This window comes from Methylobacterium terrae (genome assembly GCF_003173755.1).
Classification (GTDB): Bacteria; Pseudomonadota; Alphaproteobacteria; order Rhizobiales; family Beijerinckiaceae; genus Methylobacterium; species Methylobacterium terrae.
The window spans coordinates 4,536,806-4,591,454 of the sequence record NZ_CP029553.1; the positions used below are offsets into that span (position 1 = coordinate 4,536,806).

At 72.4% G+C, this 54,649-nt stretch carries 57 protein-coding genes, 1 tRNA gene and 1 pseudogene (2 of these 59 cut by a window edge); 16 read left to right on the forward strand and 43 right to left on the reverse strand.

Going from position 1 to position 54,649, the window contains the following annotated elements:
• On the forward strand, positions 1–641 hold the 3' portion of the coding sequence (mtgA, locus tag DK419_RS21035) for a monofunctional biosynthetic peptidoglycan transglycosylase (RefSeq protein ID WP_109960817.1). 160 nt of this gene lie to the left of the window's left edge; the window shows 641 of its 801 coding nt (coding positions 161–801); the start codon falls outside the window, past its left edge; its stop codon occupies positions 639–641.
• Positions 642–783: 142 nt separating this feature from the next.
• Positions 784–1,125, forward strand: a complete 342-nt coding sequence (locus DK419_RS21040; RefSeq protein ID WP_109960818.1) for a hypothetical protein — start codon at positions 784–786, stop codon at positions 1,123–1,125.
• A 54-nt stretch (positions 1,126–1,179) separates the two neighbouring features.
• Here DK419_RS21040 and DK419_RS21045 read toward each other — a convergent pair whose 3' ends face one another.
• The 3 genes from DK419_RS21045 to DK419_RS21055 are packed head-to-tail and all read right to left on the reverse strand — an operon-like array spanning position 1,180 to position 4,468.
• Complete coding sequence (locus DK419_RS21045; RefSeq protein ID WP_109960819.1) at positions 1,180–1,845, reverse strand: DUF4276 family protein; 666 nt, start codon at positions 1,843–1,845, stop codon at positions 1,180–1,182.
• On the reverse strand, positions 1,842–3,218 hold the full coding sequence (locus tag DK419_RS21050; protein ID WP_109960820.1) for an AAA family ATPase: 1,377 nt from the start codon (positions 3,216–3,218) through the stop codon (positions 1,842–1,844). The genes DK419_RS21045 and DK419_RS21050 overlap by 4 nt, the downstream gene beginning before the upstream one ends.
• 8 nt (positions 3,219–3,226) lie before the next feature.
• Positions 3,227–4,468, reverse strand: coding sequence for an argininosuccinate synthase (locus DK419_RS21055; protein ID WP_109960821.1), 1,242 nt, complete (start codon positions 4,466–4,468; stop codon positions 3,227–3,229).
• Positions 4,469–4,654: 186 nt separating this feature from the next.
• Between DK419_RS21055 and DK419_RS21060 the strand changes: the two genes are divergently transcribed.
• Positions 4,655–5,281 (forward strand): 2-hydroxychromene-2-carboxylate isomerase, encoded by a 627-nt coding sequence (locus DK419_RS21060; RefSeq protein ID WP_109960822.1) that lies wholly within the window; start codon positions 4,655–4,657, stop codon positions 5,279–5,281.
• A 10-nt stretch (positions 5,282–5,291) separates the two neighbouring features.
• On the opposite strand, the gene DK419_RS21065 is transcribed toward DK419_RS21060, so the two are convergent.
• Together DK419_RS21065 and DK419_RS21070 are read right to left on the reverse strand one after the other, a co-directional pair.
• Positions 5,292–5,732 carry a DUF421 domain-containing protein gene (locus DK419_RS21065; RefSeq protein WP_109960823.1) on the reverse strand — a complete coding sequence of 147 codons (441 nt, stop codon included), beginning with the start codon at positions 5,730–5,732 and terminating at the stop codon, positions 5,292–5,294.
• 2 nt (positions 5,733–5,734) lie between these two features.
• Positions 5,735–6,256, reverse strand: coding sequence for a hypothetical protein (locus tag DK419_RS21070; RefSeq protein ID WP_109960824.1), 522 nt, complete (start codon positions 6,254–6,256; stop codon positions 5,735–5,737).
• Between the two features lie 154 nt (positions 6,257–6,410).
• Between DK419_RS21070 and DK419_RS21075 the strand changes: the two genes are divergently transcribed.
• From DK419_RS21075 to DK419_RS21085, 3 genes are all read left to right on the forward strand, one after another.
• A complete protein-coding gene (locus tag DK419_RS21075) occupies positions 6,411–7,589 on the forward strand; it encodes an acyltransferase family protein (RefSeq protein WP_109960825.1) in 1,179 nt (392 codons plus the stop codon).
• Positions 7,590–9,041 carry a dipeptidase gene (locus DK419_RS21080; protein ID WP_109960826.1) on the forward strand — a complete coding sequence of 484 codons (1,452 nt, stop codon included), beginning with the start codon at positions 7,590–7,592 and terminating at the stop codon, positions 9,039–9,041.
• A 191-nt stretch (positions 9,042–9,232) separates the two neighbouring features.
• Positions 9,233–9,793: a DUF2087 domain-containing protein gene (locus DK419_RS21085; RefSeq protein ID WP_109960827.1), complete on the forward strand. Its 561-nt coding sequence runs from the start codon at positions 9,233–9,235 to the stop codon at positions 9,791–9,793.
• A gap of 55 nt (positions 9,794–9,848) precedes the next feature.
• Here the strand turns inward: DK419_RS21085 and DK419_RS21090 are convergent, their stop codons facing one another.
• From DK419_RS21090 to DK419_RS21100, 3 genes are all read right to left on the reverse strand, one after another.
• Entirely contained in the window at positions 9,849–11,216 is a 1,368-nt protein-coding gene (locus tag DK419_RS21090) for an MFS transporter (protein ID WP_109960828.1), read from the reverse strand.
• Between the two features lie 96 nt (positions 11,217–11,312).
• The gene (locus DK419_RS21095) at positions 11,313–12,284 is read right to left on the reverse strand and encodes a PDR/VanB family oxidoreductase (protein ID WP_109960829.1); all 972 of its coding nucleotides are present in this window, start codon (positions 12,282–12,284) and stop codon (positions 11,313–11,315) included.
• 5 nt (positions 12,285–12,289) lie between these two features.
• The gene (locus tag DK419_RS21100; RefSeq protein ID WP_109960830.1) at positions 12,290–13,378 is read right to left on the reverse strand and encodes an aromatic ring-hydroxylating dioxygenase subunit alpha; all 1,089 of its coding nucleotides are present in this window, start codon (positions 13,376–13,378) and stop codon (positions 12,290–12,292) included.
• A gap of 309 nt (positions 13,379–13,687) precedes the next feature.
• Between DK419_RS21100 and DK419_RS21105 the strand changes: the two genes are divergently transcribed.
• Positions 13,688–14,590, forward strand: a complete 903-nt coding sequence (locus tag DK419_RS21105; protein WP_109960831.1) for a helix-turn-helix domain-containing protein — start codon at positions 13,688–13,690, stop codon at positions 14,588–14,590.
• Between the two features lie 70 nt (positions 14,591–14,660).
• Here DK419_RS21105 and DK419_RS21110 read toward each other — a convergent pair.
• Positions 14,661–14,736: transfer RNA gene (locus DK419_RS21110), tRNA-Asn, on the reverse strand.
• An 83-nt stretch (positions 14,737–14,819) separates the two neighbouring features.
• A complete protein-coding gene (locus DK419_RS21115) occupies positions 14,820–15,254 on the reverse strand; it encodes a hypothetical protein (protein WP_109960832.1) in 435 nt (144 codons plus the stop codon).
• A gap of 197 nt (positions 15,255–15,451) precedes the next feature.
• Here DK419_RS21115 and DK419_RS21120 point away from each other — a divergent pair, with 197 nt between their 5' ends.
• Positions 15,452–15,796 (forward strand): hypothetical protein, encoded by a 345-nt coding sequence (locus tag DK419_RS21120; protein WP_109960833.1) that lies wholly within the window; start codon positions 15,452–15,454, stop codon positions 15,794–15,796.
• A gap of 220 nt (positions 15,797–16,016) precedes the next feature.
• Positions 16,017–18,554, forward strand: coding sequence for a PBP1A family penicillin-binding protein (locus tag DK419_RS21125; protein WP_245442597.1), 2,538 nt, complete (start codon positions 16,017–16,019; stop codon positions 18,552–18,554).
• An 84-nt stretch (positions 18,555–18,638) separates the two neighbouring features.
• Here the strand turns inward: DK419_RS21125 and DK419_RS21130 are convergent, their stop codons facing one another.
• The 3 genes from DK419_RS21130 to DK419_RS21135 form a co-directional block, all read right to left on the reverse strand.
• Positions 18,639–19,112 (reverse strand): hypothetical protein, encoded by a 474-nt coding sequence (locus DK419_RS21130; RefSeq protein WP_162561338.1) that lies wholly within the window; start codon positions 19,110–19,112, stop codon positions 18,639–18,641.
• Positions 19,113–19,210: 98 nt separating this feature from the next.
• On the reverse strand, positions 19,211–19,345 hold the full coding sequence (locus DK419_RS29855) for a hypothetical protein (RefSeq protein ID WP_280953907.1): 135 nt from the start codon (positions 19,343–19,345) through the stop codon (positions 19,211–19,213).
• Positions 19,346–19,438: 93 nt separating this feature from the next.
• Positions 19,439–19,654, reverse strand: a complete 216-nt coding sequence (locus DK419_RS21135; RefSeq protein WP_109960835.1) for a hypothetical protein — start codon at positions 19,652–19,654, stop codon at positions 19,439–19,441.
• 239 nt (positions 19,655–19,893) lie between these two features.
• Between DK419_RS21135 and DK419_RS21140 the strand changes: the two genes are divergently transcribed.
• Positions 19,894–20,124: a DUF6894 family protein gene (locus DK419_RS21140; protein ID WP_245442599.1), complete on the forward strand. Its 231-nt coding sequence runs from the start codon at positions 19,894–19,896 to the stop codon at positions 20,122–20,124.
• Between the two features lie 411 nt (positions 20,125–20,535).
• On the opposite strand, the gene glyS is transcribed toward DK419_RS21140, so the two are convergent.
• Complete coding sequence (glyS, locus tag DK419_RS21145) at positions 20,536–22,650, reverse strand: glycine--tRNA ligase subunit beta (RefSeq protein WP_109960837.1); 2,115 nt, start codon at positions 22,648–22,650, stop codon at positions 20,536–20,538.
• Positions 22,651–22,735: 85 nt separating this feature from the next.
• On the reverse strand, positions 22,736–23,707 hold the full coding sequence (locus tag DK419_RS21150) for a glycine--tRNA ligase subunit alpha (protein ID WP_109960838.1): 972 nt from the start codon (positions 23,705–23,707) through the stop codon (positions 22,736–22,738).
• A 191-nt stretch (positions 23,708–23,898) separates the two neighbouring features.
• On the opposite strand from DK419_RS21150, the gene DK419_RS21155 reads away from it, so the two are divergent.
• The gene (locus DK419_RS21155) at positions 23,899–24,114 is read left to right on the forward strand and encodes a hypothetical protein (protein WP_109960839.1); all 216 of its coding nucleotides are present in this window, start codon (positions 23,899–23,901) and stop codon (positions 24,112–24,114) included.
• A gap of 126 nt (positions 24,115–24,240) precedes the next feature.
• On the opposite strand, the gene DK419_RS21160 is transcribed toward DK419_RS21155, so the two are convergent.
• From DK419_RS21160 to DK419_RS21170, 3 genes are all read right to left on the reverse strand, one after another.
• Positions 24,241–25,125, reverse strand: a complete 885-nt coding sequence (locus DK419_RS21160; protein WP_109960840.1) for an SDR family oxidoreductase — start codon at positions 25,123–25,125, stop codon at positions 24,241–24,243.
• An 88-nt stretch (positions 25,126–25,213) separates the two neighbouring features.
• The gene (locus tag DK419_RS21165; protein WP_245442601.1) at positions 25,214–25,411 is read right to left on the reverse strand and encodes a DNA gyrase inhibitor YacG; all 198 of its coding nucleotides are present in this window, start codon (positions 25,409–25,411) and stop codon (positions 25,214–25,216) included.
• A 14-nt stretch (positions 25,412–25,425) separates the two neighbouring features.
• Positions 25,426–26,073 carry a Maf-like protein gene (locus DK419_RS21170; RefSeq protein WP_109960841.1) on the reverse strand — a complete coding sequence of 216 codons (648 nt, stop codon included), beginning with the start codon at positions 26,071–26,073 and terminating at the stop codon, positions 25,426–25,428.
• A gap of 319 nt (positions 26,074–26,392) precedes the next feature.
• Between DK419_RS21170 and DK419_RS21175 the strand changes: the two genes are divergently transcribed.
• Positions 26,393–27,289, forward strand: a complete 897-nt coding sequence (locus tag DK419_RS21175) for a GGDEF domain-containing protein (RefSeq protein ID WP_109960842.1) — start codon at positions 26,393–26,395, stop codon at positions 27,287–27,289.
• Between the two features lie 230 nt (positions 27,290–27,519).
• Here the strand turns inward: DK419_RS21175 and DK419_RS21180 are convergent, their stop codons facing one another.
• From DK419_RS21180 to DK419_RS21245, 14 genes and pseudogenes are all read right to left on the reverse strand, one after another.
• The gene (locus DK419_RS21180; RefSeq protein ID WP_109960843.1) at positions 27,520–28,902 is read right to left on the reverse strand and encodes an MFS transporter; all 1,383 of its coding nucleotides are present in this window, start codon (positions 28,900–28,902) and stop codon (positions 27,520–27,522) included.
• A 213-nt stretch (positions 28,903–29,115) separates the two neighbouring features.
• Positions 29,116–29,973 (reverse strand): shikimate dehydrogenase, encoded by an 858-nt coding sequence (locus tag DK419_RS21185; RefSeq protein ID WP_109960844.1) that lies wholly within the window; start codon positions 29,971–29,973, stop codon positions 29,116–29,118.
• Between the two features lie 113 nt (positions 29,974–30,086).
• The gene (locus DK419_RS21190) at positions 30,087–30,995 is read right to left on the reverse strand and encodes a LysR family transcriptional regulator (protein WP_109960845.1); all 909 of its coding nucleotides are present in this window, start codon (positions 30,993–30,995) and stop codon (positions 30,087–30,089) included.
• Positions 30,996–31,055: 60 nt separating this feature from the next.
• The gene (gene nadC, locus DK419_RS21195; RefSeq protein ID WP_109962421.1) at positions 31,056–31,922 is read right to left on the reverse strand and encodes a carboxylating nicotinate-nucleotide diphosphorylase; all 867 of its coding nucleotides are present in this window, start codon (positions 31,920–31,922) and stop codon (positions 31,056–31,058) included.
• Positions 31,923–31,927: 5 nt separating this feature from the next.
• Positions 31,928–33,514 carry an L-aspartate oxidase gene (locus tag DK419_RS21200; RefSeq protein ID WP_109960846.1) on the reverse strand — a complete coding sequence of 529 codons (1,587 nt, stop codon included), beginning with the start codon at positions 33,512–33,514 and terminating at the stop codon, positions 31,928–31,930.
• On the reverse strand, positions 33,511–34,512 hold the full coding sequence (gene nadA / locus DK419_RS21205) for a quinolinate synthase NadA (protein WP_109960847.1): 1,002 nt from the start codon (positions 34,510–34,512) through the stop codon (positions 33,511–33,513). Before nadA ends, DK419_RS21200 begins: the two co-directional genes overlap by 4 nt.
• A 144-nt stretch (positions 34,513–34,656) precedes the next feature.
• On the reverse strand, positions 34,657–35,643 hold the full coding sequence (locus tag DK419_RS21210) for an NUDIX hydrolase (protein ID WP_109960848.1): 987 nt from the start codon (positions 35,641–35,643) through the stop codon (positions 34,657–34,659).
• A gap of 99 nt (positions 35,644–35,742) precedes the next feature.
• Entirely contained in the window at positions 35,743–36,966 is a 1,224-nt protein-coding gene (locus tag DK419_RS21215) for a glycosyltransferase family 87 protein (RefSeq protein WP_109960849.1), read from the reverse strand.
• A 16-nt stretch (positions 36,967–36,982) separates the two neighbouring features.
• Positions 36,983–37,666, reverse strand: a complete 684-nt coding sequence (locus DK419_RS21220) for a class I SAM-dependent methyltransferase (RefSeq protein ID WP_109960850.1) — start codon at positions 37,664–37,666, stop codon at positions 36,983–36,985.
• A complete protein-coding gene (locus DK419_RS21225; RefSeq protein ID WP_245442603.1) occupies positions 37,663–38,679 on the reverse strand; it encodes a glycosyltransferase family 2 protein in 1,017 nt (338 codons plus the stop codon). The genes DK419_RS21220 and DK419_RS21225 overlap by 4 nt, the downstream gene beginning before the upstream one ends.
• A gap of 304 nt (positions 38,680–38,983) precedes the next feature.
• Positions 38,984–39,178 (reverse strand): annotated as a pseudogene (locus tag DK419_RS29585) (RES family NAD+ phosphorylase); the annotation flags it as partial.
• A 94-nt stretch (positions 39,179–39,272) separates the two neighbouring features.
• Positions 39,273–40,643 (reverse strand): ATP-binding protein, encoded by a 1,371-nt coding sequence (locus DK419_RS21235; protein ID WP_109960852.1) that lies wholly within the window; start codon positions 40,641–40,643, stop codon positions 39,273–39,275.
• Positions 40,644–40,648: 5 nt separating this feature from the next.
• Complete coding sequence (locus tag DK419_RS21240; RefSeq protein WP_109960853.1) at positions 40,649–41,380, reverse strand: response regulator; 732 nt, start codon at positions 41,378–41,380, stop codon at positions 40,649–40,651.
• Complete coding sequence (locus DK419_RS21245) at positions 41,377–42,036, reverse strand: MarR family winged helix-turn-helix transcriptional regulator (protein ID WP_245442604.1); 660 nt, start codon at positions 42,034–42,036, stop codon at positions 41,377–41,379. Before DK419_RS21245 ends, DK419_RS21240 begins: the two co-directional genes overlap by 4 nt.
• 210 nt (positions 42,037–42,246) lie before the next feature.
• Between DK419_RS21245 and DK419_RS21250 the strand changes: the two genes are divergently transcribed.
• The 3 genes from DK419_RS21250 to DK419_RS21260 all read left to right on the forward strand — a co-directional run bounded on the left by DK419_RS21250 (position 42,247) and on the right by DK419_RS21260 (position 44,085).
• A complete protein-coding gene (locus DK419_RS21250) occupies positions 42,247–43,134 on the forward strand; it encodes a branched-chain amino acid aminotransferase (protein ID WP_109960854.1) in 888 nt (295 codons plus the stop codon).
• 224 nt (positions 43,135–43,358) lie between these two features.
• Positions 43,359–43,625, forward strand: a complete 267-nt coding sequence (locus tag DK419_RS21255) for a DUF3072 domain-containing protein (RefSeq protein ID WP_109960855.1) — start codon at positions 43,359–43,361, stop codon at positions 43,623–43,625.
• Between the two features lie 304 nt (positions 43,626–43,929).
• Complete coding sequence (locus DK419_RS21260) at positions 43,930–44,085, forward strand: Flp family type IVb pilin (RefSeq protein WP_342587198.1); 156 nt, start codon at positions 43,930–43,932, stop codon at positions 44,083–44,085.
• A gap of 12 nt (positions 44,086–44,097) precedes the next feature.
• Here DK419_RS21260 and DK419_RS21265 read toward each other — a convergent pair whose 3' ends face one another.
• The gene (locus tag DK419_RS21265; RefSeq protein ID WP_109960857.1) at positions 44,098–45,015 is read right to left on the reverse strand and encodes a LysR substrate-binding domain-containing protein; all 918 of its coding nucleotides are present in this window, start codon (positions 45,013–45,015) and stop codon (positions 44,098–44,100) included.
• A gap of 144 nt (positions 45,016–45,159) precedes the next feature.
• On the opposite strand from DK419_RS21265, the gene DK419_RS21270 reads away from it, so the two are divergent.
• Positions 45,160–45,501 (forward strand): DUF1127 domain-containing protein, encoded by a 342-nt coding sequence (locus tag DK419_RS21270; RefSeq protein WP_109960858.1) that lies wholly within the window; start codon positions 45,160–45,162, stop codon positions 45,499–45,501.
• 42 nt (positions 45,502–45,543) lie between these two features.
• On the opposite strand, the gene DK419_RS21275 is transcribed toward DK419_RS21270, so the two are convergent.
• From DK419_RS21275 to DK419_RS21320, 10 genes are all read right to left on the reverse strand, one after another.
• Positions 45,544–45,843, reverse strand: a complete 300-nt coding sequence (locus DK419_RS21275) for a cytochrome C oxidase subunit IV family protein (RefSeq protein ID WP_109960859.1) — start codon at positions 45,841–45,843, stop codon at positions 45,544–45,546.
• Entirely contained in the window at positions 45,840–46,610 is a 771-nt protein-coding gene (locus DK419_RS21280) for a cytochrome c oxidase subunit 3 (protein ID WP_109960860.1), read from the reverse strand. Before DK419_RS21280 ends, DK419_RS21275 begins: the two co-directional genes overlap by 4 nt.
• Before the next feature lie 10 nt (positions 46,611–46,620).
• A complete protein-coding gene (gene ctaD, locus DK419_RS21285) occupies positions 46,621–48,312 on the reverse strand; it encodes a cytochrome c oxidase subunit I (protein WP_109960861.1) in 1,692 nt (563 codons plus the stop codon).
• 238 nt (positions 48,313–48,550) lie between these two features.
• Positions 48,551–49,618, reverse strand: a complete 1,068-nt coding sequence (coxB, locus tag DK419_RS21290) for a cytochrome c oxidase subunit II (RefSeq protein WP_109960862.1) — start codon at positions 49,616–49,618, stop codon at positions 48,551–48,553.
• Positions 49,615–50,097, reverse strand: coding sequence for a hypothetical protein (locus DK419_RS21295; protein WP_109960863.1), 483 nt, complete (start codon positions 50,095–50,097; stop codon positions 49,615–49,617). The genes coxB and DK419_RS21295 overlap by 4 nt, the downstream gene beginning before the upstream one ends.
• Positions 50,090–51,049 (reverse strand): hypothetical protein, encoded by a 960-nt coding sequence (locus DK419_RS21300; RefSeq protein ID WP_109960864.1) that lies wholly within the window; start codon positions 51,047–51,049, stop codon positions 50,090–50,092. The genes DK419_RS21295 and DK419_RS21300 overlap by 8 nt, the downstream gene beginning before the upstream one ends.
• Positions 51,046–51,519, reverse strand: coding sequence for a c-type cytochrome (locus tag DK419_RS21305; RefSeq protein ID WP_109962424.1), 474 nt, complete (start codon positions 51,517–51,519; stop codon positions 51,046–51,048). Before DK419_RS21305 ends, DK419_RS21300 begins: the two co-directional genes overlap by 4 nt.
• Positions 51,520–51,575: 56 nt before the next feature.
• Entirely contained in the window at positions 51,576–52,091 is a 516-nt protein-coding gene (locus DK419_RS21310) for a DUF3341 domain-containing protein (protein WP_109960865.1), read from the reverse strand.
• 313 nt (positions 52,092–52,404) lie between these two features.
• On the reverse strand, positions 52,405–53,754 hold the full coding sequence (gene nrfD, locus DK419_RS21315; RefSeq protein WP_109960866.1) for an NrfD/PsrC family molybdoenzyme membrane anchor subunit: 1,350 nt from the start codon (positions 53,752–53,754) through the stop codon (positions 52,405–52,407).
• Positions 53,751–54,649: the final stretch of a 4Fe-4S dicluster domain-containing protein gene (locus DK419_RS21320; RefSeq protein WP_109960867.1), read on the reverse strand. The gene runs 1,918 nt beyond the window's last position; the window shows 899 of its 2,817 coding nt (coding positions 1,919–2,817); its start codon lies beyond the right edge, outside the window; it ends in the stop codon at positions 53,751–53,753. The genes nrfD and DK419_RS21320 overlap by 4 nt, the downstream gene beginning before the upstream one ends.

The window sequence follows — 54,649 nt, forward strand, 5'->3', positions numbered from 1 at the left end:
TGCTCCTGGTGCCCGTGATCGTGGTCGCCCTCGTCCTGGTCCTGGCGCTCGTCTATCGCGCGCTGACCCCGCCCTCAACCCTGATGCTCGGCCGCTGGGCGACGCTCCAGCCGGTGACCCGCGAGGTGGTGCCGCTGGAGGCGATCTCGCCGGCCCTGGTCCAGGGCGTGGTGGCCTCGGAGGACCAGCGTCTCTGCCTGCATGGCGGCGTCGACTGGGACGCGCTGTGGAGCGTCGTCGACGACGAGGACGGCCCGAGCCGCGGCGCCTCGACGGTGACGATGCAGACGGTGAAGAACGTCTTCCTGTGGCCGGGCCGCTCGTACCTGCGCAAGGCGCTTGAGATCCCGCTGGCCTTGATGGTCGACGGGGTGTGGGGCAAGCGCCGGACGATGGAGATCTACCTCAACGTCGCCGAGTGGGGCGAGGGGATCTTCGGGGCCGAGGCCGCCGCCCGGCACTGGTTCGGCAAGTCGGCCCGCGACTTGACGAAGGGCGAGGCGGCGCTGCTGGTGGCCGCCCTGCCGAACCCGATCCTGCGCAACCCGCGCCGGCCGTCCCGCGCGATGCGGGCGCTCGCCGGGCGGATCCAGAGGCGGACGGCGGGCATCGGGGGGTTGAGCCAGTGCGTGCGGCCGTGAGCCGGCGAACGTTCGCGCGAACGTTTCGCCCTCGCGCGACTTTCCCTCGCGGCCGCCGGGAACGGGGCTGGCGCGGCGGCCTTTCCCCCCGTAACACCGGCCCCGCCCGCCTTTGCGGCGCGGCCCTTACAAGGGAAGCACGATGTTCACTCTCGAGATCGACGGCACGCCCGTCGCCATCATCCGGTCGAACGAGGAGCGGGCCCGGGAGCTTCTCGAGGTCGAGGGCTTCCAGGACGACCTGCGCACCATGAAGAGCGACGGCCGCCCGCTGTGGACGGGCAAGCCTGAGTCGCTGAAGCTGCGCCCCGCCACCGAGGACGAGGTCGAGACCTTCGAGGACTCGATGGACGAGGAGGATTTCGAGGACGAGGACGAGCCCAAGGCCGCCAACGACAGCCAGGGCGAGACCGACGACGAGGACGAGGAGGACGACGTCGACATCCTGTTCCTGGTCGACATCGACGACGAGGACGAGGAGTAGGCGAAACGCCCCGCGCGGCCGGCACGAGCCGGCCGCGCTTCCCTGGGGGCGACCTCAAGGTGCGCGCCGCAGGATCCCAAGCGCGCCGAGGCCGGACCGCAGGTCGGCCTCGAACCGCTGGTAGGAGGGTAGACGCGCCAGACGCCGCAGATCGATCTCATCGGCGATCTGATCGAACAGCCCTTCGGGACCCGGCACGCGTCGTCCCTTGCGTCCGCCAAACAGCGCGCGGACGGACTCGGTCAGTGTGCGCTTAGGGTCCTCGACCGTCTCCGCCCTCGCCGGGTGCCACGACAAGGCAACCCGTTCCGGCCAGGTCGAGAAGCCAAAGACCCGAGCGACCGCATCGGGGTCCGCCAGCATCCAGGCTTCCGTCTCGCGCACAGGAATCAGCGGGACGATCCTGGCCTCCGTCATCGCGCAGGCGGCTCGCGTGCTGGCCCGAACCTGTCCGACGAGCCGATCCTCAATCTGGTCGATCAGTGACCGCGAGGCATCGGCATGAATGACGAAGAGGTCGATACTTTCCCGGTCCCGGCAGACGAGTTCCGCACGCTCGGCGTTAGCTTTCTCGACATAAGCGACGATGTCTTCCTGCAGCTCGACCGCTATCGCGGCCTCCGCCTGCACGATGCCGAGCAGGGTGCGGTAGACGATCCTCGGCAGGAAACGCCGATCGGTCGACCCTTCGGAGAACAGGCCCGCGACAAGCCAAGTCATAGGCTGCGCTCGTCCCCGGTCTGGACGATGCGGTCGATGTCCGATCGGGTCAGCCGATGTTCACGGTCGCCGAGGGGGAGTTCGTTCGTGACGAGGCCAGTACGCATGCGCGTTCGACGCGTCACTGCCCTAAGCTCGGGGTCGACCCGGGATACAACGTCGACCAGAACGAGCGCCTCGTCCTCTGTCGCCTGCAGCACGACCTGGGAATGGGTGTTGAGAACCACCTGGAACAGTCGCTCGTCATCCTCCTCGGCTGCCTGCACCGACGTGCAGGCCTCGCGCAAGACCGCGATCAGGCGGGCGAGCCGGGCGGCATTGATGCCGTTCTCCGGCTCCTCGAACAGCAGCACGCTGCGGCGGCGCGGATCGTAGAGATAGGTCAGCAGGGCGAGCATCCGCAGCGTACCGTCGGAGAGCACGCGGGAGCTGAACTCCTCGCCGTCCTGCGTCGTCAGGAGGAAACGGTAGCGGCCGTAGGCTTCGTCCCGTTCGACCCGGAGATCCTTCACGCCCGGGATCAGGGTCGACAGGGCGGAGCGGATCAGCCCGACATCGCCGCGGGGGCGCTCGTGCGTCCGCGTCTCCGCCTCAATGCGGGCCAGCACCTTCGCGAGGTTCGAGCCGTCGGGCAGGAGGTCGTCGGGGGCGAGCGCATCGCTCGGCTCGCGCTCGGCCGAGACTTCGAGCTGCAGGAACGTCATCTCCTCCAGCTCCTGCCGCAGCGCGAACAGGTGCGGGAACTCGGTGGCGGTGGTGATCTTGGAGAGGACCGTCGCGGTGGCGCGGCCCTTGCGCACCGGGAACGGGCGCGGCAGCCCCTGCCTGCCGTCCTGGTTGACCTGGAATGTGTCGTCCAAGGTTTCGAGGAACGGGGTCCGCGCCCGGCCGGTGCCGTAACGGGCGCGCCTCTTGGCGACATCCTGGGCGAGAGGAGAGCGCCGGGCCCAAGCATCGTCGGTCCGGCGGATCGCCGCCGCCTGCTCGCGGCGGACATAGAGCCGCTCCAGGCCGCCAGGCTCGTCGGATCGTCGTTCGATCTCAAGCTCGTAGCGCAGGCGGGTATAGGCGAGGGGCTTGCGCTGCCCGAAGGCGTCCTCGACCTCCGGGTCGAGCAGCACCTCGACCGCGAAGCGCATCGCGTCGGCGGTCGTGCCGTCGGCGCGGCGGCGAAACATCTCGCTCGGGTCGCCCCGCATGGTCCGGACCGCCTCGGGCAGGTCCAGGGCGGCGAGGCGGGCGAGGAGCCGGAGCGCGTCGAAGAAGTTCGACTTCCCCGACGCGTTCGGGCCGGCGATGACCGTGAAGGGTTGCAGGTCGAGGGTCAGGCCCTCGAAGCTCTTGAAGCCGTCGATCTCGACCCGCGTCAGCATCCGGCGGCTCAGGCGCCGAGCTTGCGCTTGCGCTGGCCGAGCGTGCGCAGGCGGAGCGCATTGAGCTTGATGAAGCCCGCCGCGTCGCGGTGGTCGTAGGCGACCGCACCCTCTTCGAAGGTGACGAGGTCCTGGTCGTAGAGCGAGTTCGGGCTCTCGCGGCCGATGACGTGGACGCCGCCCTTGTAGAGCTTCAGCCGCACGGTGCCGGTGACCATCTCCTGGCTCTTGTCGATCAGCGCCTGGAGCATCTCGCGTTCCGGCGAGAACCAGAAGCCGTTGTAGATCAGCTCGGCGTAGCGCGGCATCAGCTCGTCCTTGAGATGGGCCGCGCCGCGGTCGAGCGTGATCGACTCGATCGCCCGGTGGGCCGGCAGCAGGATGGTGCCGCCGGGGGTCTCGTACATGCCGCGGCTCTTCATGCCGACGAAGCGGTTCTCGACGAGGTCGAGGCGGCCGATGCCGTTGGCCCGGCCGAGCTCGTTGAGCCTGGCGAGCAGGGTCGCCGGCGAGAGCGCCTCGCCGTCGATCGAGACCGCGTCGCCGCGCTCGAAGCCGATGGTGATGACGGTGGCTACGTCGGGCGCCTCCTCGGGGGAGAGGGTGCGCGAGTAGACGTAGTCCGGCACGTCCTGCGCGGGATCCTCCAGCACCTTGCCCTCGGAGGAGGCGTGCAGGAGGTTCGCGTCGACCGAGAACGGCGCCTCGCCGCGCTTGTCCTTGGCGATCGGGATCTGGTGGGCTTCAGCAAACGCCAGCAGCGACTCGCGGGAGCGGAAGTCCCACTCGCGCCAGGGTGCGATCACCGTCACGTCGGGCTTCAGCGCGTAGTAGCCGAGCTCGAACCGGACCTGGTCGTTGCCCTTGCCGGTGGCGCCGTGGGACACGGCATCGGCCCCGACCCTCTCGGCGATCTCGATCTGCTTCTTGGCGATCAGGGGACGGGCGATCGAGGTGCCCAGGAGATAGACGCCCTCGTACTGCGCGTTGGCCCGGAACATCGGGAAGACGTAGTCGCGGACGAATTCCTCGCGCAGGTCCTCGATGTAGATGTTCTCCGGCTTGATGCCGAGCAGCTCCGCTTTGCGGCGGGCCGGCTCCAGCTCCTCGCCCTGGCCCAGATCGGCGGTGAACGTCACCACCTCGCAGCCGTAGGTGGTTTGGAGCCACTTGAGGATGATCGAGGTGTCGAGGCCGCCCGAGTAGGCGAGCACGACCTTCTTCACGCGCTTCTGGGGCTGGTCGGACATGCGGGGCGGGCCTTGCGATGAGGGAGAACGGATGAACCGGCGGGGGCTTACCAGCCCGGCCCGGCCACGTGCAACCGCGCTCCGTAAGTTCCGTCCCCCGCCCGTGGCGAAGCGACGCCCGGCGCGGCGCTTGTGGGCGGGGCGCGCGGACGCGAAGGTGCGAAATCAGTCCAACGGAGGGGTGCGATGCCGCGCCGGCCCACGCTCGAATTCTGGTTCGAGTTCGCATCCACCTATTCGTACCTCGCCGCGACGCGGATCGAGGCGCTGGCCGAGGCCGCCGGGGTGAGCTTACGCTGGCGCCCGTTCCTGCTCGGGCCGGTCTTCGCCGCGCAAGGCTGGACCTCCTCGCCGTTCAACCTCTACCCGGCCAAGGGCCGCCACATGTGGCGCGACCTCGCCCGCGAGGCCGCCGGCCTGGGCCTGCCGCCGGTCGTGCGCCCCGAGAGCTTCCCCCAGAACAGCCTGGCGGCGACCCGGGTCGCCGTGCTCGGCGCCGAGGAGCCGTGGATCGGCGCCTACGTGCGGGCGGTCTACGCGGCGGAGTTCGCGCAAGGGGCCTCGATCGCCGAGCCCGCGGCGATCTCGGGGCTCCTCAACGGCCTCGACCTCGACGGGCCGGCGCTCATCCGCGCCTCGACCCAGGAGGCGGTGAAGAACCGCCTGCGCTCGATCGGCGAGGAGGCGAAGTCCCGCGGCCTGTTCGGCGCCCCGACCTTCCTCACCGAGGACGGCGAGCTGTTCTGGGGCAACGACCGGCTGGAGCAGGCGCTCGCCTGGGCGGTGGGGGAGCGGCCGGCGGGGTTGCGGTAGGGCTCGCGCCTTACGTCTTCTCCAGGATCGACACGGTGCCGTCGCGCTCGACGATGGCCACCGCGACCCGGTCGAGGTCGTCGAGCTTCTCCTGACGGGCGGCGGTGCGGATGTCGGCCTGCTGCATGCGCAGGCGGCGCATCGCGGTCTCGTTCCAGCGGCCGTCGCGAAACACCACGATCGGGGTGCCGTCGACGACGCGCTCGAACCAGACGAAGCGCAGCTTCAGCCAAGACACCGCGACGTGCATCAGCCCGACGGTGAACAGGGCGCTCATCGCGCCGACGAAGGAGCGGTCGTCGCCGAGCACGGCGCTGACCGAGAGGCCGCCGAACAGGAACAGCACCACCATGTCGATCGGCGCCTGCTGGCTCGCGGTCCGGCGCCCGATCAGCCGGATCACGAACAGCACGATGACGTAGGCCGCCGCGGCCTTGAGGACGGTGTTCATCGCTAAGGCACCGCGAATTGCGACCAGGACAGGGTCTCGCCTTCATCCAGGCGAGCGGTGAGGGCGACGGCGCCGCGGAAGCTCGGCGAGCCGGTGAAGCGGATCACCGCGCGCGTCTCGCCCGGGATCACCGGGAAGACCAGGCGGATGCTGCCGCCGGCGACCTGCCAGGTCTGCGGCCGCGGCGTGATGCTCTCAAGGCCGAACAGGTCGACGAGCTCCTTGGCGATCGTCACCGCGACTTGGTCGCCGCCGGGCGGGACCCGGGTGTCGAGGCGCACGATCGTCGGTGCCCCGAAGCGCGCCACCGGCTCGTAATGGATCACGATCGAGCCGTCGCCGTTCGAGCGGGTGTGCTCGCTGAACGGTCCGCGCCCGAGGAAGCCGAGCGCGCAGACGGCCACGAAGGCCAGCATCAGCCAGCGCCCGATCAGTTCGGCCCGGCGCCAGCGATCCTCGAAGGCGGGGTAGAAGCCAGCCGCGATCTCCTCGCGCATCGGCGGATCGTCATGGATGATCTTCACGGGGCTCCCTCGTCGCGAGCGGCCCGCCGCGGGGTGCCGTAGGGTCGCAAGGCGACGACATAGCGCCGCGATGTCGGACGGCCATGCCCTTACGGCCGCTGGAACCCCGCACCGGTCGCGGCTACAAGGGAACGCTGCGTCAGCCGGCCCCGCGATGGTGTCAGACCCCCACCGATCCTCCTCGGCCGCGCTGCCCAAGCGCCTCGTCGCGCTCGACCGGATGCGCGGCTTCGTCGTCGGCCTCGTCGTCCTGCACCACGCGGTGCTGGCCTACTGCTCGTTCGGGCACGTCGACCGGGTCCACTACGCCCTGTCGACCGCGCCGATCGTCGATCCGCAGACCTGGATCGGCTTCGATCTCGTCGTCCTGATCAACGACGGCTTCTTCATGCCGCTGCTGTTCTCGCTCTCGGGCCTGTTCGTCCGGGACGGCCTCGTGCGCGAGGGGCCTGGGGCCTACCTGCGGGCGCGGCTCATCCGCCTCGGCCTGCCCTTCGTCGCGGCCGAGCTGACGCTGGTCCCGCTGGCCTATTATCCCTCCTTCCTGCAGGCGGGCGGATCGCCGGGCTTTTCAGGGTTCTGGCTCGCCACGGTCACGACCGGGCCGTGGCCGAGCGGGCCGCCCTGGTTCATCGGCGTCCTGCTCCTGTTCGACGCCGCCGCGGCGCTCGGCTTCGTGCTCGCGCCGGGCTGGTGGACGGGCCCGTCCGCGGAGGCGCCGCGCCTGAGCCGGTGCTTCGTCGGCCTCGTCGCCGCCACGGTCCTCGCCTTCCTGCCGCTGCTCCTCGTGGTCGGTCCGCGTCTCTGGTTCGCTCTCGGGCCGCTGGCGATCCAGGGCAGCCGCGTCGGCCTCTACGCGGCCTACTTCGCTGCCGGAGCCTGGCTCGGACGGGGCGGCGGGCCGGCAGTCGCCGCGTTCGGGCAGGCGCTCGCCGGCCGCTGCGGGCTCCGGGTCGCGCTCGCGGTGGCGACCGGGCTCACCTTCGTGGCGGCGTCCCGTCTCGGCGCGGCGCTCCACCTCCCGGCCCGGCCGGCGCTCGCCCTCCTCGGCCTGACCCAGGCCTTGTTCTGCGCGGCGGCCTGCTTCGCGCTGCCGGCCGTCGTCTTGCGCGTCGCGGGCGGGCGCCGCCCGGCCTGGGACAGCTTCGCGGCGAACGGCTTCGCGATCTACCTGCTGCACTATCCCGTCGTGACCTGGACGCAGTACGGCCTGCTCGGGTGGAGGGCCGGGGCCGTGGCGAAGGGCCTGACGACGGTCGCCGTCGCGCTCGGCGCGAGCTGGGCCGGCGGCGCCCTGCTGCGACGGCTACCCGTGATCGGACGAGGGCTCTGAATGGACGCGACACGTCTTTCCATCGCGGCCGGCGGGCTCGTGCGCCTGCCCTGGACCGCGCTCCTCGACGGCTCCGCCGACCGCTACGACGGCCTCCCCGTCACCGTCGCCGGCTGGCCCGTCACCGCGACGGAAGAGGCCGAGGCGCGCTACTGCCTGCTCACCCCCGAACCCGCCTGCTGCGGCGGCTGTCTGCCGGGCGACGCGGCTTCCTGCATCGAGGTCGTGGCCGCCGCTCCCGTCCCGGTCGACGGCCGCGAGATGACCCTGCGCGGGGTCTTCCGGCGCCTGCACGACGATCCCTGCGGCTGGCGCTACCGGCTCGACGACGCGGTTCCGGTTCCCCGCCCCATGCCCCGCCGCGGCCTGTCCCGCCGCGGCCTCGTGGCGGCCGCCACGCTCCTCTGCCTGCCGGTGGCGGCGGCCGCGCAGGCGCCCAACGATGCGGAGGCCGATGCCCGGCGCGCCGCGGCGGCCGCCTTCCTCGCCGCGCGCCCGACGATCGATTGCCACAGCCATGCCGGGCGGGTGCTGCGGGTGCGCCAGTTGGAGGGGCACGCCCCGTTCACGCCGCTCGCCGGGCCGATGCGGGCCGGCGGCCTCGCGGTCGCCTGCCTGGCGATCGTCTCCGATTCGCCGACCCACCGGGTGACGCCCGAGGGCCGCATCCGCGCCTTCCGCGAGCCTGAGCCGGGCGAGCTCGCGGCTTACGCCGAGCGCGGCTTTGCCCGCCTGCACGCCCTGGTGCGCGAGCAGGGCCTGCGCCTCGTGCGCAACGCGGCCGATCTCGCGGCGGCCCGGCCCGCCGATCCGGCGGTCCTCGTCGCGGCGGAGGGCGCGGATTTCCTGGAGGGCGACCTCGGTCCCCTCGAGGAGGCCTACCGGCGGGCGGCCCTGCGCCATCTCCAGCTCACCCATTACCGGGTGAACGCCCTCGGCGACATCCAGACCGAGCCGCCGGTCCATGGCGGCCTGACCGAGTTCGGCGCCGCGGTGATCCGGCGCTGCGAGGAACTCGGCGTGATCGTCGACGTGGCGCACGGGACCGAGGCCCTGGTGCGCCGGGCGGCGGAGGTGGCCCGAAAACCCCTCGTCCTGTCGCATACCTCGCTCACGACGAGGCCGCGGCCCTGGACCCGCCGCATCACGCCCGACCACGCCCGGATCGTGGCGGGGACCGGCGGCGTCATCGGCCTGTGGCCGCCCGCAGGCCTGTTTCCCGACCTCCCGGCCCTCGCCGACGGCATCGCCCGCATGGCGGACGTGGTCGGCGCGCGCCATGTCGGCCTCGGAACCGACATGATGGGCCTCGTCGGCCCGAGCGCCCTGCCGGACTACACGGCCCTGCCCGACCTCGCCGCGCTCCTCCTCGCGCGGTTCACGCCCGAGGAGACCGCCGGCATTCTCGGCGGCAACTACCTGCGCGTCGCCCGGTCGTGCCTCGCGGCGTGAGGCGCGTCCGGCTTGCCGCCCGCGGGAAACCCGCTAGACTCGGAGGCGGGTCGGCAGTCACCCAGGCGTCACCGCCCCGAGAGGGGAGCTAAACCTGCCAGTCCCGTTCGACCTCGCGCTCGTTCCCGTGCCGCGTCGTAAGCCGGTGACCCTCGACACCTGATTGCAGGTCGGCACACGGGAGAACGACCGTGCCGAGAGACCCGATCCCCTTCGCGACCCACGACGTGTCGGCGCTCGCCAAATCCTTGCGTGCCCAGTGGGCGACGCGGACGGCGTTGCCGGCCCCAACGTCCGGCCACGTGCCCAGTCATGTCGAGATGCTGAACATGCTGGCCCGGGCCGCCGGCCACCGCAACTTCCAGCACTTCCGTGCCCGGGGCGGGCATCGCGAGCCGGCGGATCCCCCCGCGCCCGTCCGGGCCGACCCCGCCTCGGTGCTGCGCGCCGCCGGCTACTTCGATCCGCAGGGCCGCTTGCGGAGCTGGCCGGCCCAGCGGTCGATCCAGGATCTCTGCCTGTGGGCGCTGTGGGCGAAGATCCCGGCCGGGCGCGCGTTCGACGAGCGCCGGATCAGCGCCCTCCTCACCGCGCTGCACCTCTTCGGCGATCCCGCCATCCTCCGGCGGACGATGTGCCATATCGGATTGATGACGAGGGCCATCGACGGGCGGGACTATCGCCGGATCGAGCGGCCCCCGTCGCCCGAGGGGGCGGCGCTGATCCGCCACCTTCGCCGGAACGGCCACTGACCGACGCGGGCGGCGATGGCCGGTGACCGGGCCATCGCCGCCGGAGGTCGGGCATTCAGCCCCGCACGGGCGACACCGCGCCCGGCACCGTCCGGGCGGGCGCCTCCGGCTCGCGCGCCGCGACCCAGCGCAGGCACAGGGCGGCGGCGAGCATCGGCAGGGCCAGCGCCATGCAGTAATCCGGCCGCTCCCAGCCCGCCGCCATCAGCATCCCGGCGAGCGCCGGCCCGGTGACGGCGCCGAGGCGGCCGACGCTCATGGCGAGCCCGGTGCCGGTGGTGCGCACCGGCGCGGGGAAGATCGGCGGCACCACCGCGTACATCGCGTTGATCGAGCCGTAGAGGCAGAAGCCGATGGCGAGGGTGGCGGTGAGCAGGGCCGTGGGCGTCGCCGGGACGTAGCCGAAGATCGTGGCGGCGAGGAACAGCCCGGCCATGAAGGCGGCGGCGAGAAGGCGCGTCCCGGCCCGCCGGGCGACGAAGCCGAACAAGAGACAGCCGGCGGCGCCGCCGAGATTCATCAGCATCGCCCCCGAGATGCCGCCGCTGACGCTGAGGCCGAGTTCCGTCAGCACCTTCGGGGTCCAGCTCAGGAAGAAGTAGCAGGTCGTCATGACGCAGAAATACGCCGCGCAGGCCGCGAGCGTGCGGGTGCGGTAGGGCGGGCGCGCGATGGCCGCGAGGCTGGCGCCGGCCTCGGCCTCGGCGCGGGACGGGGCCGGCAGGGCGGCCAGCGCCGGTCGGCCGAGCCGGGCGAGCACCCGGTTGACCTTCGTCAGCGCCCCGGCCGGCCGGCGGGCGATGAGGTAGTCGAGGGATTCGGGCAGGAAGGCCAGCACCGCCGGCACCAGCGCCAGCGCCACGAGCCCGCCGAAGACGTAGACCGAGCGCCAGCCGAAAGATCCGATGAGATAGACCGAGAACGCGCCGCCGAGGGTCGCGCCGAGGGGATAGCCGAGCGACATCAGCGAGATCGACAGGTTGCGCCAGCGGTCGGTGGCGTACTCGGCCACCACGATGTTGACGGTGGCGAGCCCCCCGCCGATGCCGAGCCCGGTGAACAGCCGCACCAGGGCGAGCTCGGCCAGGGTGCTCACCGCGGCGGCCGCCAGCATGCCGAGGCACAGGATGGCGAGGCACAGGAGCAGGGTGGTGCGCCGGCCGAACCGGTCGCTCAAGGGTGCGATCAGCAGGGCGCCGAGCCCCATCCCGGCGAGTCCGGCGCTGAACAGCAGGCCGAGATCGGTGGGTTTGAGGGCGAAGTCCTTGGCGATCGAGGCCGCCGTGAACGCGACGACCAGCACGTCGAACCCGTCCAGCGCGCAGATCAGCACGCAGACCGCCACGGCGGCGACCTGGAACGGGGTCATGGCGCCCTGGCGGATGGCGGCGCGGGGGTCGGATGCGTCCTGTGTGCTGGCCATGGTGAACCTCCCGGGTATTATGGTCGTCTTCTTCCGATGACGCAGAGGGTGTGAGGAGACACGCCGGTTCGCTCGGTTTTCGCTGAACCGCCCGCCTCACCCCGCCCGGTCCGCCGTATCGATCGTGATCCCGCCGCCCACCACCCGCGACACGCAGGTGCAGAGATGCGCGTTCGCCGCCTTCTGGGCGTCGCTGAAGAACACGTCGCGGTGATCGACCGTGCCGTCGGCGTCCAGGATCTTCACCGTGCACAGGCCGCACTCGCCGCGCCGGCAATCGTGGATCATGCCGACGCCCGCCGCCTCCAGCGCCTCCAGCATGGTCTGGTTGCGCGGAACGACGATCTCCCGGGCGAGCCGCGGGATGCGGACCGTGAACGCCTCGGCGGCGTGGCGGCCGCCGGTGCCGAAGGTCTCGAAGCGCAAGCCCTGCGCCGGGCGGCCCGATTCCGCCCAGGCCCGGCGCGCCGCCTCCATCATCCCGTAGGGCCCGCAGACGTAGGCCTCGCCGCCGGGGGGCAATCCCGCGATCGCCGCCGCGAGGTCGATCCGCCCGCCCGCCTCGTCGGTGACGGTCTCGAGCCGGTCGCCGATCCGCGCCCGCAAGCCGTCGGCGAGCGCCAGGTCCTGCCGGGTCCGCGCGGCGTAGAGCAGGCGGAACGGGCTGCCTGCCCCGTGCAGGGCCAGCGCCATGGCGTGGAGCGGCGTGATGCCGATGCCGCCGGCGACGAGCAGGTAGCCGGGCCGGCCGGGAGTGAGGCCGAAATGGTTGCGGGGACCCGAGATGCTGAGGCGGGCGCCGGGCTCGAGCCCGTGCATGTAGGCCGAGCCGCCCCGGCTGTCGGGGAGCCGCTTCACGGCGATGCGGTAGAGCCCGTCGGCGCCCGAATCGAGCAGCGAGTAGGAGCGGGTGTCCGGCCGCTCGCCGATCATCACCGCCACCCCGAGATGGCTGCCGGGCGGGACCGGGGCGACCGGACCCGACGGCTCGATCTCCAGGAGGCGGATGTCGGGCGTCAGCGCCCGCGTCGCGCGAAGCCGCGCGGGGATCCAGTGGGTCGCCGCCATGGCGGTCACTCCGCCGCGAGGCCGACGGGCGGGACGCCCTTGCCCGGATCCCGGCCCTCCTTCGCCATCATCCCGTCGATCAGGCGGTGGGCCCAGAGCGCGCCGGCATCGATGTTGAGGTTGTAGAAGGGCTGGCGCGGCTGGCGGTCGATCGCCCGCTGCTGGGCCTCCAGCACGTCGTGGTCCTGGTCGTAGACGCCCTTGCCGTCGTTGACGTGGGCCCGGTTGAGGGCCTTCGTCAGTTCCTCGTCGTCGGTGCGCCAGCTGCGCACGAAGTTCCAGAAATAGTGGCAGCTCGTCGCGGTCTCCGGGGTGATCGCCGCCAGGAAGAAGCCGTTGACGCCTTGGCTGCGGTCGCCCTGGCGCGCCCCGGTGCCGGCGAGCGCCACCCCGACATCGCCCGCCACCACCGTCGGCGCCTCGAAGCGGATGATCTGCCAGCGGTCGACATGGCCCGGCCGCCCCAGGTTTCGCGCCCAGAACGGCGGCGGCTCGATGCCCTCCATCCAGCGCTCGACCGTGACGCACCGGTCGGTGTGGGTCACCTCGAACGGGCTGCGGGTGATCGCCTCGTCGCCGATGCTGCCGGCGTGCACATAGGTCTCGTGGGTCAGGTCCATCAGGTTGTCGATGACCAGCCGGTAATTGCACTTCAGGCCGTAGAAGGTGCCGCCCTCGCCGACCCACGGCGCGTCGCTGTTCCAGTGGAAGTCCGGCACGAGGTCGGGATCGGCGAGCGCCGGATCGCCCATCCAGAGCCAGACCAGGCGGTAGCGCTCGACCGCCGGGAAGGCGCGCACGCAGGCCGAGGGGTTGATGGTCTCCTGCGCCGGCATGAAGGTGCAGCGGCCGGTCGCGTCGAAGACGAGGCCGTGATAGCCGCACATCACCTGGTCGCCCTTGAGGTGGCCGAGCGAGAGCGGCAGCAGCCGGTGCCAGCAGGCATCCTCCAGGGCGGCGACGGCGCCGTCGGTGCGGCGGTAGAGCACCACGTCCTTGTCGCAGATCCGGCGCGGCGTCAGCGCGCGGCCGATCTCGTGGCCCCAGGCAGCGGCGTACCAGGCGTTCAGCGGATAGCCCTTGGGATCCGTCATCGTTCTCTCCCTCGTCGTCGTCGCCTCGCGGGTCTTTCGCCTCGCTGACGGTCCGGTCGTGCGGCGGCCGGCTTGGCCGTATCGGGGCGCCGGGCGGATCGCCTCGGTGCCTCCGCCGGCGGGCCGGCCGGTGTTGCGCCGCACACAGGTTTCGCGTGCCGGATCAGCAGTTTGGAACTGGTCCGGTTCGACCCTCGGACGCTAGCCGGCAGGGGCCGGCACGACCATGGACGCGCCCCGGAATTTCTTGGACGGATCCGGCGCCCGGCATTAGCCTCGGGACGGGAGGACGGGGCCGGGAGGACGGGGATGCCAGCGCAGCGGGAACGGCCGATCCCGGTCTTTCGCCTCTACGGCGAGACCGCCGAGGCGACGGTGCCGAGCTTCGTCCATGCCGAGCGGATCGGCACCAGCGCGGCCCTGCACGATTGGGAGATCGCGCCCCACCGCCACGGCGCGCTGACGCAGGGGCTCGTCGTCACGCGCGGCCACGGCGCCCTGTCGCTCGACGCGCGCCGCGAGGACTTCACCGCGCCCTGGCTGGTCTGGGTGCCGTCGGGCGTGGTGCACGCCTTCTCGTTCCGGCCCGGCACCGACGGCGTGGTGCTGTCGCTCGCCGACGACTTCCTCGCCGCCGTGCTCGATCCCGATCCGGAAGCGGCGCGCCTGCGGGCCGCCGCCGAGGCGACGTTCTCCGGCCGGCCGGGCTCGCCGGAGGAGATCGACCTCGACCTCGCGGCCCTCGTCGAGGCGCTGATGCGGGAGGCCGCCGGCGCCCTGCCGGGGGCGGCGAGCGCGGTCGCGGCGCTGACCCGGCTCCTCGTCGTCGGCGTGCTGCGCACCCGCGCCGCCCGCTCGATCACCGAGCCGGCGGCGCTCGCGCGCGCCGACCTGCATCGCCGCTTCCGCCGCCTCGTCGAGGCCCAGCTGCGCGAGGGCTGGCCGGTCGCCCGCTTCGCCGCGGCGCTGGGCGTCAGCCCCGACCGGCTGCACGCCGCCTGCACCGAGGCGGTGCGGCGCTCGCCGCAAGGGATCCTGCACGACCGCCTGATGCTCGAGGCCAAGCGCAGCCTCCTCTACACTACGCTCCCGGTCTCGAAGATCGCCTTCGACCTCGGCTTCAACGATCCGGCGTATTTCTCGCGCTTCTTTACGGCGCGCGCGGGGTCGAGCCCGGCGGCGTTCCGGCGTGGCGATCGGGGGGAGGGATGACAGCCTGACAGTCGAGCGGCCGCAAGAGCGTTGCCGCAGGATCGAGATCAATTGTCAGGAGAAGGAGAAGTGGCTCCCCGAGCAGGACTCGAACCTGCGACAAGGCGATTAACAGTCGCCTGCTCTACCAACTGAGCTATCGGGGAACACCGGGCCGGTACTCGCGAGGAGCGCCGACGCGGGCTTCTTTAGCCAGTTCATCCGGGCGGCGCAACCCCGATGTCGCGTCTCAGCGCGGCGGGCAGGCGGGGCCGAAAGGACCGACCACGAGGTCGCCGTCGCGGGGGTTGTTGAGCACGAACGGCTCGGTGCCGCCCTGGCCGAAGCCCATCAGGCCGAGGTCGTAGTAGCAGCGGTCGAGGACCGCCGTGAACGTGTAGCTGTCCCGCGCCACCGGCGCCCCGACCGGCACCAGCCGCCCGCGCGGGCCCCGCGCGGCGCAATAGGCCGCGATGTCGACCCGGCCCGGCGCCAGCATGCGGATCGAGCGCGAGGAATGCGGCGGGATGCCGACGCTGGGGCCGCCGTTGCGGCTCGCCACCGCGAAATAGGGCGAACGGTTGACGACGTGCCGGACGCAGCCGGCCTCCGCCGCGCCGATCCCCCCGGCGAGCAGGGCCGCCGCCGCCGACCACCGATAGAGCCGCTTCACGCCCGGCCGCATGGCATACCTCTCTCCAAACGCGAAGGAACGCGTGACGCCGACGAACCTAACGCGTCGCCGCGCTCCCGCCAGGCTTGCGACTGCGCACGGCCCCGACGGGAACGGAACGGCAGAGCTTGGCGTTGAGTTCCGGTCTTCGTGCGGGGCGGCATTCCGGTGTCGCGCCGCGCCGCCCGCCACCACCGCCCGGAGCCCCGATGCGCATCCGTTCCCTGCTGCTGGCCCTGTTCCTGCTCACCGGACTCGGCGGCCTCGCCGGTGCCACGCCGCTGATGCCGACCGCGGCCGTCACCACCGCCCTCGACCAACCCTCGACGGTCGAGACCGTGCGCTGGCGCCGCCACCGCCACTGGCATCGGCGCCACTGGCACCGGATGCACTGGCATCGCCGCCACTGGCACCACCGTCGCCACTATCGCCGGCACTGGCACCATCGCCGCCACTATGGGCGCTACCACCGTTACCGCGGCCATCGTCACGTGCGCCGGCTGCATTTCAGCCGCCCGGCCGCCCGGCCGGTGCGCTGGATCGAGCCGCGCTGAGCGGAGCTGCACAGGACAGCCCCACTTATACCCTCGCGCCTTGGCATCGACGCGTCGACGCCAAGGCGTCCGGCGCATCAGCGCCGACGCCCGTTCGGGCTGAGCCAGCGCCTCCGAACGGATCCGTTCGAAGGCGCGGCGGTATGACATTCTTGTTTCGCATCGTTCGCCGAACCGGTGACCGCTTCGGCGAACGATGCTCCAGGCCGGACGCCGAACCTTGAGCGAGCAGCCTCCCGCATCCAGACCCGACGGACGTTCCCGCGACTGGCTCGACCTCGGGGGAGGGGGCCGGCCGGGCGTCGCGCCCCGGGCGACCGAGCCCGGGAGCGCGGCGGCGGGGGCGAGGGGGACAGGGCCCGGAGCGCGGTTCGCGGGCCTGTCCCGCGCCGCCGCCGGGTTCGGCGCCCGCTTAGGGCCGGCCGCGCGTACCGGATTTGTCCGCGCCCGGGCGACGGCGGGCCTCCTCGCCGGCCACCCCGCCACCCAGGCTGCCGCCGCCGCGACGGCGGCGGCCTGGCGGCCGGTGGCGGCGCTCGCCCGGCGGGTGCCGTGGCTGCGGGTGGCGGGCGCGGCGGCGGCCGTCGCGGTCGGCCTCGTCCTGGCCACCCTCGTGTACGCGCTCGCGACCCTGCCGGTGAATGGCGGGCTCACCATCGAGCCCACGGCCTCGGCCCTGGTGGTGCGGGCCGCCGACGGGCAGGCCTTCGCCACCCGCGGCGTCATCAAGGGGGCGAAGCTGTCCCCGAAGGAGGTGCCGCCGGTCCTCGCCAAGGCGATCGTGGCGATCGAGGACCGCCGCTTCTACGACCATCACGGCATCGACCTGCGCGGGCTCGTCCGCGCCGCCTTCCGCAACGCCGCCGCCGGCGGCACCCGCGAGGGCGGCTCGACCCTGACCCAGCAGCTCGTGCGCATGAACTACCTGTCCCAGGACCGCACCCTGAAGCGGAAGGTGCAGGAGGCGGTGCTGGCGCTCTGGCTCGAATCGCAGCTGCCGAAGGACGAGATCCTCACCCGTTACCTCAACGCCGCCTATTTCGGCGCCGGCGTCTACGGCGCCGACGCGGCGGCGCAGCGCTACTTCGGCAAGCCGGCCAAGGACCTGTCCCTGAGCGAAGCCGCCATGCTGGCGGGCCTGGTGCGCGCGCCCTCGCAGCTCGCCCCCCACCGCAACCTCGACGGCGCGCGCGGCCGCGCCGCCCAGGTGCTCGACGCGATGGTGGAGACCGGCGCGGTCACGAAGGCGGAGGCCGATGCGGCCAAGCGCGCCCCCGCCACCGTCCGGGTGCCGACGGAGACGCCGGTCGGCACCAACTACTTCGTCGACAACGTCGCCGATTCGGTGCGCGGCCTGATCGGCGCCGGGCCGGCCGACGCGACCGTCCGCACCACCCTCGACCTGACGCTCCAGAACATCGCCGAGAGCGTGGTCGCCCGCCGCCTCGACCAGGACGGCGAGCGCCGCAAGGTCTCGCAGGGGGCGCTCGTGGCGATGGCGCCGGACGGGGCGATCCTGGCGATGGTCGGCGGGCGCGACTACGCCGACAGCCAGTTCAACCGCGTCACCCAGGCCAGGCGCCAGCCGGGCTCGCTGTTCAAGCTGTTCGTCTACCTCACGGCGCTCCGCGAGGGCTACCGGCCCGATTCGACGATGATGGACCGGCCGACCCAGGTCGGCGAGTGGGAGCCGGAGAATTACGGCGGGCGCTACCGCGGCGCCGTGACCTTGCGCACCGCCTTCGCCCACTCGATCAACACCGTGGCGGTGCAGCTCGCCGAGGCGGTGGGCATCCCGGCGGTGATCGAGACCGCGCGCGGCCTCGGCATCACCTCGGACCTGCCGAACCTGCCGAGCCTCGCGCTCGGCTCGGCCGAGACCACGCTCCTCGAGATCACCCGCGCCTACGCGGCGGTGGCGGCCGGCGCCGAGACCGTCGAACCCTACGGCGTGCGCCAGATCCTCGCCCGCGAGCAGCCGCTCTACACGAGGCCCCAGGCACCTCCCACCGCCGCCCGCGACCAGGCGGCGCGCACCGCGATGCTCGACCTGCTGAGCGCCGTGGTGCGCGAGGGCTCGGGCAGGAACGCCCGGGTCTCGGTGCCGGCCGGGGGCAAGACCGGCACCACCCAGGACAGCCGCGACGCCTGGTTCGTGGGCTTTGCCGGCGATCTCGTGGTCGGGGTCTGGCTCGGCAACGACGACAACACGCCGATGGCCGGCGTCACCGGCGGCGACATGCCGGCGCTGATCTGGCACGACTTCGTCTCCCAAGCGCTGGCCGCCCGGGCCAAGGCCGCCAAGGCCGGGGCCGGCAAGTCCGAGGCCGGCAAGTCCGAGGCCGCCCGGCCCGCGCCGGCGCCCCGGCCCGAGACGGCGAGCGTCACCGAGCCGGAGGCCGATCCGCGCCCCCGGGATCTCGCGAGCCGCGACCCGTCCGCCCGCGCGGTGCTGCGCGGCAGCCCGGCGGTGGTCGATACCGGCACCCTCGATTTCGACGGGCGCGCGGTGCGGCTGGTCGGGGTCGACGGTCTGTCCGGCCGCAACGCCCGCGAGCTCGGCCGCTACCTGCGCCGGCGCGACGTCGCCTGCGCCCCGGCGGAGGGTGGCGCCTATCGCTGCTCCCTCGACGGGCAGGACCTGTCCGAGCTGATCCTGTTCAACGGCGGCGGCCGCGCCAGCGCCGACGCCACGCCGGACCTGCTCGCCGCCGAGGAGCAGGCGCGCTCGAACCGGATCGGGATCTGGCGGCGCTGACGTGCAGTCCGGGTCACGTGCTCGTCAGGCAGAGGGACAGATCTGCCTTGAGCCTGTCGGCGTCCGCGGCTGATATCGAAACCGTCACCAGGATTGGGGGGCGCTCCCGCGCGGGCTCTCCTGGCGCCAGCGCAAGGCTCCCGTCCCAGCGCTCGCGGCTTCGGCGGGGGCTCTGACCTTGCGCAGGCGAGCCGAGTCGCCGCGCATGGACGCATTGACGGAGAGATGGACGCTCGTGCCGCCTACCGTGATGTGCCCGGCGACCGGCAGGCGCACGCCCCGCGCGACCGTGATCTCCGTCAACCGCTCAAGGGTGCCTGCCGGCCCGTCGAACGCCTCGAAGTCGAACCACTTCCCGAATGTTTGAAAGTCAGGGACATCGAAACCGATCGACAGGACGCCGACAGCGTTGCGGGGCGCCGGCATGGTGCAGCCAAGCGTCATCGCAATGGTCCGACTCTCGGAGCCGATCGTAGCCTTGCCGGGCAGGCTCACCGCCCCCGCAAGGGCACTCCCGGTCCAGGGCATACAGGTCGCCAGCAGGGCGGCTCTCAGCATCGCCATCGGTCCCTGGTGCAGGAAACGGCGACGCTTTACCCGATTTGGTGACGACAGAAAGCGCGGGGTGACGCGAGGATCGCCCCGCCGCCGGCGATTCAGATCATCATCGCGTTGATCGCGACCGTCAGGGCCGCCCCGACGACGGCGAAGCCGAGCAGCGCGATACTGCTGACCTGGTCGACCCGGTCGATGTCGTGGCCGGTGCGGTGCTCGGGGGAGTTGGCGTTCATCGGGGTTCTCCTGCTCGGATGTCCCTCGCCAACGCCCCCGGCGCCCGGGAGGATCATCCGACGCCGGGACGCACTTTGCCGCACGGGCGCCCGTCAGCCGGCATGCGGGGCGCCGTCATGACCGTGGCTGGTGCCGATGACGCACAGCGCCAGGCCGGCGATGCCGCCCAGCGTGCCGATCGGGGTCTGGTAGCGCCAGGAGGCGTAGTAGCCGGCGCTGCCGATCACCACGCCGAGGGCGGTGAGCACGATGCCGCGGGCCGAGACCCCGGGCTTCTCGCGGTGCGATCGGGGGGTGTCCTGGTGCATCGTCGTCCTGCCTTCGCCGCGCCGCGTGTCGGCCGCCCCGAGGCGGGCGGCGGGAGCAGGGGGGCGGCCGCCCTCTCCCTTCGGAGGAACGCGGCAGGCGCGGATTCGCTCACGCTCGGGCGCGACTCGCCTTTTCCCTGACATGCCACGCGGGAACCCGGCTGGTAACGTCGAACGATCGCACTCCCCCCCCGATCGGCCGAGGGCCGGTCGCCGACGCCCGCCCCGTTCCCCCGATCGTGGTCAGCCTCATGCCGCAGCGCTACTTCTTCAACCTGGTCGGTCCCGCGCAGGCGATCGAGGACCCGACGGGCGTCGAGGCCAACACTCCGGACCAGGCCGAGGCCGAGGCGCGGGCGGTCATCGTCGAGATGCGGGCGAGCGGCGACCTGCCGGCCCTGGGACCGGGCTGGCAGATGGAGATCCGCGACGCGGCCGGCCGGCTGGTGCGCTCAATCCCGATCGGCTGAGGCGCGGGGACCGGCCTGCAGCAGGACCTGCCGGACATGGGCGCGGACCTGCGCGCGCATCGCCTCGCTCCGGTGCGCTCCGCTCTGCGCGGATGTCCCGGGCGCCCCGGGAACCGCCTGCTGGGTGGATCGGGCCTTACCGCCGAGCGACATCCTGCCTGCCTCCTGCTCACGTTCCAGGTCCGGACCTCCGCAGAAGAGTGCGGCCGGCCGCCCCACCTCGCGGTGCGCTGCGGCACAAGCCGTTCCTCTGCACCGGAGGCCGGTGCCGCACGCGTCCTGTTGAAGAGAATCGGACCTGCCTAGGGTGTACCGGTTCCTGCCGGAGACCAATAATGAAAATGTCGTTAATGCGTTCCCCGGATCAATGCTGAGGCGCCTGGGCAACGCCTCTTTTGTTAGTTTTCGGACTCAGCGACCCTCGCCGCCGATGCGGGAGAAGTCCGCGACTTCACGGGTCGCGGCCCTGAGCGCATTGAGGAGCGCCAGGCGGTTGGCGCGCAGGGCCGGATCGTCGGCATTCACCGTCACCTTGTCGAAGAACGCGTCGACCGGCGCCCGCAGGGCCGAAAGCGCCCGCATCGCGCCCTCGAAATCCTCCGCCGCCACGGCGCGGCCCGCCTCGGCGCCGGCCCGGTCGAGCGCCTCGGCGAGCGCCGATTCCTCGGGCAGGCTCATCAGGGCGCGGTCCGGCGCGGAATCGTAGGCGCGGCCGTCCTTCTTCTCCTCGATGCGCAGGATGTTGGCGGCGCGGCGGTAGCCGGCGAGCAGGTTCTTGCCGTCCTCCGTGTCGAGGAAGCGGCCGAGCGCCTCGACGCGGCGCACCACCATCAGGAGGTCGTCCTGACCCGGCAGCGCGAAGACGGCGTCGATGAGGTCGTGGCGGGCGCCCTGGTCGCGCAGGTAGACCTTCAGCCGGTCGGCGAAGAACGCCAGGAGGTCGTCCGCGAAGGCGTCCGAGGTCTGGCCGTGGCCGGACGCGGCGGCGGCGATCTGGGCTTTGAGCGACAGTCGCGCCTCGCCGGCGAGGATCAGGCGGATCACGCCGAGCGCCGCGCGGCGCAGGGCGTACGGGTCCTTGCTCCCGGTCGGCTTCTCGTCGATCGCCCAGAAGCCGACCAGCGTGTCGAGCTTGTCGGCGAGCGCCACCGCCACCGAGACCGGCTCGGACGGCACCCGGTCGCCGGGGCCGAGCGGCTTGTAATGCTCCTCGATCGCGGCGGCGACCGCCGGATCCTCGCCCTGCTCGGCGGCGTAGTAGCGGCCCATCAGGCCCTGCAGCTCGGGGAACTCGCCGACCATCTCGGTGACGAGGTCGGCCTTGGCGAGGCGCGCGGCACGCTCGGCCAACGCCGCGTCCGCGCCGACCACCGGCGCCAGCGCCCGGGCGAGGCTCGCGATCCGATCCACCCGCGCTCCTTGCGTGCCGAGCTTCTCGTGGAACACGATGCTCTCGAGCTTCGAGAGCCGGTCCTCCAGCCGCACCTTGCGGTCGGTCTCCCAGAAGAAGGCCGCGTCGGAGAGCCGCGCGCGCACCACGCGCTCGTTGCCGGCGACGATCGCGGCGCCGCCGTCGGAGGCCACCAGGTTCGAGACCAGGATGAAGGCGTTGGCCAGGCGCTCGCGCCCGTCGGGGCCCGGGGCGCCCCGCAGCACGAAGCACTTCTGGTTCGCCCGGATCGTGGCGCGGATCACCTCGGGGGGAATCTCGAGGAAGCGCTCGTCGAAGGCGCCCATCAGGGTCACGGGCCACTCGACGAGGCCCGCCACCTCCTCCAGCAGGCCCTCGTCCTCGACGAGGTCGAGGCCGCGCGCGAAGGCGAGGTCGCGGGCATCGTGCAGGATGATGTCCTTGCGCCGCTCAGAATCGAGCACCACGAAGGCCCGCTCCAGCGCCGGCAGGTAATCGGCGAAGCGGCGCACCTCGATGGCTTGCGGCGCCAGGAAGCGGTGGCCCCGGGTGGTCAGCCCCACCTCGACCCCGTCGATGGAGAACGGCACCACCTCGGGCGTCTCGGTCTCGGGACCGAAGCTCGCGACGATCGAGTGCAGCGGCCGCACCCAGCGCAAAGAGCCCGGCTCGCGCGAGGCGGCGCCCCAGCGCATCGATTTCGGCCAGGGGAAGCTCCTGACGATCGCCGGGATGATCTCGGCCAGCACTTGAATCGTCTCGCGGCCGGGCCGCTCGATCACCGCGACGTAGAACTCGCCCTTCTTCGGGTCGGCGACGATCTTCGCCTGATCGAGGCTGGCGAGGCCGGCGCTCTTTAAAAAGCCCTGGACCGCGCCCTCGGGGGCGCCGACGCGGGGCCCCTTGCGCTCCTCGCGCACGTCCTGGCCGCGGGGCGGCAGGCCGGCGACGTGGAGGGCGAGGCGGCGGGGCGTCGCGAAGGCCTTGGCGCCCTCGTACAGGAAGCCGCGCTCGACCAGCGCGTCGGTGACGAGCTTGCGCAGGTCCTCGGCCGCGCGCCGCTGCATGCGGGCGGGGATTTCCTCGGAGAAGAGTTCGAGCAGCAGGTCGGGCATCGGACGTCCTCAAGGCTTTCCTTCAGGAAGGCCCAGGATCGAGAAAGGGGTCTGGCGGGGGGTGTAGCGCCGGGCGGCGCGGATGTCAGGCGGCCGATGCCTCGCCTGCGGGCGCCTCGCCCGCGAGGCCGCCCGCATCGGTGCGGCGCCAGGCCTCGCCGCAGGCTTTCGCCAGCTCGCGCACCCGCAGGATGTAGCTCTGCCGCTCGGTGACCGAGATCACCCCGCGCGCGTCGAGCAGGTTGAAGACGTGGCTCGCCTTGATGCACTGGTCGTAGGCCGGCTGGGCCATGCGGTGGCGCGCGTCGTTCCCCCCCGGCCCCGGCTCGCCGGCCTCGAGGTAGGCCCGGCAGGCGGTTTCCGCGTCGCGGAACTGCCGGAACAGCATCTCGGTGTCGGCAGCCTCGAAGTTGTGGCGCGAGTATTCCTGCTCGGCCTGCAGGAAGACGTCGCCGTACGTGACCCTCTCGTCGCCCTCGCGGCCGTTGAAGTTGAGGTCGTAGACGTTCTCGACGCCCTGGACGTACATCGCCAGGCGCTCGAGGCCGTAGGTCAATTCGCCGGCCACGGGTGCGCATTCGAACCCGGCGACCTGCTGGAAGTAGGTGAACTGGCTCACCTCCATCCCGTCGCACCAGCATTCCCAGCCCAGCCCCCAGGCGCCGAGCGTCGGGCTCTCCCAGTCGTCCTCGACGAAGCGGATGTCGTGCAGCCTGAGATCGACGCCGATCGCCTTGAGCGAATCGAGGTAGAGTTCCTGGAGGTTCGGCGGGTTCGGCTTCAGGATCACCTGGAACTGGTAGTAGTGCTGGAGCCGGTTCGGGTTCTCGCCGTAGCGCCCGTCCTTCGGCCGGCGCGAGGGCTGGACGTAGGCCGCCTTCCAGGGCTTGGGGCCGAGCGCCCGCAGGGTGGTGGCCGGATGGAACGTGCCCGCCCCGACCTCCATGTCGTAGGGCTGGAGGATCACGCAGCCTTGCGCGGCCCAGAACCGCTGGAGCGTCAGGATCAGCCCCTGGAACGAGCGGGTCGGCTGGAGGTCGGCGTCGATGGCGGTCATGGGCCTTCGGTGTGTCGGAAGGGGCGGATCTCGGCGCGGAGCCTTAGAACCGGCAGCCCCCGAGTCAAGCGCGCGTGCGCCCCCGCACGAACCCGCCGGGGCGCCGGAACCGGGGAACGGTCAAGCTCGTTGACAGTACAGATCCGACAACGAAGCCGCCCGATGCGGCCGGAGACTTGGGGAGACTGTCCGTGACCCAGCGCCTGACCTTGGTTGCCGCCGCCGCGCTCCTCTCGCTCGTGGCGACCCCGCTGGTGGTGCGGGCGGGCGCCGACGCCCCGAAGGACGAGCCGGCCGCCATCGCCGCCGTGGCCGGGAAGCCGGCCGCCGCCGAGGCGCCCGCCCAGGCCTGCCGCACGGTGCGGGTGGTCTATGCCGGGTACGGGACGCCCGCCTGCGCGCGGTAAACGCTCCTCGCGCGCCTCGACGGATCCGACACCCTCTGCGTCGTCCCGGGGCCGCGCAGCGGAACCCGGGACGACCCTGCGCCGTGGCGATCGCGTGCCCGCTCGCTCAGAACGACGACGTCGTTCCTAGAGCACCGGCATCGCCCCCGCCACCGTGACGAGCGCCCCCGACGTGTAGCTGCTCTCGTCCGAGGCCAGCATGACGTAGGCCGAGGCGAGTTCCGCCGGCTGGCCCGGCCGGCCGAACGGGACCTGGCTGCCGAAGGACTTGACGGAATCCTCCTCCATCCCGGACGGGATGAACGGCGTCCAGATCGGGCCCGGCAGCACGCCGTTCACCCGCACGCCCTTCTCGGCGAGCAGCTGCGCCAGGCTCAGCACCAGGTTGCTGAGCGCCCCCTTCGTGGCGCTGTAGGCGAGCAGCGACGGCATCGGGTGCTTGGAATTGACCGACGAGGTGAAGATCACCGAGGCGCCGGGCTTGAGATGCGCCATCGCGGCCTTCGTCACGTAGAACGATCCGAACACGTTGGTGCGGAAATGGTCCTCGAAGACCTGGTCGTCGATCGCGTCGAGATCCTGGTTCGGCTGCTGGAACGCGCCGTTGTTCACCACGACGTCGAGCCGGCCGAAGGTCTCGGCGGTGCGGGCGACGATCTCGCGGCCGTAGGCCCGGTCCTTGAGGTCGCCCGGCAGCAGCAGGGCGCGGCGCCCGGCCTTCTCGACCCAACCCGCCACCGCCTCGGCGTCGCCCTGCTCGGAGGGCAGGTAGGAGATCGCCACGTCGGCGCCCTCGCGGGCGTACGCGATGGCGACCGCCCGGCCGATGCCGGAATCGCCCCCGGTGATCAGGGCCGCCCGGCCGGTGAGCTTGCCGGACCCCTTGTAGCTCGCCTCGCCGTGGTCGGGCTCGGGCTTCATCCGGCCGGTCAGGCCGGGGAAGCTCTGCGGCTGGCCCTCGAAGGGCGGGCGGGGATGCTTGGTGAGGGGATTGGGGAAATCGGACGACATGAGGGAGGGCCTTTCGGCTGTCGGTGGGTCACAGGCCGCCGTCAACCGGGAAGCTCCCCCGCCGTTCCCAACCCTCCGGCAGTATCCCTCACTCCTCCCGCGAGCCGTCGTCCTGTCCGAGCGCATCCTCCTCCCGGCCGGGGATGGCGTAGCGCCCGCTGAGCCAGCGCTGCAGGTCGACGTCGGCGCAGCGCTTGGAGCAGAACGGCGTGTAGGCGGGGGCCGCCGGCTTGCCGCAGATCGGGCAGGGGACGGCCGCGGGCGGAGTGTCGTCGGGCGTCGTCAATCGCGCCTCCTGTGTCAGGCCGCGTCGCGCCAGGCGCCGCGGACCGGGAACCCCTCGCCCTCGAGCAGGCCGACCGTCTCGTAGAGCGGCAGGCCGACGACGGCGCTGTAGGAGCCGACGAGCTTGACCAGGAAGGAGCCGGCGAGCCCCTGGATCGCGTAGCCGCCGGCCTTGCCGCGCCACTCGCCGCTGGCGAGGTAGGCGTCGATCTCGCGGGCCGAGAGGCGCTTGAACCGCACCCGGGTCTCGACCAGGCGCTCGCGCGGCCGGTCCCTGGGGCCGACGACGCAGATCGCGGTGTAGACCCGGTGGGCCCGGCCGGAGAGCAGCCGCAGGCAGGCCGCGGCCTCGTCGGTCACCTCGGCCTTCGGCAGGATGCGCCGGCCCACCGCCACGACGGTGTCGGCCGCCACGACGTAGCCCTGGCGCAGCTCCTCGCTGCCGCGGGCCGCCGCCACCGCCACGTCGAGCTTGGCCCGGGCGAGCCGCCGCACCAGGTCGCGGGGCTTCTCGCCCTTCAGCGGCGCCTCGTCGAGATCGGCCGGCAGCAGGGCGTCCGGCTCAAGCCCCGCCTGCTGCAGCAGGGCGAGGCGCCGGGGCGAGGCCGAGGCCAGGACGAGCTTCGGGCGCGCGGCCTGCGGGATCGGGGAAGTCTCGGTCATGAGGCGCCGTGTCTCGAAGGGGATGTCACGCCCGATGCCCTATCTGGCCGGCGAAATCCAGCATCTCGGGACTGGGGACGCCCCGGCCCCGCGGCCGGGCCGGCGGGCGAAGCACCTCTGTCCGATCACGGCCGTGCAAGTTTCTCGAGTCAGCATCCTGACTCGAATCCGTTAGGCCCCGGGTGACACAATAGGTGTCAAGATCCACAGGAGTGTGGGCCGGTGTTTAACCGCCCTTTATGCCCTGTGCCCTACGACTGAGCGTGAAAATGTCATCGATGGCCGGGCGCGAGCGCGGCCGGATCCCCTGCAAGGTCCGATGCGCGTCGTCCTCGTCGAACCCGGCTCGATCCTCCGCAAGACCGTCGCCCGCCTCGTCGAGGAGGGCGGGCACCGGGTCGAGGCGTTCTCCGATTCCGAGCGGGCGCTCGCCCACGTGGCCGAGCACGAGGACGTGGCCTGCGTCATCACCAGCCTCGAGGTCGCGCCGCTCTGCGGCCTCGAACTGTGCTGGGCCCTGCGCTCGCTCGCCGGCACGACGCGGCCGCTCGCGGTGATCGCGATGTCGGCCGACCGCGCCGGACGGCGCCTCGGCGAGGTGCTCGACAGCGGCGCGGACGACTTCATCATGAAGCCCCCGGAGGGAATCGCGCTGCATGCGCGCCTGCGGGTGGTCGAGCGCGCCTTGAGCCTGCAGCGCCAGCTGATCCGCGACGCCGACACCGACGCGCTGACCCAGCTCCTCAACCGCGGCGGCTTCGTGCGCCGGGCGCAGGCCTGCCTCGCGGCGCTCGCCGCGGGCGACCTCCTCAGCGCCCTGATGATCGACATCGACAGCTTCAAGGGCATCAACGACCGGCACGGCCACGACGGCGGCGACCGGGTGATCCGCGCCGTCGCCGACCTGCTGAAGGAGACCGGCGCCCTCGCCGGCCGGATCGGCGGCGAGGAATTCGCCGTGCTGATGCCCGGCCACGGCCTCGGCAGCGCCGGCGTGGTGGCGGAGCGGATCCGCCAGGGTTGCACCCGCCTGCGCGTGCCGGGCCGCCGCGGCCCGATCCCGGTCACCTGCAGCCTCGGCCTCACCGCCTGGACGGCCGGCGACACCCTCGAGACCCTGCTCGCCCGCGCCGACGGGGCGCTCTACGCGGCCAAGGCTGGCGGGCGCAACCGGGTGATGGCGGAGACGGGGCGCCAGCTCGACCGGGTGAGCTGAAGGCTGAGCAGGCCTCGGTTCCGACATACTCCGAGTCGTCCCGCGCTCCGGGTATCCCGGGCTCCGGGCTGACGCAACGAGTGGGACGGGACGTTCTCGACAGGCATTCGACGTTCGGCGGAGTGCCGCCTTGTCCTGTGATCGCGTGAAACGGGCCGGACGCGATCGCGCCCGGCCCGCACCACCTCGTCTCGATCGCCGGCCCGGGCCGCGCCCGGGCCGGTCTCGCCTCACGCCATCGCCTGGTTGCGCAGGCGGTCGTACTCGGCCTGCGGCATCGGCACCGCGCGGGGCTGGCCGAGATCCTTCATCGGGATGCGGTAGGTCTCCCGGGCGCTGAAGGCCGCGACCGCCGCCACCGCGGTGATCGCCAGCGCGATCGAGCCGATGGTGAGCGGGATGTTGGCCGAGCCGGGGGGCGCCACGGTGGCGAACAGGGCCGGCAGCATCGCCGTGATGGCGGTGCCGACGTTCTGCGAGATCGCCATCGCGGAGACGCGGGTGCGGGTCGGGAACAGCTCGGGGTAGAAGCTCGGGAAGACCGCGTTGTAGCCCTGGTAGACGACGCCCCACATCAGCAGCGACATCACGATCGCCAGCGGCACGTTGGCGATGCTGATGGCGTACAGGTAGCCGAAGGACAGGAGGCCCGAACCGAGCGCGCCGACGATGATCGGCGGGCGCCGGCCGATCCGGTCCGACAGGTTGCCGACCATCGGGATCACGACAACCGCCAGGATGTTCCCCAGCACCGGGATCCAGAGGTAGACGTCCTTGTGGAAGCCGATGCCGTAGGCGGCCTGGACCGCGTAGGCGGCGCCGAAGATCGTGGTGACCACCGGGATCACGTTCATCAGCGCCATGCACACCACCCGCAGCATGTCGGGCCAGGAGGTGGCGAAGGCCTCGACGATCGGGGCGCGGGCGACCTCGCCCTGCTTCTCCTCCTCGGCGAAGGCCGGGGTCTCGTCGACCTCGCGGCGGATGATGTAGCCGACGATGATGACGATGAAGCTGAGCAGGAACGGGATGCGCCAGCCCCAGGAGTTGAACGCCTCGGTCGGCATGTAGGCGGCGAGCGGCAGGAACACCGCGGCGGCGAGGATCTGGCCGGCCTGGACGCCCTGGAGCGTGAAGCTGGCGAAGAAGCCGCGGCGGCCGAACGGAGCGTGCTCCATGGTCATCGAGCTGGCGCCCGAGATCTCGCCGGCGACGGCGAAGCCCTGGATCAGCCGCAGGATGACGAGCAGGATCGGGGCGAGGATGCCGACCTGGCTGTAGGTGGGCAGGAGGCCGACCGCGATGGTCGAGAAGCCCATCAGGAACATGCACAGGACGAGCACCTGCTTGCGCCCGTGGGTGTCGCCCCAGTGGCCGAGCACGAAGGCGCCGATCGGCCGGCTGACGTAGCCGACGCCGTAGGTGGCGAGCGAGGCCACGATCGCCACCGTCGGGTTGTTCGACGGGAAGAACAGCTGCGGGAAGATCAGCGAGGCCGCCGTCGCGTAGATGAAGAAGTCGTAGTATTCCAGCGCCGAGCCGATCCAGGCGCTCGCGGCGGCCTTCTTCGATTGCTGACGGTCGTGGGTATGTCCTGCCGGTACGGCGCTCATCGGGGGTTCCTCCTTGGGTGGATTGGGTCGGTGCCGCCTTCGGAAGCCGGGCGGCCTTGGGTCGCGGTCGAGGTCAGCTTGGTTTTTCTTCGAGGGTATGGGGTCGAATGGCGTAAAGTAAATCTCAATCAAAGCCTGTTGCGCGCAATTCCATATCCGGCGCGCGAACGCAAGGGCAAGGCCGAGCTCGGGGGCGGCCGGGCGGCGCCGGGTTCAGGCGGCGAGCGGCGCCACCGCGCGGTCGAAGGCCCGTTCCATCGCGGCGGCCGGCGCCTCGCGGCCGGTGAACAGCGCGAAGGCGTCGAGGGCCTGGTGGATGGCGAGCTCCCGGCCCGTCATGGTGCGGGCGCCGATCCGCGCCGCCCCCGCGAGCAGGGGCGTCCAGAGCGGGGAATAGACCGCGTCGGCCACCCACATCCCGGGGCGCAGCAGGGCCGGCGGCACCGGCGTGCCGCGATCCGGCAGCATGCCGACCGGGGTGCCGTTGACGATCCCCTTCGCGCCGTCCACCGCCTCCTCGACGGTCCGGCACACCCGCACCTCCGCGTGGCCGGCGAGGGAGGCCGCCACCGCCTCGGCCTTGGCCGGGTCGGCATCGACCATCCGGATCTCGAGCCCGGGAAAGCGGGCGAGCGCCACCGCCACCGCCTTGCCGACGCCGCCGGCGCCGATCAGCGCCACGGGACCCTCGGGCGCCGGCCCGAAGGCCTGCACCAGGGCGCGGGCGAAGCCCGTCGTGTCGGTGTTGTGGCCGATGAGCCGCCCGTCGCGGACCACGACCGTGTTGACGGCGCCGACCGCCCGCGCCCCCGGGGACAGCTCGTCGAGGAGCGGCAGCACCGCTTCCTTGTACGGGAAGGTCACGTTGACGCCCGAGAAGCCGATCGGGCGCAGGGCCGACAGCAGGGCGCGCAGCTGCGCGGCATCGGCCCCGGGCACGTCGATGAGCTGGTAATGGGCCTTGAGCCCTACCGCCTCGGCGGCGGCCTCGTGCATCGCCGGGGATGCCGAATGGGCGATCGGCGATCCGATCAGCCCGAGCAGGATGGGTCTGGCCTGTCCGTGAGCCATGTGGCGGCCCTTCAGTTTCGCGCCCGCCCGTGGCGAGCTCTCCCTGGACCGCACCTTACCGCCGTTGCGCCCTCATCCTGAGTACCAAGTTGCGCGAGGATCGTAACATCATGTTACGGATCGGCGGCGACCTGCCCCGGCCGCGCCATCTCCTCGCGCAGGAGGCGCACGAAGCTCGCGGCGAACATGCTGAGCGCGGTGCCGGCCTTCATGGCGATCCAGGTCTCGAAGACCGGCGCCTCCTCGATCGGCAGCACCCGGATGCCCGGAAAGGCGTCGTACGCGATGGTGAACTGGTCGATCACCGCGATGCCGAGGCCCGCCCGCACCAGCGAGCACACCGTCGAGCCGAACCGCGCCCGGATCGTGATGCCGTAGGACAGGCCGCGCGCGCGGAAGATGTCGGACATGATCCGGCCGTAGGGGTCGTTCGGGTCGATGCCGATCAGGGGGTGGCGCACGATCTCGGCCGCCGAGATCGAGGAGCGGCCCGCGAGGGGGTGGTCGAGCGGCACGATGCAGAACAGGCCGCCGCGGGCCAGCGGCTCGAAGGTGAGCGCCGGGTGGTCGAGGCGGTAGCTCATCGCCACCACCTCGCCCTTGCCGAGCAGCAGGTAGTCGATCGCCTCCTCGAGCTTGAGGATGTTGATGTCGATGACGAGGTGGGGATAGGCCGCGCGCACCCGCTCGATCGCGCGGGGCACCATCACGTGGGAGATCGACGGCACCGAGCCGATCAGCAGGTCCTGGCCCGCTCCCCCTTGCGTCCGCTCCAGCACGAAGCGCAGGTCCTCGACCTTGTCGAAGACCGCGTTGATCTGCTCGAAGACGTGGCGCGCCTGCTCGGAGGGCACGAGGCGCCCGGCCCGCCGGTCGAAGAGGCGGATGCCGAGCGAGGTCTCGGTGTACTTCATCAGCCGGCTGATGCCCGGCGCCGAGACGTTGAGGAGGCGCGCCGCGCCGGCGATGGTGCCCGTCACCATCACGGCGCGGGCGACCTCGATCTGGCGCAGGGTCAACATCGGGCGGCCTCCGGGCGGCGGGACGGGACGGGCGGTCCTCCCCTCCTATCCCAGGCTTCGTCACGCCACGTCGAGGCCCAGGTCGACGATCGGGGCGCTGTGGGTGATCCAGCCGGCCGAGATCAGGTCGACGCCCGCGGCCGCGACGGCGCCGACCGTCTCGCGGGTGATCCGGCCCGAGGCCTCGCTCACCGCCCGCCCGTCGATCATCGCCACCGCCCGGCGCAGGGTCTCGGGGGTCATGTTGTCGAGGAGGACCGCGTCGGCGCCGACCGCCAGCGCCTCCTCGAGCTGCGCCAGGGTGTCGACCTCGACCTCGATCCGGACGAGGTGGCCGACGCCCGCGCGGGCGCGCCGCACCGCCGGGGCGACGCCGCCCGCCACCGCGACGTGGTTGTCCTTGATCAGCACCGCGTCGTCGAGGCCGAAGCGGTGGTTCGCCCCGCCCCCGGCCCGCACCGCGTGCTTCTCGAGCGCGCGCAGGCCCGGCGTGGTCTTGCGGGTGCAGACGATGCGCGCCCGGCCGTGCGGGCGGGCGGCCTCGACCAGGGAGGCGGTCGCGGTGGCGACGCCGGAGAGCCGGCAGAGCAGGTTGAGGGCGACGCGCTCGGCCGAGAGGATCGCCCGGGCCGGGCCGTCGAGGGCGATCACCGCCTCGCCCGGCGCGACCGTGCTGCCGTCCGGGCGCAGGACCGAGACCGTCACCGCGGGATCGAGGAGCCCGAAGGCGAGCGCCGCCGCGTCCGTGCCCGCCACCGTGCCGGCCTCACGGGAGACGATGGCGCCGGAGAAGCGCGCCGCGGCCGGGACGATGCTGTCGGTGGTGAGGTCGCCGGCGCGGCCGAGATCCTCCAGCAGGGCCGACCGCACGACCGGCTCGACGAGGAGGCGGGGCAGGGCGGGGAGGGAGGGCAGGAGAGTGGGCATGTCGGTCATCGGGCATCCTCGAGGGGGGAGGGCAGGGGATCGCCGGGGGCGTTCGCGGCGGCCAGGGCATCCGAGACGTCCAGGGCATCCGCGGTGGCGAAGGCATCCGCGGTGGCGAAGGCTTGGGCCAGCGTGATCTCGGTGTGGCGGGGCGGGTGCTGCTCCGGGTGGTCGGCCCGCCAATGGGCCCCGCGGCTCTCGCGCCGGCCGAGGGCGGCGGCGGCGATCACGAGGCCCGCCGTCGCCTCCGCCGAGCCGGCCCGCGCGAGGGCGGCGAGCCGCCGCGTCGCCCGGGCGAGGCCGGCCTCGTGGCGCACCAGCCCGACCTCGGCCTCCATCAGGGCGCGGATCTCCAGCCGCGCGTCCGGGGCGGAGCTTGACGCCGGGGTGGGATCCGCCTCCGGAGCACGGCCTCGCCCGGCCGCAGGAGCGGCACCCCGGATGTCGTCCGCGACGAGGCCGGCGAAGGCCATCGCCTCGAGGAGCGAGTTGCTGGCGAGCCGGTTGGCGCCGTGCAGCCCCGTGGAGGCGACCTCGCCGCAGGCCCACAAGCCCGGCAGCGACGCGCGGCCGCCCCCGTCCACCCGGATCCCGCCCATGTGGTAGTGGGCGGCCGGCCGCACCGGGATCGGGCTTGCGGCCGGGTCGAGCCCGGCGGCGCGGCAGAGGGCGGCGACGGTCGGGAAGCGGCGCGCGACGTCGAGGCGGCGCGCGTCGAGGAAGACCGCCTCGCCGCGCGCGGTGCGCCGTGCGATCGCCCGGGCGACCACGTCGCGGGGCGCGAGCTCCGCGCCGGCGATGCCGGCCATCACCCGGCCGCCCGACGCGTCGACCAGGGTCGCGCCCTCGCCGCGCAGGGCCTCGGTGGCGAGCGGCAGGGGACCGCCCCCGGGAACCGCGATCGCGGTCGGGTGGAACTGCACGAACTCGGGGTCGCGCAGGACCGCCCCCGCCCGCGCCGCCAGGACGAGGCCGGAGCCGACCGCGCCGGCGGGGTTCGTGGTCGAGCGGTAGAGCCCGCCGAGGCCCCCGGTCGCGAGCACCACGGCCCGCGCCGGCAGGTCGACGACGCCCCGATTCGTGCGGAGGACGAGCCCGGTCACCCGGCCCTCGCTCCCTCGCGCCAGGGCCGTCGCCCGTCCGACCACGACCGCGATCGACGGGCAGGCCGCCGCGGCCCGGGCGAGGGTCCGCAGCACCGCCGCGCCGGTGGCGTCGCCCCCGGCCTTGACGATGCGGCGGCGGCCATGGGCAGCCTCGAGGCCGAGCGCCGGGGCGCCGTCGGGCCCGCGGTCGAATTCGAGGCCGAGCCCGGACAGCCACGCCACCAGGCCGGGGCCGGCCTCGGCGACCCGCAGGGCGACGCCCTCGTCGCTCAGGCCCGCGCCGGCCGCGAGCGTGTCGGCGGCGTGGAGGGCCGGCGCGTCGTCGGGCCCGATCGCCGCCGCGATGCCCCCTTGCGCCCAGGCGGTCGCGGTCTCCTCGCCGAGCGGCGCGGCGGTGACGAGGGTGACGGGGAGCGGCGCGAGCCGCAGGGCCGTGGCGAGGCCGGCGACGCCGGACCCGACCACGACGATCCCGTCCGCGCTCACGGCCGCACCGCCAGCATGCGCTCGACGGCGCGGCGCGCCGGGGCGATCAGGGCGTCCGGCACCGTGACCTCGTGCGTCAGCCCCTCCAGGCTGCGCCGGATCTTCCTCAGGCTGATCCGCTTCATGTGCGGGCAGAGGTTGCACGGCTTGACGAACGCCACGTCCGGATTGCGGACCGCGAGGTTGTCGGCCATGGCGCATTCGGTGATCATCACCACCTGCGCCGGCCGGTGCGTCTCGACGTAATCCTGCATCGCCGCGGTCGAGCCGGAGAAATCGGCCTCCGCCACCACCGCGGGCGGGCATTCGGGGTGGGCCAGCACCGTGACGCCCGGATAGGCCTCGCGCGCCTCGCGGATATCCGCGGCGGTGAAGCGCTCGTGCACCTCGCAATGCCCGGCCCAGGTCAGGATCTCGATCCCCGGCAGCTCGGCCTGGACGTTCTGCGCCAGGTACTCGTCCGGGATCATCAGCACGCGCGGGGCGCCGAGGGACTCGACGACGGCTCTCGCGTTGCCGGAGGTGCAGCAGAGGTCCGACTCGGCCTTCACGGCGGCGGAGGTGTTGACGTAGGTCACCACCGGCACGCCGGGGTGGCGGCGGCGCAAGCTCCGCACGTCGGCCGCGGTGATCGACTCCGCCAGCGAGCAGCCCGCTTCCGGATCGGGAATCAGCACGGTCTTGCCCGGGTTCAGGATCTTGGCGGTCTCTGCCATGAAGTGGACGCCCGCCAGCACGATCACGTCGGCGTCGGTCCGGGCCGCCTCGCGGGCGAGCGCCAGGCTGTCGCCGACGATGTCCGCCACGGTGTGGAAGATCTCCGGCGCCTGGTAGTTGTGCGCCAGCACCACGGCGTTGCGCGCGCGCTTGAGCGCCTGGATCGCCGCCACGTCGTCGGCGAGGGCCGGCCACTCGATCGCCGGCACGTGGTGGCGCACCTTCTCGTAGAGGTCCGGCAGGGGCAGGGCTCCCGCCCGATCGAGGAGTGACGCGTCCATTCTCGCCTCCCGAGATATGCTCAAAATGAGCATTTACCCGGCTAGGCTAGTCCGCCGCAGAACGCTTGTCGAGATATGCAGCATCTGAGCATAAGTGCGGCGAGGCGACGCAGTACCCGCGTCCTGCCGCCCCTCGGAAGGCTCTCAGCCCGATCGGCCGGAGGGCAGCCGCAGGCCCGGGGCGGGGCGTTCGAGCAGTACCTCGCGGCGGAAGCGCATGAGTCGAGCCGGCCGCCCGCCGGTCTCGGCCGTGACGGCCTCGGTCTCCTCGACGAGGCCCTGCTGGGCGACGAGGCGGCGGAAATTCTGCTTGTGCAGGAGGATGCCCGACAGGGCCTCGACCACGCGCTGGAGCTGGCCGAGGGTGAAGGCCGGCGGCATCAGCTCGAAGACGACGGGCCGGTACTTGATCTTGCCGCGCAGGCGCCCGAGGGCGGTGGCGAGCATCCGGCGGTGGTCGAAGGCCATGGCGTGGCCGGCGACGCGGTCCGCGGCTCCCGCCTCGGGCACGAGGCCGGCCTCGAACAGCAGCTCGTAGCGCTCCAGGACCCGCTCCTCGTTCCAGCCGCTCCCGGCCGCGCCGAAGGTCAGGCCGATCCGGTCGCCGCGGCGCCGCTCCTCCTCCGGGCTCGCCGCGGCGCCGGCCCAGGCCTCGAGCCGGGCCATGATCGCGTCGAGGGCGGGCGGGCGCCCGGCCCGCCAATCCTCGTAGGGGAAGTAGCGGTACCAGCTCTGCCAGGCCGAATCGGCGGCGGGGCGCGCCTCCCGCACCAGGGCGAGATAGGCGACCGAGAGGGCGTGCCGGCCGCCCTGCGCCTCGCCGCCCGCCTCCCCGATCCCGGGCCGGCGGTTGCGGTCGCCGAATGTGTAGAGCTGCTCGACGTAGCCGAGGCTCTGGCCGGTCTGGCGCTCGACCCAGGCCCGCAGGCCCCGTTCCAGGGTCGGATGGGCCGGCTCCAGGGGACCGGCCGGCAGGCCCTCGGCCCGGCCCTCGGGCTGGCCGGGCACGGGCACGGTCAGGACCCGCGGCTCGTCCCGGGTGCCGTCCTGAGCCGCGGCCAGGGCCGCCGCCAGGATCGCCGCCGCGAGGCCGACCATGGGTGCCGACGCCCTCGGCTCCGCCTCGCTCATCGCCCTCTCTCCCCGGTTCGCCGGGGCTTTATCACGGCGCGGGCCCGGCGACAGGCCCGGTGTTAGGTCCTCGATGTCGGGATCCTCGGCGAGCCTGCCTCACCCCGCCGCGGCGAGGCCGGGCGCGCCCTGCCGGGCCGGCGCGGCGCCGGCGACCTCGCGCACCAGGAGCCAGAACAGCGCCACCAGCACGAGCGGCGTGCCGCCGAAGCCCATCATCTGCAGCGGCATCATCAGGGTCGGGGCGAGCCAGGCGAAGACCGTGACCCGGCCCGGCTCGGCGCCGGGCCGGGTCACGGTCTTCTCCGCGGCCGAGAGCCGCCAGACCAGCACCGCCGCGAGCGCGGTCAGGTCGTAGTTGAAGGCGTAAGGAGTCAGGAGCGGCGCGGCGGCGGCGAGCACGCCGGCCCGCTGCACGGGATCGCGGGTCCGCCGCACGGCCCAGATCGCCGCGGCGAGGACCGGGATCGCGACGAGGGCCTGGAGGATCCAGGCCGCGTTCATCGGCAGCCCGAAGGTGCGCGCGCCGGCGAAGACCGAGGCCATCATGAACGGGTAGAAGCCGACGAAGCGCTCGAGCAGGCTGTACTGGTAGGCGCTGGTCTCGACGAGGTAGTGCCGCCAGGGCTCGACCCCGAAGGCGAAGAGCGAGGCGCCGACGAGGAGGAGCGCGGTCGCCGTCGCCGCGGCGATGGTCCGCCACGCGCCGAGCGCCAGGAGGGCGAGCGGCAGCACCAGGCCGAGATGCGGCTTGCAGGTGAGGAGGCCGAACAGGATGCCGGCGAGAACCGGGCGCCGGTCGAGGGCGAGCAGGCCGCCGAGGAACAGCGCGGCGGTGAGGAAGCCGTTCTGGCCGCCGACGGCGTTGATGAGGCAGGCCGGCGCGAGGGCGAGGAGCACGAGCGCCCGCCACCGCCGCCCCGGCGCGACCCGGCTCAGCGTCACGCCCGCGAAGGCGGCGAACAGCCCGACGGTCCACAGCGCGAGGGCGGCGAAGTAGGGCAGCTGCCCCAGCGGCCACAGCAGCAGCAGCGTGAAGGGCGGGTAGCCCCAGTTATGGAACGGCAGGGGGGCGCCGAAGAGGGTGCCGATCGCCGCGTGATAGGCGTCGAGGTCGAACAGGGTGGCGAGCCGGCCCGAGGTCGCGAGCTGCGGCCCGACCCAGTTGTTGATGAAGTCGCGCCCGATCGGGTGGCCGGTGACGTCGAGCCCCGCCCCGGCCGGCCAGTAGAACCGCACGACGAGGGGCAGCGCGCTCAGGAGCCCGAGCAGCACCAGGAGCACGGTCGGGTCGGCGGAGCGCCGGGAGGGGGTCGGGGACATCGGGCCCTCCCGGCGGTCAGCCGGAGATCAGGAGGTAGAGGTTCGAGCTCGCCGGGCCGAGGCGCAGGCCGGTATGGCCGATTCGCGCCCGCCGTCCCGGCGGCACCAGGGCGGCGAGGCGCGAGCGCGACATCAGGATCAGGTTCTGCTCCTCGGCCCAGTCGGCCTTGCCGAGGCGCCGGCAGGCGAAGCGGAAGGGTGCGTCGGCGTAGTGCAGCAGCGGGATGCCGGTATGGTGCTCGACCGGGAAGAAGCGGTGCGGCACCGTCAGGAACACGGTGTGGGCGACCCGCAGCATCTCGGCCAGCATCAGGCGCTGGTTGGCGGGGCTGCCGACATGCTCCAGCACCGCGTTCGAGGTCGCGACGTCGAAGCTCGCATCGGCGAAGGGCAGGCGGCAATCGGCGGCGACCCGCTGGTAGGCCACGGCCGGATGGGCGGCCCGGAACGCCTCGGCGCTGCCGAGCCCGACCGCGGTGATCCGCTCCGGGTGGGGGTAGCGGCGCTCCAGCACGTTGGCAGCGTCGTTGACCACGTCCGAGACGCCGATGTCGAGGATCGTGGTCCCGGGCGCGGGCCGGGCAAGCCGCAGGAAGTCGGCGTAGATGCGGTCGCGCGCGGCCGCCGTCAGGCGCTCGCCGAGGGAGCGGGGGGCCGCCGCCTCGTAGTACTTGTCGTCGAGGGTCGCGTCGGCGCTCACGGCTGGATCTCCCGCGGGGCGTCCGGGGCCGGCAGGTCGAGGTAGCGCATGCGCTTGAACTCCCGCTGGCTCGCGCCGACCGCGTCGACGATGAGGCCGCAGGTCAGGCTCATGAAGGCGAGCTGCATCAGGGCGGCGGCGAGCACCGCCGAGGGCAGGCGCGGCACCAGGCCGGTCTCCAGGAAGGTGGCGGCCACCGGCAGGCCGAGGACGAGGCCCGCCGCCGCCATGACGGCGGCGAGGCCGCTGAAGAAGCGCAGCGGCCGCACCGCCTTGTACATCAGGGCGATCTTGCCGAGGATCCGCGCCCCGTCGCGCCACTTGCTGAGCTTGCTCGCCGAGCCCTCCGGCCGGGCCCGGTAGGGCAGGGCGATCTCGACCGTGGCGAGCCGCAGGTCGAGGGCGTGGACCGACAGTTCGGCCTCGATCTCGAAGCCCGACGAGGAGGCCGGGAACGACTTGGCGAAGCGCCGCGAGACCACGCGGTAGCCCGACAGGATGTCGGTGAAGCCGTCGCCGAACAGGCGCATCACCAGCCGGTTGAACAGCCAGTTGCCGAAGCGGTGGCCGCGGGCGAAGGCGTCGGCGCCGCCCTCGCGGGCGCCCACCACCATGTCGACCTGCTCGGTCACGAGGGCGTCGATCAGCCGGCCGGCGGCCGCCGCGTCGTAGGTCAGGTCGCCGTCGGCCAGCACGTAGAGGTCGGCCTCGATGTCGGCGAACATCCGGCGCACGACGTTGCCCTTGCCCGGCCGCCGCTCCCGCCGCACCACCGCGCCCGCCGCCGCGGCGACGGCGGCGGTGCGGTCGGTGGAGTTGTTGTCGTAGACGTAGATCGTGGCGCCCGGCAGGACGCGGCGGAACTCCGCCACCACCTGCCCGATCGTCGCCTCCTCGTTGAGGCAGGGCAGCAGCACCGCGATGGCGCGGTTGCGCACGAAGGTGGCCTGCGGCAGCAGGTCCATCAGCTCGCGCCGGACCTGGGATTCCTGGATTCTGGCGGCTTGGGTCATGGGCGTCCCGCCGGGGCGGCGCGTCGGCGGCCCGCCCCCTCGCGCGACCCTAGAATCCGGTGCGTTAACGGGCGGTTGAGCGTGGCTGGCGTAGAGAGCACCGCCTGATCGCGTCGCGGCGGAGGCCACGCCGCGGCGGCGCAACCGTGCCCCACGGGCTTGCGGCTTTTCATGCGCCACCCCCTTTCCCGGACGACTGTAGCGTCAGCGGAAGAGATCCGGGAAAGGGGAGGCGGCTTACGAGGACACGTGCGCCTCGGCTGCACCGAACCGTCCTCGTGCCCCGGAAAACGCGCGAGCCCGCGAGGCGGCGCGCCGCGATCCGCGGGGCGGCGGCCCGCACGGTGATCGCGTAGTGGTCGCCCTGCGCGACCTCCAGGACGCCCCGGGGGCGATAGGCGACGGCGTTCGCGCCGCCGGCGTGGCGCAGGCTGTCGTACAGGATGCCGTGCCCGCCCGACGCCCGCACCGCCTCGCCGAAACGCTGCGAGGCGGCGTAGTCCTCCGCCGGGCGCGGCGTGCCGGATCTGGTCCAGATCTGGACTGGTACAAGCAGGCGTGTGCAAGCCGGCCCGTGCCGCTCCACCGGGCTCTCAGGCCGGAACCCGCACCGTCGCCCTGAGGCCCCCGAGCGGGCTGTCGTAGAGCGCGACGTCGCCGCCATGGGCGCGCGCGATGTCCAGGGCGATGGCGAGGCCGAGGCCCGATCCGCCGGCATCCTGGCGGGCGTCGTCGAGGCGCACGAAGGGCTTGAACACCTCCTCGCGCTGCTCGGGCGGGATGCCCGGGCCGTCGTCGTCGATCGAGACGGCCAGCCAGCGCGCCTCCTGGCGGGCGGTGATCGCGATGGTGTCGCCGTAGCGCGCCGCGTTGGCCGCGAGGTTGAACAGGCAGCGCCGGAACGCGTCGGGCCGGACCGTCACGGTCGACTGGCCCTCCAGCGTCACCTCCGAGACGTGGCCGCCGAGACGCTCCACGTCGGTGCGCACGTCCTCGAGCAGCGCCCTGAGATCGATCGCCGAGGCCGGCTCGCCGGAATCGCCCTTGGCGAAGGCGAGGTAGGCCTCCAGCATCCGGCTCATCTCGTCGACGTCGCGCTGCAAGTCCTCGATCTCGGGGGTCTGCGGCAGCAGCACCAGGGAGAGCCGGAAGCGCGTGATGATGGTGCGCAGGTCGTGGCTCACCCCGTTGAGCATCGTCGTGCGCTGCTCCATCGCCCGCTCGATGCGCCGCTTCATCTCGATGAAGGCGTGGCCGGCCTTGCGCACCTCGCGGGCGCCGCGGGGCCGGAAATCCAGCTCGCGGCCCTTGCCGAAGCTCTCGGCGACGTCGGCGAGCCGCAGGATCGGCCGGATCTGGTTGCGCAGGAACAGGATCGCGACGCCGAGGAGCACCAGGGACGAGCCGCCCATCCAGAGCAGGAAGATGTGCGAGTTCGAGGCGTAGGCCTGGCTGCGCCGGGCGATCACCCGCATCACCCCGCCGGGGATCTCGATCCGGATCTCGATCAGGTTGGAGCGCCCGACGGTGTCGATCCAGAACGGCCGGGCGATCTGGCGCCGGATCTCGTCGGACAGGGCCTCGTCGAGGAGGGAGAAGAACGGCCGCGGGCCCGGCACCGGGAGCCTGGCGCCCTCCAGGATGTCGACGTCGAGGTTCAGCCGCTCGCTGGCGATCCGCTCCAGGGTCTCGGAGCCCTTGTCCTGCGGATAGCTCTCGTAGATGTCGATGAGGGCCGCGACGTCGGCGGTCACGGCGGCCGAGAGGCGCCGCGTCACCAGCTGCCAGTGCCGCTCCATGAAGGTGTAGGCGATCACCGATTGCAGCAGCACCATCGGGGCGATGATGATGATGAGCGAGCGGGCGTAGAGCCCCTTCGGCAGCCGGTCGCCGATCACGCGGCCGAGCCGGCGCCAGGCCCGCCGGGGCACCGGCAGCGTCCCGGCGAGGGTGGGGGCCGCCATCGCGATCAGTCCAGGACCAGCCGGTAGCCGACGCCGCGCACGGTCTGCACGTAGCGCGGGTTGGCCGGGTCGTCCTCGATGCGGCGGCGCAGGCGGTTCATCTGCACGTCGACGGTGCGCTCGTTGGCGGCCCCGTTGGTGCCGGTCAGCGCCTCGCGCTCGACGTTGCCGCCGCGGGCGAGCGCCAGGATGGTCAGGATCTCGCGCTCGCGCTCGGAGAGGCGGATCGCCTCGTCGTCGCGGGTGAGCTCGCCGCGCTCGATACGGAACTGGAACGGCCCGAAGCGCACCGCGTCGAGGGGGGCGGCCCCGCCCTCGGCCGGCCCGCGGGCGTTGCGGCGCAGGATGTTGGCGAGGCGCAGGATCAGCTCCCGCGGCTCGAAGGGCTTGGGCAGGTAGTCGTCGGCGCCGATCTCGAGCCCGGTGACCCGGTCGTTCGGGTTCGAGCGCGCGGTCAGCATCAGGATCGGCACGCTCGAGGTCAGGCGGATCTGGCGGGCATAGTCGAAGCCGGTCTCGCCCGGCATCATCACGTCGAGCACCACCGCGTCGAAGACGAGGCTGCGCCCGCGCGCCCGGGCCTCGGCGGCGCTCGCCGCCGCCGTGACCCGGTAGCCGTTCTCGCCAAGGAAGCGGGCGAGCAGGTCGCGCAGGCGGCGGTCGTCGTCGACCACCAGGACGTGGGGAGCGTGGTCGGGGAGCTCGGCCCGCGGGGCGATGGCGGGATCGGCGCTCACGGCTTCACCTCGGGCGCGGGATCGCCGCCGGCGATCAGCCGGCTCACGCCTGCGCGCTCGCCCGGCTCGATCATCGCGAGCAGGAACCGGCTCGCCGGATCGCGTAAAGAGGGTCCCGCCTCGGCGAGCGCCCGCCGGACCCGCTCGCCCTGGACGCCGGCGAGGCGCTGGGCGAGCGCCCGGCCCTGCGGCGTGCAGGTGAGGAGGCGGTGGCGGCGGTCGCTCGTGCCCGTCCGCTGCGCGATGTAGCCCTGCTCGATCAATTCCTTCAGCACCCGGTTCAGGCTCTGCTTGGTGATCCGCAGGATATCCAGGAGTTCGGCGATGGTGAGGCCGGGATGGCGATCGACGAAGTGCAGCACCCGGTGATGGGCGCGACCGAACCCGTACTCGGCCAGGATGCGGTCCGGATCGGCGACGAAGTCGCGATAGGCGAAGAACAGCAGCTCGATCAGGTCGTAGGCCGGCTGCTCCCGATCCGACGACCCGTCCGCCAGCTCGCGGCCCGACCCAAGCTCGCGCGCGGACCCAAGCTCGCGCGCGGACCCTTGTATCGGCCCTTGCACCGGCGCCTCCTGGGAGTAGCCTGCCTCCGGCAGGTCCTCGTTGGCGGCGTCCGGCATGGGGGCCGGACGGGTCCGGGCGGCCTGGGTCACGGGTCGCACCTCTTCACGGGGGCCAAATCGACGAGATTCCGGCCCTCCGGGGGCCCTCGTCATTTATGTCAGTCTTGTTGACATATCTCAGCCTCGTTGATAGGCGTCAACCCCGCCGGCGAAACGAACGAACGCCCCGCGCCCCGCTCAAGCACGAACGTTGCGCGAGAACCAGCCAGGCGGAAACGAACGCATACGAGGATCATCGTCATGTCCGTCATTCCCTTCGACCAGCGTGAAGGCCACATCTGGTTCGACGGCCGCATGGTGCCGTGGGCGGACGCGAAGATTCACGTACTCAGCCACGGCCTGCACTACGGCTCCAGCGTGTTCGAGGGCGAGCGCGCCTATGGCGGCGAGATCTTCAAGTGCACCGAGCACTCGCAGCGCCTGCGCCGCTCGGCCGAGCTCCTCGACTTCGAGGTCCCGTACTCGGTGGCCGAGATCGACGCCGCCAAGAAGCTGGTCCTGAAGGAGAGCGGCCTCTCGGACGCCTATCTCCGCCCGGTCGCCTGGCGCGGCTCGGAGATGATGGGCGTGTCGGCGCAACACAACACCATCCACCTCGCCATCGCGGCGTGGGAGTGGCCGAGCTACTTCGATCCGGCGACCAAGATGAAGGGCATCCGGCTCGACCTCGCCGATTACCGCCGGCCCGATCCCCGCACCGCGCCGTCCGCCTCGAAGGCGGCGGGCCTCTACATGATCTGCACGATCTCCAAGCACCGGGCCGAGAACAAGGGCTACGCCGACGCCCTGATGCTCGACTTCGAGGACAACGTCGCCGAGTGCACCGGCGCCAACGTGTTCTTCATCCAGAACGGGGTGATCCACACCCCGAAGGCCGACCGCTTCCTCAACGGCATCACCCGCCAGACCGTGATCGATCTGGCGAAGCGCCGGGGCTACGAGGTGGTCGAGCGGCGCATCCGTCCCGAGGAGATGGCGGGCTTCTCCGAGTGCTTCATCACCGGCTCGGCCGCGGAGGTCACCCCGGTCTCGGAGATCGCCCAGTACCGCTTCACCCCGGCCGCGATGACCAAGACCCTGATGGACGACTACTCCGCCGAGGTGCAGCCGCGGGCCAAGGCCGCCTGAGGGGCAAGGCCGCCTGAGGGGCAAGGCCGCCTGACTCCGGGCGGCCTGAGTCTCGGGATCGATCGCGTGAACCGAAGGCCCCGGGCGGGAGACCGCCCGGGGCCTTCGCGCATGAACTTCGTGGTTTGCGGGAACAAGCCGCGCCTGCGGCGCTCGAGCCGGGAACGCGGGCCGGGGCTTCGCCGTTGTCTGACCGGAACATTCGGAGAACATGGGGAGCCCTCATGACCACCAAGACCGCCGCCAAGAAGACCGCCGCCGAGACGCACGAGACCGAGAACCCGAAGCAGGACCCCAAGGACACCTCGAACCGGATCAAGGATCCGAAAGACTGGACCACCGGCTCCGAGCCGATGACCGGGGCGCAGGCCTCCTACCTCAAGACCCTGGCCGAGCAGGCCAAGGACGACGAGGCGTTCGACCCCGACCTCGACAAGGCCGAGGCCTCGCAGCGCATCGACGCCCTGCGCAAGGAAACCGGAAAGGACTGAGCGGCCGCGCTCCGCCTCGCCGAGGCACGACGGCAGGGCCGCCGCGCCGCGGCCCTGCTCTCGCCCGGCAGGGGCCCGGCTTGCCGGGAACCCCGGACTTGCCCGGAGCTCGACTTGCCCAGGGCCTAACTTGCCCAGGGCCTGACTTGCCGAGAACCCGGCTCTCCAAGAGCATCCTCAGGCGGGCGCGTTTCTCACACCGCATTAACGCCTGGTGAGGAAGTGGTGCCCTAATGTCCGGCGCGACGGAAGAAGGAAGCCGGACGTGCGTGGCAGATCGCGGGCGAGGGATGCGATCCGGCGCTTGCGGCGCGACCGATCCGGCGCGACCGCGATCGAGTACGCGCTGGTGGCCGGCCTGATCTTCCTCGCCCTGACGGTGGGGCTCAACACCTATGGCAATTCGGCCGGCAGCCTGTTCGGCAACATCAGCACCCGCATCCTCGCCGTGTTCGGCTAGAGGCGGCCGCCGTCACTCCGCCGCCAGGCCGGGAGCGTCCGGGCCGGGCTCGATCGGGCCGAGGCCGTCCAGGCCGAGATTGTCCAGACATTGCCGGATCTGCCCGGCCAGGATGTCGGCGAGCGGGTTCGGCTCGCCCGCGCGGTGACGCATCAGCCCGATGCGGCAGGCCGGCAGGCTGGCGAAGCCGTCCTGCGGCCCGAGCACCCGCATCCCGGGGCGCACCGCGCTCTCGGGCAGGACCGAGACGGCGAGACCGGCCAGCACCGCGGCCCCGACCGCGGTGGAGTTCCAGCTTACGAACAGGATCCGGCTCTTGCGCCCGCCGCGCTCCAGCGCCTCAATGGCGGCCCGGCGCCAGTTGCAGTCCGGCCGGCCGAGAGCGAGGGGCACGGGCTGCGCGGCGTGCACCGCGTGACGGCTCGAGGTGACCCAGAGCAGGGCCTCGGTGCGGATCGTCTCGACGGTGCGCCGCCCCTTCGCTTCCGTGACGATGGCGAGGTCGATGTCGCCGTCGGCGATCCGCGCGGCCAGCATGTCGGTGGGCTCGCACACCACCGTGACCTCGGCCCGGGGATGGGTGCGGGCGAAGCGCCCGAGGATCTCGGGCAGGTAGCGGTCGGCGTAGTCGTCCGGCAGGCCGAGGCGGACCCGGCCGGCGAGGTCGCCCTCCTCGAAGGTCGCCAGGCACTCGGTCTGCAGCCGCACGATCCGCCGCGCGTAGTCGAGCAGGCGCTCGCCGTCGTCGGTCAGCCGCACGCCGCGGCCGGCCTTGGCGAAGATCTCGCGCCCGATCCGCTCCTCGAGCCGCTTCATCTGCATCGAGACGGCGGATTGCGTCTTGTGGACCTGTTCGGCCGCGCGGGTGAACGCGCCGGTCTCGGCGATCGCCACCAGGGTCCGGAGCTGGTCGATGTCGAGGGGATGCACCGGCTCGCTCCCTATCAATCCCCGTGATGTGACACATCTCAAGCATTCGCTCAACGCATCGACCGAGCCGGGCTACGAGGACACCGCGGAAGAGCGAGGCCGGCGCATGAAGAGGTTCGCCGAAAGCTCCCGCCGGAGACCACGATGACGATCACGTTCGCCCCCCTCGGTATCCTCTCCCTGGCGCTCGGCCTCGGCCGCAAGGCCGGGCGGATCGTCGCCCGGATCGTGGCCCGGATCGTCACCCTGTGGATCAACCGCCGCGCCGCCTACCGCCTGGCCGAGCTCGACGACCGGGCGCTGAAAGACATCGGCCTCACCCGCAGCGACGTGGAGGGCGTGCTCGACCTGCCGTTCCGGCAGGACCCGACCGTGCCCCTGGTGCATCGACGTCGCGTCCGGCGCCAGCCTCCGCCGCCGGCCCTGAGCCTGCGCCTCGCCGCCCGTGACGGCCGGGCCGTCGAGGGCCGCACCCGCGAGGCGTGAGGCGGCGACGTCCTTCCGGCAGGAGGGAGCGCGCGCTCCCTCCTACCGGTTCACCATCCGGCTCAGCACGTCGGCCAGCGTCAGGGTGAACAGGATCGCGGCCCAGAACAGGCCGCAGGCGGCGACGAGGCGCACGAGGCCGCCGGCGTGCCTGAGCTGCATGAAGACCAGGGCGACGAGCGCCGTCTTCACCCCCGCGATGGCGAAGCCCAGCGCGGTGTCGACGCGCCCGAACGGCCAGTAGGCGGCCCAGGTGCTCACGCCGAGCAGCGCCATCAGCGCGGCCCAGACCGGGAGGTTGCGGCGCCACAGGGCGCCGGGGGTCTCGGGCTTGGAGCTCATCCGGATCGTCCCGGCAGGTAGAGCATCGGGTAGAGGAAGACCCAGACCAGGTCGACGAGGTGCCAGTACAGCGCCGTCACCTCGACCTGCGGGTTCTCGGCCAAGAAATCGGGATCGCGCCAGCCCTTGATCGCAAGCCGCGTCACCAGCGCGATGCCGATGCCGAGGTGGATCGCGTGCACCACCGTAACGAGCCAGTAGAAGGCGAAGAAGATCTGGGCCGGAGCCTGGGTCAGGGCGAAATGCGCGCCCGGCACCAGGTGCTTCTCGATGTCCTCGCGGTACTCGAAGCCCTTCACCACCAGGAAGGCGAGGCCGAGGACCGCGGTGGCGGCGAGGCACCCGAGGGTGAGGCGGCGAAACAGCCCCTTCTCGGCCGCCTGCGAGGCGACCGCGATGGTCAGGCTGCTGGTCAGCAGGATCGCGGTGTTGAGGGTGCCGTAGACGATGTTGGTCTCGCGGCCCGCTGCCGCGAAGGCCTCCTGATTCGCCAGGCGGGCGGCGGTGTAGGTCAGGAACAGGGCGCCGAAGAACAGCACCTCGCTCGCCAGGAAGATCCAGATGCCCAAGGCGGCGCCGGCGCGCTGGCGCGCGAAGGCGGTCGCGTCATCGGTCTCCAGGTCGCTCCAGGGCTCGCGCAAGCGAGCCTCGAGATCCGTACGGCCCTGGCGCAAGCGAGCCTCGAGATCCGTACGGCCCTCGCGCAAGCGAGCCTCGAGATCCGTACGGCCCTCGCGCAAGCGAGCCGGGATGTCGGCGCCGCTCATGTCGGCGACCTCATGTCAGCGATCCCCGCGAGGGCAGGCGCGGCTGGTCGTGGACCGGGGCGACGCCCTCCGGATGGTAGTTGTAGGGACCGCCCTGGATCCGGGGCGAGCCGAAGAAGTTCTGCCGCGGCGGCGGCGAGGTGGTGCGCCATTCGAGGCCGCTCGCGTCCCACGGGTTGTTCGTCGCCCGCTCGCCGAACAGCAGCGACCAGGTGAGGTAGCCGAGCGGCATCAGGTAGGCGACGGCCAGCACCGCCGCGCCGGCCGAGGACAGCACGTTCCAGATCTGGAATTCCGGCGGATAGACGTGGTAGCGCCGCGGCATGCCGAGGTAGCCGGCGATGAATTGCGGAAAGAACGTCAGGTTGAAGCCGAAGAACATCAGGATCGCGGCGAAGCGGGCCCAGGTCTCGGGATAGGTCCGGCCGGTGATCTTCGGCCACCAGAAATGCAGGCCGCCGAAATAGGCCGAGACCGAGGCGCCGACCATGATGTAGTGGAAGTGCGCGACGACGAAGTAGGTGTCCTGGACGTGGACGTCGACCGGGATCGAGGCGAGGAACAGGCCGGTGAGCCCGCCCAGGGTGAACAGCCCGACGAAGCCCAGCGCGTAGAGCATCGGCGACTCGAACCCGACCTGGCCGCGATAGAGCGTGCCGGTCCAGTTGAACACCTTGATCGCCGAGGGCACCGCCACGATGAAGGACAGGAACGAGAAGACCAGCGCCGCATAGGGCGACATGCCCGAGGTGAACATGTGGTGACCCCAGGTGAAGAAGCCGATCACCGCGATCGCCACCAGGGCGTAGACCATGAAGGTGTAACCGAACACCTTTCTGCGCGCGAAGCAGGTGATCAGCTCCGAGACCACGCCCATCGCCGGCAGGACCATGATGTAGACCGCCGGGTGCGAGTAGAACCAGAACAGGTGCTGGAACAGGATCGGGTCGCCGCCGCGGGCCGGATCGAAGATCGGCAGGCCGAAGGTGCGCTCGGCGAGGACCAGCAGCAGGGTCACGGCGAGCACGGGCGTGGCCAGCACGAACATCAGGCTCGTCGTGTACATCGCCCAGACGAAGAGCGGCAGGCGGAACCAGGTCATGCCGGGCGCCCGCAGCAGGTGGATGGTGCCGATGAAGTTCACCCCCGTGGCGATCGACGAGAAGCCGGTGGTGAACACGCCGAGCACGGTGAGCGAGACCCAGGTGTTGGAGAAGACCGTGGAATAGGGGACGTAGAAGGTCCAGCCGGTATCGACCCCGCCGAGGATCAGCGCCGCGACCGCGAGCAGGCCGCCGCCGAGGTTGAGGTACCAGCTGACGAGGTTCAGCTTCGGGAAGGCGACGTCCCGCGCCCCGATCATCAGCGGGACGAGGAAGTTGCCGAGCGTGTTGGGGATACTGGGGATCAGGAAGAACCACACCATCACCACGCCGTGGAGCGTGAACAGCTTGTTGTAGGTGTCGGCCCGCAGCACGTCGGCCTCGGGCGTCGCGAGTTCGAGCCGCACCAGCGTGGCCGCGGCCCCGCCGATGAAGAAGAACACCGTGATGGTGACCGCGTAGAGGATCGCGATCCGCTTGTGGTCGGTGGTGAGGAGCCAGGAGCGGACGCTGTGCCCGTCGGCGAGGTAGCTGACCGGCAGGCCGAGATCGAGCTCGTCCGGGTCGGCGAGGCCGGTGGGGCTGGCGGTGGTGCTCATGGGGAGCCTCCGATGTCATCTCCCACGCCCTGAACCCTCCCCCCTCTGCGGGGGAGGGTGCCCCGCTGCGAGTGCGAAGCACTCGTGCGCGGGGCGGGAGAGGGGAACCACGCTTCCGGAAATGACTGAGCCGTTCTGAAGGGCGGACCCTGGATCGATGTCGCGCCGCCCCTCTCCCGGCCCGCTCCGCGGGCCACCCTCCCCCGCAGAGGGGTGAGGGGATGGGCGTCTGTCCTCGTCACGGCCTCGACCCCGGTCCCGCCGGGGCGGGCACGTCGAGCACCGGCGCTCCCGGCACCATCGCGGGGCTGCGCTCGCGCACCCCGCCCGGCACGTTCGAGCGCACCTCCGGCGCGCCGGGCACCCGCACCACCGCCGGCTCGGAGCCGAGCGCGCGGATATAGGCGGTGAGCGCCTGGATCTCGCCGTCGTCGAGGAGGCCGGCATAGCTCGGCATGACGGGGGCGTAGCCCGCCACCACGTCGCGGCCGGGCTGGAGGATCGAATCGCGGATGTAGCCCGCATCGGCGGTGGCGAAGCGGCCGCCCGCGAGCGGCACCGGGCGCTCCCAGATGCCGGCGAGGCTCGGCGCGTGGACCCGTGAGCCCGGGGCGTGGCAGCCGGCGCAGCCGCGCTCGGCGAACAGGCGCTCGCCCTGGTGGGCGAGGTCGTCGCCCTCGGGCTGCGCCGAGAGCCAGCTTGCGTAGGCCTCGGGCTCCATCACGATGACGCGGCCGAGCATCCGGGCGTGGTCGGTGCCGCAATACTCGGTGCAGAGCAGGTGGAAGGTGCCGGTCTTGGTCGCCTGGAACCACGCCTCGGTCTGCTGGTCGGGCAGCACGTCGCGCTTGAGCCGGAAGGCCGGCACGAAGAACGAGTGGATCACGTCCTGCGAGGTCATGATCAGCTTGACCGGCGCGTTCACCGGCACGTGCAATTCGTTGATCTCGCGGGCGCCGTTCGACCTTTGCGTCTTCCACATCCACTGCTTGGCGACGACGTGGACCTCGATGGCGTTCGGCGGGGCCGAGTAGGCGCCAATCTGGGCCGAGGCGGCCCACCAGAACACGAACACGAACAGGAAGATCGTCGCGGCGGTCCAGCCGATCTCGAACTCGCGCGAGACGATCTCGGGCAGGGGATGGCGGTTCGCCTTCGAGCCGCGGCGGTAGCGGATCGAGAAGACCAGCACCAGCCCGACCACCAGGGCGAGGATCAGGGCCGAGGTGATGGTGAGGCCGAGGAAGATCCGGTCGGTCAGCACGGCCTGGAGGGAGGCCGTCTCCGGCACGAGGAGGCCGGTCATCGGCGCACCTCCCTCGGCGAGGCGGCGACGGTGCCGGGCGGCGGCAGCGGGCTCGCGGCGCCGCCGCGGCTGCCCAGCGGCGGCACCCGCTCCGGCTGGAGCGGGGCGGCGTAACCTTGCGCGCCGCGCGTCGCGAGGCGGCGCATCGCGTCGGCCACCGGCATGCGGGCGATGCCGCGGTCCCAGTCGACCCAGGCGTAGGTGTCGAGGCGCCGGCGCTGGTCGGCGAGGAGCCGGGCGAGGTCGGCTTGCGGGTCGCGCTGCAGGGCCGGACCCGCGACGGTGCGGGCCGGCTCGGTGTTCGGGCTGGTGATGACGACGTCGCGGTAGAAGCGCAGGGCCGCGAGCGTCACGGCGACGAAGGCCACGATGAACAGGCCGGTCAGCAGCACCGGCTTCACGCGGATGTCGGGCGCCTCCGGTGGGCCCTCGGCGTGGCCGACCGCGTCGTCGCGCACCGGGGCGGCGGTGTCAGGCATGCCCGGGCCTCCGTCCGAACCGCCCGGCGAGGCGCGAGGCGAGGAGGCCGACGATCACGAGGCCGACGAGCCACGGGCCGGCGGCGAGGGCCGCCCCGCCCGCGCCCGTCCCCCAGGCCGGCAGCACCAGCCAGCAGAGGCGCAGGGCCAGCCCGACGAGGACGAGGAGGCCGACGAGGCGAAGCGCCCCCGGGCTGCGGCGCACCGCCCCGAGGAGCAGGAGCAGGAACGGGACGATCCCGCCCGCGGCGACCGCCGCCCCGATCACCGCCGGATAGGGGTTGCCTGCCCGCCGCAGGTAATACGCGGCCTTCGGCGGCAGGTCGCCGTACCAGGCGACCACGTAGGACATCAGGCCGATGTAGAGCACGCCCAGCAGCGTCGCGAGGAGCAGGTTGGCGAGGTCGGGCGCGGTCTCGGCCCCGAGCCCGCGCGGGCTCGCGACGGCGGCGAGGCTGAGCGCGGCGAGGATCTGGTGCAGGGCGAACCCGGCGCCGAAGGCCGAGGAGGTGAAGCGCGGCTCCAGCGACAGGATCCAGTCCATCGGCACGAGGCTGACGGTCAGGCCGTAGAAGGCGAGGCCGAGGCCGGCGACGAGGCGGGTGCAGCGCCCCGTGAGCACCAGCCCGGCCAGCACCGACCAGCCGAGGAGGGCGACCGCGCCGCGGGCCGCGAACGCGCCCGGGTTGAGGTAGAGGGCGGCGACGTCCGGCTTCACCACCCCCGGATCGGCGGCCCAGGGGTACAGCGCCGGGAGTGCGGCCGCGACGCCGAGGAAGCCGAGGGCGACGAGCGGCAGGAGGGCGGCGGTCGGGCGCAGGCACGGCGCCAGCGCCTCGCCCCAGCGCCCGCCGGTGATGCGGTGGATCAGGAGCAGCACGAGGCTGCCGGCGGGCGCCGCGCCGAAGGCGATCCAGGCGAGGAGCCAGCCGCGGGCGAGGGCCTCGGTCACGGGCGCGCCTCCGGGATCTTCTCGGCCAGCCCCGGCACCTCCGCGACCCGGGCGCCCTGGGAGAACTGGAGGGCGCGGATATAGGCGGCGATCGCCCAGCGGTCCCGCGGCTCGACCCGGTTGGCATAGCGGTACATGACCCCGTAGCCGTGCGTGATGACGTCGACGAAATAGCGGGCGGGCGCGGCCCGCAGGCGGTCCTCGTGATAGGAGGGGGGCTTGGGGAAGCCGCGCTGGACGACCATGCCGTCGCCGTGGCCGGTCAGCCCGTGGCAGGGGCTGCAGACCGCCTCGTAGCGCTCGCGCCCGCGCTGGAGCAGGGCGGCGTCGACCGGCGGCGGATCGTCGAGCGCCGCCTCGTCGGCGAGCGCGCCCTGCTGCACCGTTCCCTCCGGGGGAGTCCGGGCCGCGGCGCCGTCGGCCCAGAGATCGGCGCGGCGATAGACGTCGTAGCGCTTCTGCCGCGCCATCGAGAGGTCGTCGCAGGCGGCGAGCAGCAGGAGCGGGAGAAGGAGCAGCCGGCCGGTCACGGATGCGTCTCCGCGACCAGGCCCGCCCCGGCCTCCTCGAGGAGCCGGCGCAGGGGTTCGGGCTCGCCCTTCGGGGCGACGAGGAGCAGGAAGCGGTCCTGGCTCGCCCGCTCGAATTGCGGCATCACGAAGAGCGGGTGGTGCAGCCGCGGCAGCCCGCAGGTGACGAGGAAGGCCGCGAAGCCCGCGACGGCGGCGGCCAGCACCCCGACCTCGAACGGCACCAGCACGAAGACCTGCCAGCTGTGCAGCGGCCGGCCGCCGGAATTCAGCGGGTAGTCGTGGACGGCGCTCCACCATTGCAGCGCGTACATCGCGGCGGCCGCGCCGAAGCCGGCGAGCGCCATCGCCGGCCGGATCCGGCGCGGGGCGGGGTCGAACGCCTCGGAGAGTTCGTCGAGCGGGAACGGCGTGAAGGCGTCGATGGCGCGGTGGCCCTCGGCTCTCGCGCGGCGCCAGGCGGCGACGAGGGCGTCGGGGGTGTCGAACTCGGCCAGCATGGGCGTGGTCACGGGCGCGCCTCCCGGGGTACGGGAACGGCGCGATGGTTCGTGCGCATCGCCTCTCCCCGCGGGCGGGGAGAGGGCTGCGCACCCCCTGTCGGGTGCGCAGCGAGGCGGTAGCCGATGGTGAGGGGGAGGCGCCGAATGTGGCTTCTGCGTAGAGACCCCCTCACCCTCGCCCTGCGGGCTTGCCGTGTCCCCTGAACGGAGACACGGCCCTCTCCCCGCCCGCGGGGAGAGGAGGAACGCGCCTGATCCGATAGCGTGTGCCTGTCGCAGTCCTCGTGAGATGAGTGTCCGAGGCAAGCATGCGTGTCCCCCATCACGCCGCCCCCTCGTCCCGCGCCAGCTGCCGGACCTCGTGCATCGAGACGATCGGCAGGAGGCGCGCCAGCACCAGGAACAGGAAGGCGAACAGCCCGAGCGGTCCCACCAGGATCGCCACGTCGTAGAGGCTGGTGTGGTAGGTCCGCCAGAGCGTGACGGCGTGGCCGTGCGAGAGCGTGTTCCAGACGATCAGGATCCGCTCGAGCCACATGCCGACATTGATCACGACCGAGATCCCGGCGAGCCACCACAGGTTCCGCCGCACCCGGCGCCACCACAGCGCCTGCGGCGCGAGGCAGTTGCAGAACAGCAGCAGGCCGTAGAGCGGCGCGTAGTCGCCGGTGAAGAAATACCCGATCACCGTCCGGTCGGCGTGCTCGCCGCCGACCCACGCCGTGAACCACTCGGTGGCGTAGGAGAACGCCATCACGATCGAGGCGAACAGCATCACCTTCGCCATGGCGTCGAAGTGGGCCGGCGTGATCATCGCCTGGAGGTTCAGGCCCCAGCGGATCACGATCGCCAGCACCACCACCATGGCGAACCCTGAGAACATCGCGCCGACGACGAAGTAGGGCGGGAAGATGCTCTCCTGCCAGCCGGGCATCAGGCTCGCGGCGAAGTCGAGCCCGACGATCGAGTGCACCGAGCAGACGAGCGGCACCGCGAGCGCCGCCATGGCGAGGTGGTAGGTCTCGTGGGCGCGCCAGTGCCGGGCGGAGTTGCGCCAGCCGAGCGCCAGCGCCCCGTAGATCACCCGGCCGGCCCGCGTCCGCGCGCGGTCGCGCATCGTGGCGAGGTCGGGCAGGAGGCCGGTGAACCAGAACAGGGCGGAGAAGAGCAAGTAGCTCAGGATCGCCCAGAAGTCCCAGACCAGCGCCGAGCGCCATTGCGGCCACAGCGCCATGGTGTTCGGGTAGGGCGCGAGCCAGTAGGCGTAGAGCGGCCGGCCGAGATGGATGATCGGGAACAGCCCGGCGATGGCGGCGGCAAACAGCGTCATCGCCTCGGCGAAGCGGTTGATCGAGGCGCGCCAGCGCTGGCGCGTCAGCAGCAGCATCGAGGAGATCAGCGTGCCGGCATTGCCGATGCCGATCCACCAGACGTAGTTGGCGATCGAGAAGCCCCAGACCACCGTGGTGTTCACCCCCGACAGCCCGATCCCGACGGTGAGCACCGCCCCGATGGCGCCGAGCGTGAGCAGGACGAAGGGCAGGGTGCAGAGGAGCGCGATGACCCAGGCGCGGCCGAAGCCGTTCCGCTGGATCGGGTCGGCGACCGCCGCCGAGATCGCCCCGTAGCCGAGGCGCCCGGCGTCGATCAGCGGGTGCGGCGCGCCGCTCACGTCCGGTCCTCCCGGGCGGGGTTGCGGAGGTCCGCGAGGTAGGTGGTGCGGGGACGCGTGTTCAGCTCCGCCATCAGGGCGTAGTGGCGCGGGTCGGAGCGCTGCGCCGCCACTCCGCTTCCCGGCGCGTTCAGGTCGCCGAAGCGGATGGCGCGCGTCGGGCAGGCGGACTGGCAGGCGGTCGCGACCTCGCCCATCGGGCGCCCGTCGCGCTCGGCCGCCTGGCGCTCGCCCGCGATGCGCTGGACGCAGTAGGTGCACTTCTCCATCACGCCGCGGGCCCGCACCGTGACGTTGGGGTTGCGCTGCGCCCGCACCGGCTCGGCGCCGAGGCTCGCGTATTCCTGCCCGTCGGCGTAGCCGAAGAAGTTGAAGCGGCGGACCTTGTAGGGGCAGTTCGCCTCGCAGAAGCGGGTGCCGACGCAGCGGTTGTAGACCTGGAGGTTCAGCCCCTCGCCGTCATGGACCGAGGCCGCCACCGGGCAGACCGGTTCGCAGGGCGCGTGCTCGCAATGCATGCACGGCACCGGCTGGAACCCGGCCTCGATCCGCTCCGGCTTGCCGGAATCGTAGATGTCGACCCTGAGCCAGTGCATCATCCGCCCGCGGGCGATCTCCTCCGGCCCGACCACCGGCACGTTGTTCTCGGACTGGCAGGCGATCACGCAGGCGTTGCAGCCGATGCACGCCGCCGTATCGATCACCATGCCCCAGGCGTGGCCGTCGGCATCCCCCGTCCAGGGTTCGAGCAGCGTCGGCCGGTCGGGCCCGTTCCCCTTCGGCTCGGAGGCGGCGAGCGCCGCGAGGTCGAGGCGCGGGAACAGCGTGCCGGTCTCGCCCTCGATCCGGGTGTAGTTCTGGGTCCTCAGGATCTCGCGCCGCTCGTCGAGGAGCG

What these genes read in the sequence shown, in the direction of transcription:
- DK419_RS21255 (WP_109960855.1), top strand. Translation starts at nt 43,359, where the DNA reads ATGACCACCAAGACCGCCGCCAAGAAGACCGCCGCCGAGACGCACGAG.
- DK419_RS21280 (WP_109960860.1), bottom strand. Translation starts at nt 46,610, where the DNA reads ATGAGCGGCGCCGACATCCCGGCTCGCTTGCGCGAGGGCCGTACGGAT.
- nadA (WP_109960847.1), bottom strand. Translation starts at nt 34,512, where the DNA reads ATGGACGCGTCACTCCTCGATCGGGCGGGAGCCCTGCCCCTGCCGGAC.
- DK419_RS21075 (WP_109960825.1), top strand. Translation starts at nt 6,411, where the DNA reads ATGGTGTCAGACCCCCACCGATCCTCCTCGGCCGCGCTGCCCAAGCGC.
- DK419_RS21040 (WP_109960818.1), top strand. Translation starts at nt 784, where the DNA reads ATGTTCACTCTCGAGATCGACGGCACGCCCGTCGCCATCATCCGGTCG.
- nadC (WP_109962421.1), bottom strand. Translation starts at nt 31,922, where the DNA reads ATGCCCACTCTCCTGCCCTCCCTCCCCGCCCTGCCCCGCCTCCTCGTC.
- DK419_RS21180 (WP_109960843.1), bottom strand. Translation starts at nt 28,902, where the DNA reads ATGAGCGCCGTACCGGCAGGACATACCCACGACCGTCAGCAATCGAAG.
- DK419_RS29855 (WP_280953907.1), bottom strand. Translation starts at nt 19,345, where the DNA reads ATGAACGCCAACTCCCCCGAGCACCGCACCGGCCACGACATCGACCGG.
- DK419_RS21275 (WP_109960859.1), bottom strand. Translation starts at nt 45,843, where the DNA reads ATGAGCTCCAAGCCCGAGACCCCCGGCGCCCTGTGGCGCCGCAACCTC.
- DK419_RS21215 (WP_109960849.1), bottom strand. Translation starts at nt 36,966, where the DNA reads ATGTCCCCGACCCCCTCCCGGCGCTCCGCCGACCCGACCGTGCTCCTG.
- DK419_RS21250 (WP_109960854.1), top strand. Translation starts at nt 42,247, where the DNA reads ATGTCCGTCATTCCCTTCGACCAGCGTGAAGGCCACATCTGGTTCGAC.
- DK419_RS21150 (WP_109960838.1), bottom strand. Translation starts at nt 23,707, where the DNA reads ATGACCGCCATCGACGCCGACCTCCAGCCGACCCGCTCGTTCCAGGGG.
- DK419_RS21045 (WP_109960819.1), bottom strand. Translation starts at nt 1,845, where the DNA reads ATGACTTGGCTTGTCGCGGGCCTGTTCTCCGAAGGGTCGACCGATCGG.
- DK419_RS21095 (WP_109960829.1), bottom strand. Translation starts at nt 12,284, where the DNA reads ATGGCGGCGACCCACTGGATCCCCGCGCGGCTTCGCGCGACGCGGGCG.
- DK419_RS21090 (WP_109960828.1), bottom strand. Translation starts at nt 11,216, where the DNA reads ATGGCCAGCACACAGGACGCATCCGACCCCCGCGCCGCCATCCGCCAG.
- DK419_RS21080 (WP_109960826.1), top strand. Translation starts at nt 7,590, where the DNA reads ATGGACGCGACACGTCTTTCCATCGCGGCCGGCGGGCTCGTGCGCCTG.
- DK419_RS21170 (WP_109960841.1), bottom strand. Translation starts at nt 26,073, where the DNA reads ATGACCGAGACTTCCCCGATCCCGCAGGCCGCGCGCCCGAAGCTCGTC.
- glyS (WP_109960837.1), bottom strand. Translation starts at nt 22,650, where the DNA reads ATGCCCGACCTGCTGCTCGAACTCTTCTCCGAGGAAATCCCCGCCCGC.
- DK419_RS21050 (WP_109960820.1), bottom strand. Translation starts at nt 3,218, where the DNA reads ATGCTGACGCGGGTCGAGATCGACGGCTTCAAGAGCTTCGAGGGCCTG.
- DK419_RS21135 (WP_109960835.1), bottom strand. Translation starts at nt 19,654, where the DNA reads ATGCACCAGGACACCCCCCGATCGCACCGCGAGAAGCCCGGGGTCTCG.
- DK419_RS21190 (WP_109960845.1), bottom strand. Translation starts at nt 30,995, where the DNA reads ATGTTGACCCTGCGCCAGATCGAGGTCGCCCGCGCCGTGATGGTGACG.
- DK419_RS21225 (WP_245442603.1), bottom strand. Translation starts at nt 38,679, where the DNA reads ATGACCCAAGCCGCCAGAATCCAGGAATCCCAGGTCCGGCGCGAGCTG.
- DK419_RS21055 (WP_109960821.1), bottom strand. Translation starts at nt 4,468, where the DNA reads ATGTCCGACCAGCCCCAGAAGCGCGTGAAGAAGGTCGTGCTCGCCTAC.
- ctaD (WP_109960861.1), bottom strand. Translation starts at nt 48,312, where the DNA reads ATGAGCACCACCGCCAGCCCCACCGGCCTCGCCGACCCGGACGAGCTC.
- DK419_RS21185 (WP_109960844.1), bottom strand. Translation starts at nt 29,973, where the DNA reads ATGGCTCACGGACAGGCCAGACCCATCCTGCTCGGGCTGATCGGATCG.
- DK419_RS21100 (WP_109960830.1), bottom strand. Translation starts at nt 13,378, where the DNA reads ATGACGGATCCCAAGGGCTATCCGCTGAACGCCTGGTACGCCGCTGCC.
- DK419_RS21130 (WP_162561338.1), bottom strand. Translation starts at nt 19,112, where the DNA reads ATGCTGAGAGCCGCCCTGCTGGCGACCTGTATGCCCTGGACCGGGAGT.
- DK419_RS21295 (WP_109960863.1), bottom strand. Translation starts at nt 50,097, where the DNA reads ATGCCTGACACCGCCGCCCCGGTGCGCGACGACGCGGTCGGCCACGCC.
- DK419_RS21120 (WP_109960833.1), top strand. Translation starts at nt 15,452, where the DNA reads ATGCGCATCCGTTCCCTGCTGCTGGCCCTGTTCCTGCTCACCGGACTC.
- DK419_RS21160 (WP_109960840.1), bottom strand. Translation starts at nt 25,125, where the DNA reads ATGTCGTCCGATTTCCCCAATCCCCTCACCAAGCATCCCCGCCCGCCC.
- coxB (WP_109960862.1), bottom strand. Translation starts at nt 49,618, where the DNA reads ATGACCGGCCTCCTCGTGCCGGAGACGGCCTCCCTCCAGGCCGTGCTG.
- DK419_RS21235 (WP_109960852.1), bottom strand. Translation starts at nt 40,643, where the DNA reads ATGGCGGCCCCCACCCTCGCCGGGACGCTGCCGGTGCCCCGGCGGGCC.
- DK419_RS21105 (WP_109960831.1), top strand. Translation starts at nt 13,688, where the DNA reads ATGCCAGCGCAGCGGGAACGGCCGATCCCGGTCTTTCGCCTCTACGGC.
- DK419_RS21060 (WP_109960822.1), top strand. Translation starts at nt 4,655, where the DNA reads ATGCCGCGCCGGCCCACGCTCGAATTCTGGTTCGAGTTCGCATCCACC.
- DK419_RS21065 (WP_109960823.1), bottom strand. Translation starts at nt 5,732, where the DNA reads ATGAACACCGTCCTCAAGGCCGCGGCGGCCTACGTCATCGTGCTGTTC.
- DK419_RS21210 (WP_109960848.1), bottom strand. Translation starts at nt 35,643, where the DNA reads ATGAGCGAGGCGGAGCCGAGGGCGTCGGCACCCATGGTCGGCCTCGCG.
- DK419_RS21305 (WP_109962424.1), bottom strand. Translation starts at nt 51,519, where the DNA reads ATGGCGCGGCAGAAGCGCTACGACGTCTATCGCCGCGCCGATCTCTGG.
- DK419_RS21175 (WP_109960842.1), top strand. Translation starts at nt 26,393, where the DNA reads ATGCGCGTCGTCCTCGTCGAACCCGGCTCGATCCTCCGCAAGACCGTC.
- DK419_RS21270 (WP_109960858.1), top strand. Translation starts at nt 45,160, where the DNA reads ATGACGATCACGTTCGCCCCCCTCGGTATCCTCTCCCTGGCGCTCGGC.
- DK419_RS21115 (WP_109960832.1), bottom strand. Translation starts at nt 15,254, where the DNA reads ATGCGGCCGGGCGTGAAGCGGCTCTATCGGTGGTCGGCGGCGGCGGCC.